Source organism: Kushneria avicenniae (assembly GCF_900112585.1).
Lineage (GTDB): Bacteria > Pseudomonadota > Gammaproteobacteria > Pseudomonadales > Halomonadaceae > Kushneria > Kushneria avicenniae.
Map to the genome: position 1 here is coordinate 343167 of NZ_FOLY01000005.1, position 57337 is coordinate 400503.

The following is a 57337-nucleotide window of genomic DNA, read 5'->3' on the forward strand; positions in this document are numbered from 1 at the left end:
TGGGCGATCGATATCCTGCGTGCAGTGAATGGGGGTTACCGACAGCGTAGCCAGAAATCGATATCGATAAAATTCCGGTCATGTGGCAACCGCGTTGCGTTAACACTGGTCATGATAATACTGGCACGTTAAAGCGCATGGAATGTTGCTACCGGGTATGGGGTGCTGTGACCACGACAGGGGGGCTGGAATGCCGTGGGCCTTCGAGTCAGGGGCAGGGGAATGCGCTTTCAACGTCAATGTCGCGCCGGCGGCTTCCGGAAGAAGCACGTGGCGGCAGCGTTACGCTTGCTCGCTGGGTAATGAATGGGGAGACAGTACGTGAACGTTGTGCTGTCGGAAGGCGGCCAGCATCCGTTCGTCGCGGGCATCGGTGATCAGCGTCCATTCGGCCGGGAGCGGCGTCCAGTGCTGCTGGCTGGTGCGGCCCAGCTTGGTGTGATCGGCCATGACATAGCACCTGGCGCTGCGACTGATCATCAGTTCCTTGAGCCATGCCTGCTCAGGACTCGCCTCACAGAGCCCCAGATCGGCGGTGACGCCATCGGCGCTCATGAAAACACGGTCAACCGACAGCCGTGTCAGCATGGCCTGGGCGGCAGGCCCCATGGTGGTCATGCTGGACATGCGCATTTCGCCGCCCAGTAGTGTGACCCGGCCCTCGGGCAGCCGCTCCAGCGCCGAGAGCGCGGCCAGATTGTTGGTGATGACGTGCAGCCCCTGCCGGCGATGCAGCACCTCGGCCAGTGCGGCCGTGGTCGTGCCCCCATCCAGCAGCAGCGTATCGTGATCCCTGATCTGTTCGAGCGCCATTGCGGCCAGCTGCGCCTTGATCCCTTCATGGCACGACTGGCGCTGGGCCAGGGTGAGTTCCGGTTCGCGGATGCCGATGTGGGCGGCACCACCATAAGTACGCACGATCAGGCCCTGTTCGGCCAGCGCCCCCAGATCACGTCTGACAGTGGCTTCCGAGACGGCAAAGTGAGCACAAAGGGTTTCTACATCGGTCAGACCGGACAACACAGCATCCAGCATGGCCTGACGGCGTCGGGCAACTTTCATTATCGATCTCTTGTGGTCGATCTCTCGTCAGTATGGGCATCGCTTGTCGTCATTGTCACATATCCGCAGGGTCCCGGCTGATGTCATGATCAGTGAGAGAAGCGATGCGCGCGCCAGACGTCTGGAGCGATAGAGAAAGCCTGAGTGCCGACCGATAGTCTGGTCGGCACCTCATGTGTCAGGAATGGATCGGTTCGAAATGCGCAGGCAGTCGTGTGTACTGAATGCACTGCCGGAATCGTGTGAAGGCAATGTGCAATGCGCCATCTGCCCCCTGCACGATAGTGGGATAGGAGTATTCGCGGTTTGCCCGGCTGGCGGAGTCATTGGTCATGCAGTAGCCATCGCCGGTCTCCAGATCCAGTCTCAAGGGCCAGTGTTCGCCGCCATCCCGGGAGATGGCCAGTGTCATCGGCGCCCGCGGCACGCCCCAGAAGGCTGATCTGCCGTGTCGGGCGGGCTGATCGATCAGTTCACCGTGGTCCTCGCTGTCCTCGATATCGTCATAGAGCGAGGTGCGTCGTTCGGTGACGCCTTCGGCATTGATGTGGTTGTACACCAGGGCCAGATCACCATTGGCCAGCGCGACACACTGAATGGAAGAGTTGTTGTTGGGCAGTTCGGTAGGCTCCGGCACGCTCCAGTGTCGCCCATCGTCCGAATGGCTTCGGTAGATGTAATCCGCCCAGCGGCTGCGATAGAGGGCCAGCAGTCCGCCCTGTTTAAGGGGCACGATGTTCATGTGAACGCAGCCGGCACTGTCCGGCACTTCGTGTTCCTGCCAGCTTTTGCCTCGATCCGAGGAGACCAGCACGGCGCTGATATCGTCATTGCCGACCCAGCGCTCGCCCGGCTGTTTGCGGCAGTAGAAGACCGGAACGATCCAGTCGCCATTTTCCAGAATGACCGGTGGCTGACGAACAAAGGTACCGCTGCGTTCGAACAGCGACTCGATGGCGCCCCAGCTTCTGCCACCATCATGGGAAATGCGCCGACGCACGATGGCGGTATCCTGATGTCCGGACTGCTGCGCGGTATAAATCAGCCAGAGTTCCTGGTGGCCGGCATCGAACAGGATGGGGTTCTGCTCCGAGCGGGTCGGATCGTCCGAGACCTTTTCGGGCTCGCTCCAGTGCTCGCCGCCCGGTGCGAGCCGCGACAGGTAAATGGAAATGTCGGGGATGCCTTCCTGAGTGCCGCCAAACCAGACGCACAGCAGTTCACCGTCCGGCATGACATGCAGATTGGCGGCGTGATTCTGGACGCAGGGAGAGGGCAGCAGGGCATTGACGCGATCGGGCATGTCGCTGGCCGGACGCAGTTGCCCGTCAAACACGATATCGGTGACGGTACTCATGACGGACTCCAGCAGTCAGTGGTCATTGGTGGCGAAGGATATTTGATGACGGGCGGCCACGATATCGGAAAGCTCCGGCACGAATTTTTCACCGTTTCCCTGTGCCAGCGCGCTGGCGTAAAGATCGCTGACGGCGTGCGCCACCTTGGCATCCACCTCCAGGGCATCGGCCAGAGACGCCACGTAGCGAATGTCCTTGCCGGCGTTGTTGAGCGTGAACCGATGCGCGTCGCGGTCGCGTTCAAGCACATACTGGAAGAAGGTCTGATAGAAACCGCTGTCCATGCGTGAGCCGCGAATCACGCTATCGAAGGTTTCCGGGCTGATGCCGGCTTTGGCGCCGATGGTCAGGGCTTCAGAGAAAATGGCGCCGTAGCTCATGGCCAGAAACTGGTTGAGTAGTTTCATGGTATGGCCTGCACCGGTGGGACCGACATGCAGAATCCTGCCCGACCAGCTTTCGAGTACCGGACGCACGCGTTCAAGCGTTGCGTCGTCTGCCCCGACGATGGCCTGCAGTTCACCCGACTCGGCCTGGGTCGGCGTGCCACCAAGGGCTGCATCGATCAGGGTAATGCCATCCTGCTCGAGGGAGTGCGCCAGACGACGCGTGACGGTGGGCTCGGAGGTCGAGCAGTCGATGATGACCAGCCGCTGTCCCTTTTCCCGAGCACCGGCGCGCAGACCCTCGGGGCCATCAATGACGCTCTCGACGTGCTCTGAAGTGGGCACGCAGATGAACACGATGTCGCACGCTGCTCCCAGTTGTGCGGCGCTGTTGCCGATACTGGCCCCCTTGTCGGCCAGTTTTTCGGCCGATGCCGGGTTGGGATCAAACACCTGCAGGGGAAAGCCTGCCTTCATGATGTTGGTCGCCATGTAGGCGCCCATCAGTCCCAGGCCAACAAATCCGATGCGTTCCATGACGTGACTCCTCTCATTATCCGATGGAAAAACGGTTCAGGCCGTTTCTCTCTGGCGACTGGCCAGTTCGACGGCCTGACGCAGTGCTTCAAGCATGCTGCGCTCATCAGCCATCCCCTGGCCTGCGATATCAAAGGCCGTACCATGATCGACCGAGGTGCGAATGACCGGCAGACCCACCGTGACATTGACGCCGGCCTCGAGCCCCATGACCTTGACCGGCCCGTGCCCCTGGTCGTGATACATGGCCACCACGCAGTCAAAATCGCCACGCCCGGCACGGAAAAAGAGGGTGTCCGCCGGCAGTGGGCCTTCGACGTCCCAGCCTCGGGCCTTCAGGACGTCGATGGCAGGCACGATCTTCTCTTCTTCTTCACCGTGACCGAACAGACCATTCTCCCCGGCGTGGGGATTAATGCCGCAGACCGCGATACGCGGCTGGTCGATGCCAGCACGGATCAGGGTTTCGTGGGCCCGTTCGATGGTGCGCTGGACCAGCCCGGGTTCGATGCGGGCGATGGCGTCGATCAGTCCCATGTGGGTGGTGACGTGAATCACCCGCATCTTCGGGGTGACCAGCATCATCGAGACTTCATCAATGCCGGTCAGGTGCGCCAGCAACTCGGTATGCCCCGGGAAAATATGCCCGCCGGCATGCAGCGCCGCCTTGTTGAGCGGGGCGGTGCAGATGGCATCGAGTTCCCCGGCCCGGGTCAGTTCGACGGTGCGGGCGATGTACTGATACGCGGCATCACCGGCGATCGGTGATATTTGACCGTAGGGTAGATCGAGTGGAATCAGCCCCAGATCGATACAGTCGATGGTCCCGGGGGTGAAGCTGGCCTGGTCCGGGCGCTCGATGGCACGGATAATGATCGAACTGCCCAGACGTGAGGCGGCATCACGCAGGCGCGTGGCATCCCCGATGACCAGTGGCCGGCACTGATCATGGAGCCCTGCCCGGGCCAGGCTCTTGATGATGACTTCGGGGCCGACACCGGCGGCGTCGCCCATGGTAATGCCGATAACCGGATGATCGGTCATGTGCGTGTTCCCTGTCGGTGTGCAAAAGGAGCGTGAGTGACGAGTGGTCTGCCAGAGGCGCAGCAGGGCATCCTGTTCCCCGAAGGCTCCGGCCTTGGTAATGACTTCAAGTACTGGCGAGCCGGCGGTCACCATGCGCGCCATGCCGATGTCGGGCGCATCCAGCAGGGTCAACCGTGTCATGTCGCCTGCCGTGAGAAGGGCACGTGCCGTGGCACCGCCGGTCGCGATCAGACGACCGACATGGCGCAGTTGTGGCGCCAGCATCTCTCCCAGTCGCTGACTGATCCGCGAGGCATCGGCAATCTGGCGCTGCTGGCTCTGTGCCAGCCTTATCAACACGTCACGACCCTGTTTCAGAGTCTGCTCGATGGGCAGGCAGAGGGCCTGAAGCGCTGACATGGAAGCGCTTTCCAGCAGTTGTGTTACCTCGATATCGATGGCCACCAGTGCGTGACCGGCTGCTGCCTGCAGGGTATCGGCCTGCGCATGCGAGAGGGTGCTCATGCTGCCGATCACGAACAGTGTCGGGCGCTCGGTGTCTCGCGCCGGTTCTGAAGTGTCGGCATGCTGATCGATCTGCAGCGCCGGCAGAGCTGCGGACAGGGTCTGACCAAGGCCGCCCGAGCCGGCCCAGAAGATCTGGTCGAGCGTCGCGGTGGCCCGGGCAAGGTGATCAAGGTCTTCTTCAGTCAACGCATCACAGACAACGGCCTTGATGCCCTGTTGCTGCCACTGCTGAATGCGAGCCGCAACGCTGGTGGCTGGCTGGTGGAGGATGTCGAGTGTCAGCAGGGCTGTCTCGACCCCCTCTGCCTTCAGCATCGCTACCATGTCGGCGCAACCCGTCAGTCCTTCGTTACGCCAGACATCGCATGCTTCGACGGGGTGATCGTGCAGATATTGTCGCCCCTGTCGTGTCGTGCGCCCGGTGGCAGGGAAAGCGGGTGCCACGATGGCCATGCCCGCCAGCGGTATCAGCGCTGCAATCTCGGCGGCGGCATTACCCCGCAGCGTGGAATCCATTTTCTTGAAAAGATGGGTATAACAGCCCTGCCACTGCGTCAGGCAGTCGACATGTCGCTGGGCGGCTTCACCCGGCGTCATGCTGCGGGAGTCAAGATCGACGGCCACGACATCCTCGTCGGCGGCTTCCGGTGTGAGCAGCACCTGTGCGGACAAACCGCCTGCCACGCAGCTGACCGCCGAGTCGGCGGTCCCCGTCAGGTCGTCGGCCAGCAGCAGCAGCCGAGCGCGACGCAATGGGGACTCGATGCGATGAGAAGTTTCAGCGCTCGACACGGTCATAACCCTTGAGTGCTTCACGAAGGGTGGCCAGCTTTTCCGGCGGCAGTGGCTGAACCGGTGAGCGAGCCGGGCCTGCCGGCATGCCCAGAAGGCCGGCGGCGGTTTTTAGAACGCTGGGCATGGTACCCAGTGAAAAGGCATTGCGAAGGGGGCGAAGCCGTTCCTGAGCGTCACGTGCTGTCTCGAAGTCCCCCTTCTGGAAAGCGTGCCAGATGGCCATGACGACATCGGGAACCGCGTTGGTCGTGGCCGCAACAGCCCCATCCCCGCCGGCCATCAGCGTCCACAGGATCATCGAGTCGGTGCCGGTAAAGACGGCAAAATCCTCGCGTCGCAACCGGATCAGCTGCACCAGCCGATCAAAATCACCGCCGCTGTCCTTGATCGCCCGAATATTCGAAATTTTGGACAGGTGCGCCACGCTGGCAACATCCAGCGTCACACCGGCCTTGGCTGGAATGGTATAGAGCAGAATGGGCAGCTCGGTCGCAGCACTGATGCGCTCGTAGTGCGTGATCAGCTCCGCCTGGGTGGCGCCATTGAAATAGGGCGTAATGATCGATACACCATCAACGCCGATGTCCGCCATTTTACGGTTGAGTTCGATGACGCTGCGTGTCGTGTAGCCACCGGTACCGGCAAAGACCGGCACACGTCCCGCCGCCTGATCGATCACGATCCGCGTGACTTCAACCTTCTCTTCATCCGTCAGCGAAAAGAATTCGCCATTGGTGCCCAGAGTGAAGAGACCATGGACGCCCTTGCTGATCAGGGTTTCGGCAAGATCGCGAATGCCCTGCTCATCGATCTCCTCCTGCTCGGTCATGGGAGTCATCATGGCAGGTACGATGCCGGCAAATGAGGTGGTCATGAACATCTCCTTTCAGTGCCTCAGGCAAGACGGCTAATGGCGTTGATCAGGTTGTCGACGATGGCGTAGAGCGACCACAGGCCGATCAATGACAGAACAATCAGGATCAGGGTCTGCCACCATCGGTTGACATGCTCATCAAGCATGAATTTTCTTGAGCTGGTCATGCGCAGTACGCCAAACAGGATGGGGGGCAGCAAAATGGCGGTGATGACGCTGGTACCGAACACGCTGAGATAGACCAGATTCGGCGCCTGGGGCATGCAGATGAACAGTGGGACGACAATGAAGGCGGCAATCAGCACGCGGTTGAACCAGGGGTCCTCGGCCGGTCTGGTGAACGCCTTGCCGCGGCGCGTTGCCAGGTGCAGGCCGTTGAACATCAGATTGGCGAAACCGCGAGCATTGGCCGGGAAACTGGAAAATGCCGCCAGAAACAGGCTGGTCCAGAGCAGCGCCGGACCCCAGGGGCCGACCGCCATCTCCATCATGGTGGCCAGATCGCTTTCATTGGACACGGTCATGCCGGTACCGCGGATGGTTTCGGCAGCGACCACCCAGAACAGGACATTGATGATCAGCAGGGGCAGCATGCCGGCCATCAGGTCGAACTGCTGCAGACGGCGATATTTCGGGCCATTCCAGCCGCGCTCGTCCATGAAGTAGGGGTAGAGCAGATTGAGCGCCGAGCCGCCGATCGTGCCAATGGTCGCGATGGCAATGAAGATGGCGTCGAAAGGACCGTTGTCTTTCGGAATGGAGAAGGTCAGCCCCTTGGCCATCTCGACCAGATCGATGTGGCCGGTCGCGACGATGGCGCCGACGAAGGTGACAATAATCACGACGGACGCAATGCGTGCTGTCCACTCAAGCCACTGATAGGCATTGCGACGTGCCAGCATGATGATGGTCAACACCACCACGGCTGCGCCGCCGACAAAATAGCCCCAGGTCGCGCCGCCGATCTCACCGGAAAGCTGGTAAAGCGCGACGGCGCAGGCGCGCAGAAAGCTCATCTGAATGATGATGCCGTAGAAGAAGATGGCAATGCCGAAAAACATCGGAAAGCCGCGCCAGACGCGCTGGAATCCCTGTAGTACCGAGGTGTCACCGAAACGGTTTTCCAGCTTGTATTTGGCAATGGCGGAGATCATGCAGTAGCGCGCGAACAGTGCCACGATCAGCGTCCACATGAGGGCGTAGCCGTAATTGGCCCCGGACACCGTGGAGCTGACGAGATCACCGGTACCCAGAAACGCCATGGCCAGTACCAGTCCCGGCCCGATACAGCGGATGTATTCACCGAACGTGGACGGTAGCAGCGCCGAGGGCGCAGTGTTCGCCGTATTATCCGGCGATGATTCATCGGAACGTGCGGATGTTGCCGTCCTGGTCGCCATGACGACTTCCTCGTTGATTTTGATTGTTTCGGTCTTTGTTCGGTGAAAAATGATCGAAACGATCTTTAATGGCAATAGTTTTGAAGCTTGAACGAAAGTTTAATTTTTAATAAGTTCATGTTTTTATGAATAAAAAATGTCGTTATTCTTTGGTCTTACAGAGAGGGTGAATAAATTCCTTAAAATGATTGAAATAGTCATTATGGGGTAGGTCAGCATGCGTGTACTGGTGTCAGGATGCAGCTCCGGGATTGGTCAGGCGATCGTCAGGGAAATGTTGGGTGGCGGGCATCAGGTTGTCGGGCTCAGCCGACGTCAGCCCGAAGAGGAGGCGGGCGTGGAGTGGATCGAAACGGATCTGACCTGCCCGGAGGATATCGATCGTGCCGCGGCAGGAATTGGTCCCGTCGACGCGCTGGTGCATGCGGCAGGGGTCATGTATACCGCTCGACTCGGAGATCTCGACCATGAGCTTGATCGCCGGATGTGGCAACTCCATGTCGAAGCCCCGACAAGATTGCTGAATGCCCTGACGGCGCAACAGCAGGCCCTGTCGCGCGTCGTTTTGATTGGCAGTCGCACGATGACGGGGGCGGCTGGCAAGAGTACCTATTCAGCTTCCAAAGCGGCCATGCAGGGATTGGTCCGGTCGTGGGCGATGGAGTTGATGGCGCAGCAGACCACGGTCAATCTCGTCGCGCCGGCCGCAACAAATACCCCGATGCTGCACGATCCGGCTCGCGTTGGGGTCGCCCCGGTATGCCCGCCCATCGGCCATTTCATCGATCCTGAGGATATCGCAGCGCTGGTAGCCTTCCTGCTGGGGCCGTATGCCAGTGCCATGACCGGTCAGACCCTGACGGTCTGTGGTGGGGCTTCGCTTTAGATGTGACGCCTTGAGGCAGGTGTCAGGCCAGCCGCATCTCATGTGTCGCCAGCTGTACCCGGCCACGTCCGGCATGCTTGGCGCCATAGAGGGCCTGGTCGGCCAGTTCGATCAGAGCGCTCATGTCATGGCCCTGAGACGGCGAATTGACCAGTCCGGCCGAGAACGTGAGGTGAGCAATGCGCTCATCGCCGACCTGCATCGACCACTGGCCGAACTGCTCGAGTACCTCATTGAGGCGCATCATGGCGATGCTGGCGGAGGCACCCGGCAGGACCACGATGAACTCCTCGCCGCCGTAGCGACAGGAAATGTCCGTGGCGCGCAGCCGCTGGGTCAGAATCTCGCCCAGCGCGATCAGCACCTGATCACCGGCATCGTGACCCCAGGTATCGTTGAGACGCTTGAAATGGTCCAGATCCAGCAGGGCGAGCGAGACCGGTGACTCTTCGCTGGCATTTTCAAGCAGATCGGGCAGCGTTTCATTGAGGTAGCGCCGGTTGTAAAGCCCTGTCAGCGCGTCACGGTAGGCATGATTGGTCAACTGATTACGCAGGCGCAGATTGATCAGGGTCAGGGTCAGGATACGAGCGGTCTCATCGACCATGCGCTCCAGGCGATGACGGTCTTCATCATCCAGAGGCTCTGCCTGCAGCGTCATACGTCCCAGTGCGCCGGTCGTTGTGGTCAGGCGCTGTCGATATTCGAAGGCCGGTTGTGTCGACAGTTTCTCACCCCAGCGGATGCAGTGCGCCTGATCCAGCTCTTCAATCCGAAGGGCCAGCTCACCGCTGGTATCGGGGAAGCACTGTGCCAGATGCTGATCCAGCAGGGGAACAACGTCGGCGATGGCAGAAAGCTCGAAAAGCTGAGTGCTCAGTCTGTTCAGGCGCTCGCGGTGCAGGCCATCGCGGGAGAGGCGCTGGTTCAGCGTTACCATCCCCTGCTCGGCCTCCTTGCGGATCGTGGTGTCATGGACCATCTCATAGATCAGGGTCCTGCCACCGATCACCACGGAGGCCGTGAAGATTTCCACGTCGCGGATCGTGCCGTTCGCCAGGCGGTGGCGGGTTTCGAAATACCCCTCCCGTTGCTCCAGTGTCTGATGAATGCGCTGTTGGCGCGTGGCCTGAGCCGTCAACGATATGGCTGCCATGGTCATTGTCTTGAGCGTTTCAAGAGGGTAGCCATAGTAGTCACAGGCGGCCGTATTGGCATCGACAATCATGCTGTTGTCCGGGTCCAAAAGCAGTTTGATGGCATTGCCGCTTTCGAATGTACTGCGATAAAGGCCGGCGTTTTCGATCAGCAGTTCGGTGGCGCGCTTGCGGGCGCTGATGTCCTCGATCAGCAGAAGATAAAGGCCCTCCTCCGGCAGCGGCGCGATGACCCATTCGGCCCAGAGCGGCTGTCCGGCCCGGCCATGGCCGTGAAGGCTCATGCGCAGCTCGCGATGCCAGGTCGGCTCACGGCGCTGGGTGGCGTCCTGTTGCTGCCATTGATCCCAGTGCTGCCGGGCGTCCGGGCCGTCCTCATCGCTGGCCCACTGCCAGATGAAGTCCTGACCGATGGCAATCTCGTGGGGGGTCAGCAGCTGCGACAGCATGGGGTTGTGCTGATGGATCACGCCCCGGGAGTCGATGACCAGCATGCCCGTGGGCGTGGTATCAAACAGGGTCTGCAGACGTCGACGGGTGTCTGCCAGATGCTGCTCCTGTTCGCGCTGCGCCTGAATATCGATAACTGTCCCCACGATTCGGGTGGGACACTGATCTTCATCAAAGTCCATGATCTGGCCGTTGGCCAGCAGCCATCGCCACCGGTTCTGCGCGTCCAGGAAACGGTATTCGCAGCGCCAGTGATTGCTATGACCGGCGACGTGATCATCAAAGCTTCCGACCACGCGATCGATGTCTTCGGGATGAAGCAGGCGATCACGCCAGGCCTGTGCATCGCGCGGCAGGGCGCCATTGCGATAGCCCAGTATCTGATGGAACTGCGCCGAGGCAAAGATTTCATCGGCGACCAGATTCATGTCCCATACGCCCGTGTCGGAACCGGTCAGGGCAAGGTTCCAGCGCTGCTCCTGCTCGGCCAGTCGGGTCCGGGTGTCGTTCAGGGCCTTCCAGGGGTAGCGCAGGTGACTCAGGAAGAGCGCACGAAAGATCAGAATGTACGAGACGGCCTTGTAAAGATGCCCCAGTACGTTGAATTCGTCGTTCGCCGTACCGTAGAGCGTAAAACAGATTTCGGCCAGCGCCGTGACCCAGGCGGCCACCGTGAGCATTTCCCTGTCGCGTCGTCTTTGAAGATGCGAAGAGCGCAGCAGTATGAGGCCAGCGAGGACACTCATGCCGGCCAGTCCCCATTCCAGCGAAATCTTGAGTGGTGTCAGACCCTGGCCTGGAATGTAGAGATCCGGTGCTCTGTCCAGATAGCCAAAGCCACCAATCAGCGCCAGTACACCGGCGCAAAGAAATGCCACCAGTATGAGTCGCGGGAATCGCGCAGGCTGATCGGGAAGGTGCGACAGGGATAACAGCAGCAGGGCACTGATGGCGCACAGCCGTGCCAGCAGCCAGAAATAGATTGCCTTGTTCAGCGTATTGGGCGTAAAGAGATCCGGCATGCCGGGCATGGAGAGCAGATGAAGACTATCCAGCATTGCTGACAGGGCCAGCAGGGCGCCGACACACAGATACTGGGTCGACAGTGTCCGGTAGCTGTTGAAGATGGAAAGCGTGGCCAGAATGGCCACGATCACACAGGTCAACTCGATGAGGGAGTGGAACCCCAGATAGCTGTGTAACTGGCTGAATACCTGCTGTTTGGGCAGCAGGGTCAGCAGTAGCATGAATGCCAGCAATGCCCAGAAAAGACGGCCTGATGGGCCGATCAGCAAATGTCTGAGGGCGAGCTTTAGGGTGGCCATTCCACTGTCCAGCGTTGAAAGGATCGAGTCTGAATATTAGATCAGTGGCGGCAGGGCGCTAATCCAGGAAAATCGTGCTTTCCTGAAGGCTATTCATTGAAATGCCATGGACTTTTCTATCCTGACCACTGTCGTTTGCGTCGGGCAAGATAGGTCAGACCCAATCCCAATGAGCGCACCAGCGTGAAAATGGTGAAGGCCAGCCACAGGCCGTGATTGCCCAGTGGTTGCGTCAGCCACCAGACCGGCAGATACACCATCAGGGCCACAATGATCGTATCGCGCATGGCCCGTGTATCCGTGGTGCCGATGAACACGCCATCCAGCAGATAGCTCCATACGGCAATCAGCGGCATGACGACCAGCCATGGCAGATAGTGCCCGGCCAGCGCCCGGATGGCCTCGATATCGGTCAGGCGCGCGATCAGCCACGGCCCGCCCAGTGCAAAGGCCAGCGCGGCCAGCAGCGCCGTCAGCAGTGAAAATACCGCGCAGGCGCGCACCGACTGGCCGAACTCGTGCCAGTCCTCTCTGCCGGCGGCCTTGCCGGTCAGGGCCTCGGCGGCGTTGGCAAAGCCATCGAGCCCGTAGGAGACCATCATCACCAGCTGCATCAGGATGGCATTGGCGGCCAGCGTCTGATCGCCCAGCTGCGCCCCCTGAGAGGTGAAAAAGGCCATGGCAAACAAAAGGCACAGGGTGCGGACGAACAGGTGTCGGTTGACGCGAAAGAGCTCGCCGTAGGCCTTGAGACGCTTGAGCGGGGTGGTGTCGAACCGGCCACCCAGTGTCTTGAGGGCCCGCCATGCCAGCCACAGGCCGACACCCAGCGCGGTGTAGTCCCCGATCAGCGAGGCGGTCGCCACGCCCCGGACGTTCATGTCGAGCCCGACCACCAGCACAATATCCAGCACGATGTTGACGCTGTTGGTAATCAGCATCAAAAGCAGAGTGACGCGCGCGTTCTGACGTCCCAGAAACCAGCCGATGATGGCATAGTTCATCAGCACTGCCGGTGCAGAAAGGATGCGTACATGGGCGTAATCGGCGGCCAGCTGCGCGGTCGCCTCGCTGCCGGGCTGTAACAGCCATAGACCAAAATCGATCAGCGGCGCCGATAGTGCAATCAGGGCAAGCCCGATGACTACGGCGATGAGCAGCGACTGGCCGAGCAGGTTGCGTATGCCTTGATCTTCTTCGCGACCGGCCGCCTGAGACGTCAGACCGGTAGTCCCCATGCGTAGAAAACCAAATCCCCAGAACAAAAAGCTGAAGAGCGTACTGCCCAGGGTGACGGCGGCCAGATAGCGTGCGTGAGGCAGATGGCCAATGACGGCGGTATCTACCAGACCCAGCAGCGGCACGCTGGCATTGGAGATGATGATGGGCCAAGAGAGTCGCCAGACGTCGTGAAGACGCCGGGAAAAGGCTGGAGATGCGGACATGGAGCTACCGACCGGGGAGTTGTGCCTGTGAGGCCTGTGCCGGCAAGGGCGTTCAGAACCTTCATGGCGTTTGGGGTGACGGCCCTGCAATCAAAAGGGCGACCCGCAGGCCGCCCTCCTGTTGCTCCTCCTCACGGGAGGGCTCTGCTATCGGATATCAGCTTTCAACGGCCGTGATGCGCTCGTATTTTTCCATGAGCTGCTCGCGGGTTTCTTCACGTTCGGGGTCGAGCGGAATGCAGTCGACCGGACAGACCTGCTGACACTGTGGCTCGTCAAAATGACCGACACATTCGGTACAAAGCTTCGGGTCGATCACATAGATCTCTTCACCCGGTGAAATGGCATTGTTGGGGCATTCCGGCTCGCAGACGTCGCAGTTGATGCACTCGTCGGTGATCATCAGGGACATGGTAACCTCCTGGTTCGCGCACGCCGTATCCGGGCGCTGCGCGGCTGTCATCCGCCGGCCAAGGAGCCGTTCGCCGTATCAGGCGTCCTGAAAGTGTTCTTCCAGTGCCCGGGCGATGCGGGGATGCACCATCGTTGAAACGTCACCGCCAAGGCGGGCGATTTCACGCACGATGGTAGATGAAATATAGGAATTCTCGACTTCGGGCGTCAAAAAGAGACTTTCCACATGAGGCGCCAGCGCCCGGTTCATGTTAGCCAGCTGCAGCTCGTACTCGAAGTCGGAGACGGCGCGCAGTCCGCGCAGAATAATACGAGCGCCGACGCGGTCCACCAGCTGGGTCAGAAGGCAGCTGAACCCCACGACCTCGACGTTATCGAGATGGCCCAGAATCTCTCTGGCCAGCGATACCCGCTCATCCAGCGCCAGAGTCGGCTGCTTGCGCGGGCTCTGGGCCACGGCCACGATCACCCGATCAAACATCGAGGCGGCGCGCTCGATCAGGTCGGTATGGCCGTTGGTAATCGGATCAAAGGTTCCGGGATATACCACAATGTTCATGAACGGACTCCATTTGTCCCCGATGCTCCGGCAGGCGCATGCCGGTACTGCTGCCTGATCACGGACGCCCGCAACTGCCGGGGCACCCGACATGCCCGGCGAGCGGGAGGTTACTTCAAAGCATCATGGCAGACAAATGTGGCTGCCGGACCGGCACAACATCAATGACTGATCTATTGATCCAGCGAGCCGAACGGGTTGTCGACCTCAAGCGATACCGGCTGGTGATAGCCGGGAATGCGGATGTCCCGAGCGCTGACCTCGAGTTCGGGGCCTTCCAGTACGCCTTCGCCAAAGCGGTAGATCGGTGAAAATTCCCCCCGCTGTGACTGCGCCTCGAACTGCGCCTGACGTGCTTTGACTGCTTCACGACGACGACGCCACTGTGTCATGGCGGCCTCACCGTGGCGCTGGGTCAGCAACCTTTCGGTGGCCTGCGGAGAGAGCAGGGGGGCCGTGGCGTTGTTGCCGCCAAAGCCCTTGGCGTTGATGAAGCTGACGTCGGCGCGAAACTCGCGGTGCTCGCGGAAGATGTCCAGACGCTCTCCGTAAACATCATCTGCCACGGCATCCAGCGTGAAAATGCCGGGCAGCAGGCCGGTCTGGAAGCTGCCCAGTGCGCTTGTCAACTGATCGCCGGCAGCGCTGCCCTGGGAGTGCCCCAGGTAGGCCTTTACCGCGGCGACCGGCCAGTGCTCGATGCCGTTGGCGCGCGCCACGCTGTCGAGCACATGAGATTCGGTAATGCGATTTTTCGGGGTGCTGGTGCCGTGGGAGTGAATGTAACTGCGCTCGCGCACGGCCTTTTCGCCCAGAATGCTGCTGGCCAGCGACACGCTCTTGCCCAGCGTAATGTAGTTGCCGATACCGGGGGCGGAAATGGAGCGCTTGTAGCCATCGGCGTTGATGAAGACCTCCGGCACCGCGCCCAGGATGTCGGCTCCGAGTTCAAGCGCCAGCTCATCGTCCATGAGCATGACAAACTGGGCAGACTCGGCAATGGTAAAGCCGCAGTTGCGCGCAAACGGTCGGCAGACGCGCTGGTAGTCCTCGTCGGTCAGAAGCTCGAGTGCGTCGAGTGCCTTGACGCTGGCATCATCGGCCAGCGCACTCATGACGCGAAAGCCTTCGACGATTTCCGGCGTAATGGGCGCATCCGCTGTACCGACCATGACCATGCGACGCCGGCCCATTCGGATGTCGTCCACGCCCAGGCGCAGGTTGTATAAAAAGGTCGCGCAGGCACCCTGCATGGCGCCGGTGGCCCCAACGCTGCCCAGCACGTAGGCGTTGAGGAAGTCGGCCGGCATCTGGCCGTAGCCCAGCGGCATCTGTTTGGAGGTGGTGCGCTGGCCGGTGACGAAGCTGGTCAGCAGACCGCCCCAGCCCTGGGCATCCAGCTGACCGATCGAGTTACCGGCATAGACGGCAATCTGATCCGGGTCGAGACGCTGACTCAGATCGTCCCACTCGTAGCCGCTCTGCCCCAGACAGTCGGAGGCTGCAAAAATGGTCATCGACAGGGCGCGTGGATGGTGCACGCTGCGATAGAAACTCGCCGGATCGAATCCGGTGGGTAGCTGACCGGCGCTCTTGACCAGCGCGTCGCGACGCTCCGGCAGCAGGACCTCGAACTCGCCGGCGGGGACGGTCACACTGACATGGCGCTCATCGATGGCCTCGATCTGCCAGTGAGCCGGCGGGTTTTCGGGCAGTTGACGGCGACCGAGATTGACCGTCAACGGGGCATCAAGGGTCAGGCTGGCCTGACGATTGGCCGGGATGCCGGCGTCGGCAAAGCGCTCGTCCTCGATGCGACGGATCAGGGTGTGGCGACGAACATGTACGTCGTGGCGTGCCGCCAGGGTAGCATCATCAAGGGGAGCGCCGTGATCATCCGAAGCAGGCTGCCCCATCAGACGGGCGATCCCGGAGAGGGTATACTGTCGGGTCTTTTCGGGCAGTGCATCGATCACGGTCCGGTAAAAGGACTGATGACCGGACGTTCTGCCAGCGGGATTGATACCGCCCATGCCGACGATCACCGGTAACTGTGACAAGCCGAAACCCTCGTGTTGATGCCTATAAGGAAGCGATAAAGCCATGGCGACCGTGTCGCTGAAAGGATGGCGATATGGCCGCGTCATGTGCCATGACGGGTCCGCCAAAACAGGGCAGCCATGATAGCATCGCCCCGGGCTGGACGTCATGTCGACCGGTCAACGACTTGTCATCTCGAGAGCGGAAAATGTTGAACCTGCTGGCTGAAAAAAGCCACGCAGGACTGGCTGTCATGAGCCGCCGGTGCGGTGGTGAAAACGCCAGAGCCGCAGGACATACAGCAGTGCCATGGCCGGCAGAGGAGATGATGGGCACCCGCATGGTGCAGGGGCGATTCGCCCGGCAGGGACGGCAAGGCATTGATGAGGTTCGTCAGCAGCGTAATGGCTGTATAGCCATGCGTCTCCGGAAACCGCTGAAGCCATGCCTGCATGTCATGCGATATTCAGAAGTCAGGGGCTGGCATCAGACGGTGCCAGCAAAGTCCCCCCAGTATTATTTTAAACACTGCCATGTTCTCCAATTCCACGCCGGTATATTCGACCCAGCAGGGGCTTCATCCTGATCTTTCCCATTACGTTCAACGCGCCCTCGACAACCAGTGGCAGCGTCCGATTGCCGATCACACCCGAGCGGCCTTCGAGCACGCGCAGCGGTTCTATCAGGCGCACGGCGGGCCGCTGATTCTGGACGCCGGCTGCGGCACGGGACGTTCGACCCGGCAGCTGGCACATCATCATTCGCAGGCCTGCGTACTGGGCATCGATCGCAGCGCCGATCGCCTGTCGCGGGATTACTCCCGTGAGCTGGGCGCCTTCCCCGACAACGCCCTGCTGGTGCGAGCCGATCTGGTCGATTTCTGGCGTCTGGCACACCTGGCCGGCTGGCAGCCGATGCGCCACTGTCTGTTCTATCCCAATCCCTACCCCAAGGCGTCCCAGCTCAAAAGGCGCTGGCATGCTCATCCGGTATTTCCCGTTTTATTGGCACTGGGCGGGGCACTGGAGCTTCGCAGCAACTGGCGGATCTATGTCGAGGAGTTCGCTCAGGCCATCCGGCAGGCTATCGGGCAGTCGCCACATGTCGGCACGCTGTCATTGACGCCGGAAAGCGATTTCATCAGTGCCTTTGAACACAAGTATTTCGACAGCGCTCATACGCTGTGGCAGCTCGAATGCCAATTAAAGCCATCAACTCAAGCGACGCTGGAAGCCCTTCGCGCGACACCATGATGTGCAACGCATCATGGCCTGCGAAACACCCTGAAAGGAAATATCCATGACCTGGCTGCCCTATCTCTATCTGATTCTGGCCATCTGCGCCGAAGTCATTGCCACCAACGCGCTCAAGGCCTCCAACACCTTTACCCGGCTGGGGCCCGGTCTGATTACGGTCCTGGGCTACGCGCTCGCCTTTTACCTTCTGTCGGTGGTGCTCAAGAGCATGCCGGTGGGCGTGGCCTACGCCATCTGGGCGGGGCTTGGCATGGTATTGACGTTGCTGGTGGCCATGGTGATCTTTGGAGAACGCCCCGACGCACCGGCCATGCTGGGGATCACCCTGATTGTGGCAGGTGTGATCGTGCTGCAGTGCTTTTCAAAAATGAACGCGCAGTAGGGTCGCGAAAATGCGCAAATCCTAGATGAGCGCATTGCCACGGTACAGGCATGCCCATTACTCTGAGGCTTAATCAAGCTGCCCATGGAACAGGGAAACCCTTCATGCCTGCAAGGATTGATGTCGTAGGCGAGAATCGCCCGGCTGTCGTACGTCTTTTGTCCTGCCTGCTGCTCTCCTCACTGATGTTGCTGGCGTTGACCGCCAGCGCTCTTGCCGACGGCTTTCCCGCCACCAGCGCGCTGGCGGAAAAGGGATTTGTCGTCGGTGCTCAGGCCCGCCTTCTGGACAGCGGTGAGTCCCTGGGCAGTATCGCGCCCGATCAGCAGATGACACCGGCCTCGGTATCGAAACTGTATACGGCTGCAGCAGCGCTCTCGCAGTGGGGGCCGCAGAAGCGCTTCACGACCGAGCTTCGCAGCGACGGCGACATCGTGGATGGGGTGCTCAAGGGCGATCTGATTCTTGATGGCGGCGGCGACCCGGGCATGACCAGCGAGGACTACTGGCTGCTGGTGCAGGGACTGGCCAGCCGCGGTATTCGCCGCATTGATGGTCGGGTACTGGCCAGCCAGTGGCGCTTTGGACCGGTGACCTGTGTGACCACGGATCGATGCGATGCGCGCACCCGCACCCGACACGCCTTCGATGCCCAGCTCACCTCTACGGCGGTGGACTTCGCGACCTGGTGCACGCGCGTGATGCCGGGGGAGGCAGAAGGGGTCCCGGCGCGCCTTGCCAGCTGTGCCGGGACGACGCCGCTGACGCAGGTCGATAATCGCGTCACGACCGTGGCGCAGGGCAACACCGCCATCAGCGCCGAGCGTACCACTCTCAACGGCCAGGACACACTGGTGGTTTCAGGGCAGATACCCTTGGGCAGCGGCCCCAGCAGTGTCTATCGCTCCAGCGCCAACCCGACCGATCAGACGCTCAAAACGCTTGAATCACTCATGCAAAACGCCGGCATTGCCGTGACCGGTGGCTTTGCGTCCACATCAACGCGCCCGTCGGACTCGACGCAGGTACTGTCGGCAGTCGATGGCAAGCCGCTGCAGGAGCAGATCCTGCGCATGCTCAACTACTCCAACAATTTCATGGCCGACGTGCTGGCGCTGGATCTGGTGAGCGGTAATCCCACCATGGCCAGCGCCGGGGCGACACTGAATGCATTCGCCAATGGCATTCCCGGACACGGTCCGGTCAACCTGCGTTCCGGCAGCGGCCTGACGCCGGAAAGCCAGACCAGCGCCCGTGGGGTCACCGCATTGCTGGATTACATGTACCACCAGCCGGCGCTCTTTCCGGTCTTCGTGGCAGGCATGCAAACGCCGGTCAACGGCCCGATGAATTTCATCCGCCGCGGCAGTCAGCGCTTTCAGCAAAGCGTCATGATCAAGACCGGCACCCTCAACGAGCCGGTGCCGGTACGCGCCGTGGCAGGCTATTTCCGGACGCAGTCCGGACGCTGGGGCGCCTTCACGGTCATGGTCAACGGCCGGGCTCCCACGCCTTACATCAACTGGACGACCACCCTTGAGGCAGTTTCCAGCGATATCGATACCATGATTGCCAGCAACTGAGATCTGTCCGATCGGCCGTCGAGGCTGGTCAAATGCCGTGCCTTCTGATGGAGGCGGACAGCATCTTTTGATGCCCGGGCAGGCGCGGGCCGTGGCCCCCCGGTCCACTGCTTTGGTAGGATGCCGACTCCCCTTAAAGATGGCAGGTGGTCTGCAATACCTGTGATCCATGGACAGGAATCCTCTGCATGAAGCCCGCGCATACCGGTATCAAGCGGCTATTTCATTCCACCCGCTACTCATGGAAAGGGCTGACGGCCGCCTGGCACAATGAGGCGGCCTTTCGCCAGGAGTTGATCGTGACCGTGTTGCTGCTGCCGGCCACCTTCTGGCTGGGGCAGTCCCTGATGCAGTGGCTCCTGCTGATGGGCAGTGCGGTGCTGGTCATGGCCGTGGAGCTGCTCAATTCCGCAGTGGAAACCGTGGTGGATCGCATCGGCGTCGAGCACCACGAGCTCTCCGGACGTGCCAAGGATCTGGGCTCGGCCGCCGTCTTTCTCTGCGTGCTGTTTGCCTTTCTGGTGTGGGGCAGCCTGCTGGTCGCCCGTCTGGTCTGATCCGTTCCCCATTTGTTCCTGAAATAACGGCCCGAGGCGACCCGCCTCGGGCCGTTTTTCGTGGTCGGTCACCAGGCAATCGGCTCAATGCATGCACACAGATCATGCCTTCATGCCCATTTATCGATTGCAGATGCGGCATTAAAAGCCTTGTATAGAAAGGGTATTCCGGTGCGACATGGACGCCGTATCGCTCTGGCGCCGGTGCGACCATTTCCCCGGTATACCCGAAATACGCAGGGCACATAACGATAAATGACGGGTAAATCACCATGACGCATTCCATTCGACCATGGGTCTTCTGGCCCGTGTTTCTGGTGCTGACCGAGGTGTGCGAACGCTACCAGCTCTTGTAGGGTAAAAACTTGCCGTTCATGGTGATCTTGACGCGATCTCCCTTCGGGTCTTGTTCGCGCTCGACGTCCATCGAGAAGTCGATGGCGCTCATGATGCCATCACCGAATTTTTCCTGAATGACATCCTTGAGTGTCGGCCCGTAGACGCCGACCACCTCATAAAGGCGATAGATCAGCGGGTCCTGCGGGATGGCGCCATCCCAGGTTTTGGTCGGATAAGCCTTTATGGCGTCGACAAGCGCGTCATCCTCAAGGCCCAGCGCCTGCACGAGTTTCTGGGCAATGTCGGGCGGGGCACTGTTCATGCCGTAGCACACGGAGGCGACCCAGACCGGAGAGCGGTCCACGGCCTGCCCCAGATCATCCCAGCTCATCTTCTGACGAGCCCGGGCGGCCATCAGAGTGTGATGCATTTCAAGCTTATCCATGACATGACCCTTTTGCAGGTGGTTGGAAGTCACACGCCAGCTATAACATCGTGTGAGTGCCCGAGCCAGTGTCGATCACTGCGGGGAGGGTGCCTGAGGATCAATCAGCGATGCCAGCGCCGGCATGATCTGCAGCTCGATGGCCGGGTCGATCATGTCTTCGGGCGGCGGCGACGCGAGCGGCGCCCAGACGCGCTCGAAGGCCACGTCAGACTGCAGTTTCGCATCATTCAGACGGGCCACGTAAACCTCCAGCATGTCGAGCCGACCGCTGTCGTCCGGGGCGGCAAAGCGCCCCAGCCAGGCACAGTTCAGGACAGCCGTATCCTCGGCAAGCATTGTGGCCTGAAGCGTCGTGACGGCGTGTATCAGCGCGTCGTCGTCGGCCACCCGATCAACGCCGGTATCGGGCAGGCCGTAGCGTGTCTGGTGTTCACGGCGTATCAGCAGTACCTCGTTGCGGGTACTGAGCAGCGCCAGCGCTACATATCGGCGCGGCAAGCGTCGTTCAAGGGGCAGGGATGAATCGCTGTCGGTCATGTCAGTCGAATCTCTGGCGCAGTGCCGGCAGAACCTCATCGGCGAGCAGCGGCGCCAGCGACAGCGTATCGTCATCGAGTGCTATCCAGCGTACCTCCTCGATCTCACCGCAGGCCCGTGGCGTGTCTGCCAGCGCCTCAATGATGAAAACGTCGGCATCGATATGGGTGTCCGCCTCGTTGGCTGCCCGGGCTCGAAAGCGGCCCAGCATGGCCAGCTCATCTTCCTCCAGCGAGGCGCCCAGCTCTTCCCGGCATTCCCGCGCCAGGGTGGCCAGAGGCGTCTCGCCGTGCTCGGGCTTGCCACCGGGCAGCATGAAGTACTGGGTGTCGCGCTTTCTGACCACCAGCAGGCGGCGATCCTGATCGAGCAGACAGCCGGCAACAACGTGAATGATGGGCATCGCGGGGAACTCCGGTTGAGGTCTGGGTGGACAGGACTGCGCCCTGACAGGGCGATCAGGCCTGATTGGATGGTGTTCGAGCAAAGCGGGCAATAAAGCGCGCCATGGCCGGGCCGATGAGGACCACGGTGAAAAGGCGCAGCGCCTGCAGGGCGGCAACGATCGCGACATCGGCATGCGTATCGAGGGCGATGATGGTCATCGAGTCCAGCCCGCCCGGGCTGGTTGCCAGATACAGCGTCAGAAAATCGCTGTGCATCAGTGGCACCAGCATCAGCGCCGACAGCGCGCAGAAGGCGATCAGCATGATGGACGCCAGAAACATCCACTTGAAGGCATGGGTAACGTTGCGCACGGTCTGGCGATCAAAGCGTAGCCCCACATAGATGCCGATGCAGGCGTAGGCGGCTTCCAGCAACGGCAGCGGCAGTTGAATGTCGATCACACCGGAGACCTGTGCCACGGTGCCCAGAAGCATCGGCCCCAGCAGGGCACCGGCCGGCAGCAGACGGTCACAGATGAAAATACCCACAACGATCAGCGCGATCGAGACGGCAAAGGACAAAAGGCCATGAAGATTCCACGTCATGGCATGAGAGGGCGCATGGCTTTCGCCCGACACCCCCAGAAAATGGCTGACGAGGGCGCCGGCCATGATCACGCAGATCACGCGCACGTACTGCATGGTGGCCACAATTCGCGGATCAGCATTGGCCTGCTCCGACATGGCGACCATGGCGGCCGCCGCGCCCGGGGTGGTGCCCCAGGCCGCGGTCGTGCCGGGCAGTCCGCCGTAGCGCACCAGCAAAATGCCGACCACAGTGCTCAGCACCAGCGTGACCACGGTGGCCAGCACCATGGCCGGCCAGCTGTCGGCAATGGTGGAGAGCACCGTCAGGGTCATGGCCTGGGCAATCAACAATCCGATCACCCCTTGTCCGCCCTTGAACAGCACCCGTGGCAGCTTCAGACCGCCGATCGTGACGCCAAAGACTACTGAAACCGCCATCGGACCGATCAGGGCACCGGCCGGCATGTGCACCAGCTGCAGTACAAGACTGGCCAGTGCGCAGGCACTCAACAGCAGCAGCCAGCGCAGGGCGGGAGAAGCAGGGATTTGATCAGCAAGCAAAAGTGTCAGGCTCCGGCAGCAGATAAAAAGCGTTGATGAGGGTTAAAAGGCGGGTTCAGGCCACGCTATCGCTGCCGCGCGGCCGATACAGGGCGACGGCATTGTCATGCAGGGCCAGCATGGCATGGGCATCGCCCAGGGTATTATGCAAAAGCTCGATATCGCTGTCCCGGAAAGGGCGGGGCGCACGCGTGCCCGGCAGGTCCGTTCCAAAAAGCAGGGCATGGGGATTGATGTCGGCAATGGCGGCAAGCGTGGCCGGCACGTTCATCGATACGCGTCCGAAGCCTGTTGCCTTGACGTGAGCACCGGCCTCGACCAGCGCCAGCAGAGTGGGCAGCCCTTCCTGCGACAGCCCCAGATGATCAATGACCATTGATGGCAATGCGCGCAGCAGCGTCAGGTGCGGGGCGAGCTCCCGGGCATCGGCGTAGATCTCGCAGTGCCAGCCGACCTCATCGAAAACGCGTCGGGCCTGGCGAATCATGGCGCCGATATCCTGATGGCCACCGCGGCGTAGATTGAACCGGATGGCTCTCACGCCGGCCTCGTCGAGTTCGAGCAGTCGCTTGTTGCTGACCTCGTCGGGCAGCTGGGTCACGCCCACGAAATCACCGCCCAGTGCCTCGAGCGCCGCCAGCAGCCAGGTCTGGTCCGTACCCTGAAAGGAACCCGAGACGACGGCACCGCCGCGAACGTCGAGTCCGCGGACAGCCTTTTGATAATCCTCGATGGTGAAAAAGGCGGGGCGATAGCCCTGATTGGCGATCAAGGGAAAATCCGGGTCGATGATATGCAGATGGGCATCGAAGCAGCCATGCGGTTCCCGATGATCGTGTCGATAGTGCCCGTTGAAGGGAATAACCTCGGCCATGGCAACTCCTTGATCGTCCTGTCATCGCGAAACAGCGCCTTTCGTGCCCGACAAGCATGCGGGGTGATGGCTCGGACTGCAATCTTCGTTATGCTGACAGGCAAAGGATCAAAGAGAGGCTCTTCCATGTCACTGCAAGCCGTCCTGACAGGTCTGCCTGAAGCCCTGCAGTCCCAGGCACGTCGTACCCTCGAGACGTTTGATGACGCCTTGCTGGCCCGTCTGGGCGAAGAGCGCACGCGGGAGCTGGTCACTACCATCACCGCGAGCGATTTTGTGGCCCGTGCCCTCTCCCACGATGGCGTGATGCTGGACCGCCTGCTCGCCCGGGAAGAGCTGGTGGCGGCCCCGAGCCGCGAGACGCTCGAGGGCTGGCTTGACAGCGCGCTTGAAGACGCCGCGACCGAGGCGGATCTGCAGCGAATACTGCGCCGGTTTCGTCGAGAGCGCATGGTGGCGATCATCTGGCGCGATCGAAACGACTACGCCGATGCCTGGAGCATTGCGGCGGCGGTCTCGCGACTGGCCGAGGTCTGCATGGAGGCGGCGCTGCGCTGGCACGAGAAGGCGCTGGCCGAGCGCTACGGCGAGCCGTCACCGGACAGCGACGGGCGCCCCCAGCGCATGGTGATTTTCGGAATGGGCAAGCTGGGCGCCGGCGAGCTCAATCTTTCCTCCGATATCGATCTGATCTTTGCCTATCCCGAAAAGGGCCAGACCCACGGTGGCGAACGCTCTCTGGAGCATCAGGCGTACTTCACCCGGCTGGGGCAGAAGGTCATTGCCTCGCTTGATGCCATCACGGCCGACGGCTTTGTCTTTCGCGTCGACATGCGGCTTCGCCCGCTGGGCGATGGCGGGCCGCTGACCGGCAGCTTCGCAAGCCTTCTGTCCTATTACCAGAGTCAGGGCCGCGAGTGGGAACGCTACGCCATGCTCAAGGCGCGTCCGGTGGCCGGCGATCTTGAGGCGGGACAGCGTCTTCTGGGCGAGCTCAGACCTTTCGTCTATCGCAAATATATCGATTTCGGCGCGATCGAGTCGCTGCGCGAGATGAAGGCGTTGATCAATCGCGAGGTCAGACGTCGCGGGCGTGAAGATGATATCAAGCTGGGTGCCGGCGGGATTCGCGAGGTGGAGTTCGTGGTTCAGGCCTTCCAGCTGATCCGTGGTGGGCGGGTGACCGAGCTGCAGACGCCGTCGCTGAAGCGGGCGCTGGTCGAGCTGGAACGTCTCGAGATCATGTCGCGCCACGACGTGCGTGCCCTGCAGGCCGACTATGTCTTTCTGCGTGATCTCGAGCATGCCCTGCAGGGGCTGGAGGATCGCCAGACCCAGTCGCTGCCCGAGGAGGCATTGCCGCGGGCAAGAATTGCCTTTGCCATGGGGCATGAGCAGTGGGAGGACCTGGTCGCGCATCTCGATGAGGTGCGTCGCCGGGTACGCGAGCGCTTCGATGAGGTGATCGCGCCACCGGAAGAGGAAGACCACGAGCTGATCGAAGCCGGGGCGCTGGAAGAGTGGCGGGCGCTCTGGCAGGAGGCCTTTGACGATGAGGCCGCGATTGCGCTGTTGTCCGAATCCGGCTTTCGCGACCCGCCCCGAGCGCGCGAGCGTCTGCTCAGGCTGCGCCACGGGCGCGCCGTGACCGGCATGCAGCGTATCGGATTCGAGCGTCTCGAAGCGCTGATGCCACTGCTTTTATCCAGCGTGGCCACCACCGAGATGCCGGACATTACGCTTGAGCGCGTACTGGCACTGGTAGAGGCGGTGCTGCGCCGGACGGCCTATCTGTCGCTTTTGAAGGAAAACCCCGATGCGCTGACGCAGTTCGTGCGCCTGTGCAGCGCCAGTGCCTGGATCAGCGAACAGTTGGCGCGCTATCCGGTGCTGCTTGATGAGCTGCTGGACCCGCGCAACCTCTACATGCCTCCCGAGCGCAGCGAGCTCGAGGACGAGCTGCGCCAGACCCTGTCGCGATTGCCGCCCGGGGATGAAGAGAGCCAGCTCGAGGCGCTGCGGTTGTTTCGTCACGCCCGGGTGCTCAATGTGGCGGCGGCCGATGTGGCCGGCGCCCGCCCGTTAATGGTGGTCAGCGATCATCTGACCATGATTGCCGAGGTGGTGCTCGAAGCTGTCGTGAACCTGGCCTGGCAGGGGCTGACGGCGCGTCATGGCTATCCTCGCCGGCGTGACGGCAGCTACGCCGGTGCCGAGGACGTCGATTTTCTGGTCGTGGGCTATGGCAAGCTCGGCGGCATCGAGCTGGGTTACGGCTCCGATCTGGACCTGGTCTTTTTGCATGACGCTGACCCGCGCGGCAGCACCAATGGCGCGCGCAGTCTGGACAATCCGGTTTTCTATGCCCGCATGGGCCAGCGCATCATTCACATGCTGACCACCACCACGCCGGCCGGCGTGCTTTATGAGGTGGACATGCGCCTTCGCCCGTCGGGCAATTCGGGACTTCTGGTGTCTTCGCTGGAGGCCTTTGCCGACTATCAGCGCCGCGAGGCCTGGGTCTGGGAGCATCAGGCGCTGGTTCGCGCCCGTGCCGTGGCCGGCAGTCAGGCGCTGGCAGGTCGCTTTGACGAGATTCGCCGCGAGACGCTCTCCAGGGAGACGGATGTGGACATGCTCAAGCGCGAGGTGGTCGCCATGCGCGAGAAGATGCGCCAGCATCTGGGCAGTAGCGCGCAGTCGCGCAGTGCCGGGTGGTTTCATCTCAAGCAGGACCCGGGCGGCATGGTCGATATCGAGTTCATGAACCAGTTCGCGGTGCTGGCGATGGCGCACAGGGAGAGGGCGCTTTTGACCTATACCGACAACATTCGCATTCTGGAAACGCTGGAATCATCCGGCCATCTGCCGTTTGAAGGCGCTGAGCAACTCAGAAAAGCCTGGCTTGCCTATCGCGATGCCAGCCATCGCGCCGCGCTCACGAATTCCGGCTCACTGGTGCTGGAGGCCGGTTTCGCTGAGCATCGTGAAGCTGTTCAGGCGCTCTGGCAGCGCTATCTTGAACCTGATGTCAGTGTGTCCAGCAAGGCGGAGGCCCCTGAGGGTCGCTGAAGCCCGACTGCAGTCAACCCTTTTTGAGCCGTGGTAGCAGGTAATGCTTCCACCCTTTTCGCATCAGCAGCAGCCAGCGCGGGGCGGCTTTCAGGCGCTGCTCGGTGGGCGTTAACGCTCGGCCGGTCAGCTTGCGTTTGAACTTGAAGGTGCCTGCTATATCGGTACGGCGCAGCCGATTCATGATGGGATGCAGGAGGCTGCCGGGGGCGGCATGGAAGGCCGAGGCAAAATCAATCAGCACCATGTGACCGTCGGGCCTGACCAGAATATTGGTCCAGCGAAGATCGTTGTGGGTAATGTGAAAACGATGCAGCTCGGCGACCATACGCTGAATGTCACCATAGCGCACGGGCATGTTGTGTCGCCGGGCTTCGCCCAGATCAACACCCTCGATATGTGACATGTAAAAGGCGTAGCGCCCATCAAATCCCTTGAAATCCGGGGTATGTGACCAGCCGCCGAGGCGCTCGAGCATGCGCGCTTCACGATTCACCAGATAGCGTGCCAGCGGCGCCAGCGCCGTACCCTGCCAGAGACGGTAATCCTTGCGCACAACAATTTCCCCTGCATGGCTGGTGATGGTGACGTCGGCTTTCAGGAGTCCGCCGGCGCTTTGCAGTATCACGTCCTGATGTGGCGCATGGGGCTGCGATATTGGAATCGCGGTGGCCCAGGGCTCGTTGGCGGCCGCGTCCGTTGTGGTAATTGTCGGCTGGCTGACAGAGCGAGGAGCGCCGTTCCCCTGGTCTGACACCGACTTGTCAGACAGGGGCGCTCGAGGCGAAAGAGAACAATGAAATGTCATGATGTACCTGATACCGGGGCTGCATTCAGCGATGCCGTGTCGACAAGAAGGTAAGCCGGGGACACGGATAAAAGTTAACCTGCTAACTTTTATTTTAATATTAATTTAATGTCAGGTCGAATTCGGCTACCGGGATCAGGTCAGATCAGGTCAATGGCAAAAGGGCAGGTAGAGACCGCTCCGAACGAGCGGTCCAAAAGGTCGTTTGGGCGGGGTTATTGGTTCTGGCCGGTGCGCGGATTGCGGCCAATGGGATGGGCTTCGCCGCGAGCCTTTGCCAGCTCGATCTGGCGCTGGCGCTCGCGTGCGCCGGCACGAGTCTTCTCGGGCAGGCTGTCCCAGCAGTGCGGGCAGCTGATGCCCGGCTCGTAGCAGGGGGAGCGCTGGTCTTCCGCGGAAATAGGCCGTCGGCAGGCGTGACACTGATCAAAGTCGCCTTCGCTCAGGTCGTGACGCACGGTAACCCGGTTGTCGAAGACAAAGCAGTCGCCGCGCCAGCGGGAATCCTGCTCGGGTACGCTTTCCAGATATTTCAGGATGCCGCCCTTGAGGTGATACACCTCTTCAAACCCCTGCTCCAGCATGTAGCTGGAGGCCTTTTCACAGCGAATGCCGCCAGTGCAGAACATGGCGACCTTCTTGTGCCTTGTCGGATCGTAATGGGCCTTGATGTAGTCGGGGAACTCGCGAAAGGAGCGGGTTTTCGGGTCCACGGCGCCCTCGAAGGTGCCGATCTCGACCTCATAGTCGTTGCGTGTATCGATCAGGAGCACTTCAGGGTCGCTGATCAGTTCGTTCCACTGCTCGGGCTCGACGTAGGTGCCGACACGGCGGTTGGGATCAACACCTTCCACGCCCAGGGTGACGATCTCACGCTTCAGCTTGACCTTGGTGCGGTAGAACGGCTGCTCCTGCGCCCGGGACTCCTTGTGTTCGAGATCCAGCAGTCGCGTGTCGCTTTTGAGCCAGACCAGCAGCGCGTCGATACTCTCTCGTGTGCCGGAGACAGTGCCGTTGATGCCTTCCTCGGCCAGCAGCAGCGTGCCCTTGACGTCATTGGACCGCATGGTCTCGAGCAGCGGCTCGCGCAGCGCCTCAAAATCGGGCAGGGAGACGAACTTGTAGAGGGCGGCCACTACAATGGGGCCCTCGTGGGGTATTTCAGGGGATGTCATGTGCTTCTCCAGGCAGTCGCCCTCGCAAGGGGCGGACCAAGGGGGTCAGGAACCCGGTCGGGTTCGCGGCGCGCATTTTACGCCTCCCTTGCCCGGCTTGCATCTGCCTGTCCTCATGCCCGGGAATGACCGTCAGGTGGGCGGCGGTGTGTTCCACCGCGCAGTGCCCCGGCAGCGCTGATATGATCAGGGTAATGGGCCGTGATGACGGCCTGACAATAACGTAGTACCTGCGCGCTCATGGCGCAGGACAACGCACAGTGGAAGGGCTCATGTCTCGAACAGTCTACGTCAACGGCCGATACGTACCGGAAAGCGAGGCCAGTGTCTCGGTCTTTGATCGCGGCTTTCTGTTTGCCGATGGCCTCTATGAGGTCACCGCCGTGCTCAATGGCCGACTGGTGGATTTTGAAGGGCACGTCGCGCGTCTGCATCGCTCGCTCAACGAGCTGAACATGTCGCTGTCGCTCAACGATAACGCCCTGCGCGATATCCACCGCCAGCTCATCGAAAAAAACGAGCTGCAGGAGGGGCTGGTCTATCTACAGGTGACCCGCGGGGTTGCCGATCGGGATTTTGTCTATCCCGAGGCGCACACGCCTGTCACGGTGGTGGCGTTCACCCAGCAGAAGGCGATCATCGACAGCCCGCTGGCAGAGCAGGGGCTCAGAGTGATCTCCCTGCCTGACATGCGCTGGGGGCGGCGTGATATCAAGACCGTGCAGCTGCTGTACCCCTCGATGGCCAAGATGGAGGCCAAAAAGCGCGGCGCCGATGATGCCTGGCTTGTGGAGTCAGGACTGGTGACCGAAGGCTCTTCCAGCAACGCCTGGATTGTCGATCACGACAACACGCTGATCACACGCGAACTGTCCCGCTCGCTTTTGCACGGCATCACGCGGCGTACCCTCATGGCGCTTGCCAGAGAGCACGACATGAAGGTTGAAGAGCGCGGCTTTACCGTCAAGGAGGCGCAAAACGCCCGGGAGGCCTTCGTGACCTCGGCCACGTCGCTGGTGTATCCGGTGATCTCGATTGACCAGCGCCCCGTCGGCAACGGACAGCCGGGAGAGATTGCCCGAAGCCTGCGAAGGCTCTACATCGAGGCAAGCCTTGCGTTACTGGAAGCCCGGCAGGGACAGGGCTGAATCGTATCCTGATTGAGGCGTCTCCTGATATTGTCCTGTCGCCATCAAGCGGCGTGCTTTTCGGTCGATAGACAATCCCACAGCAGTTTGATCATGTGATGGATGCGCCAGAGGCTGGAACGGTCGGGGCGCTGTCTGATGAGAGAGGCCTGGAAATGGTGGACGACAATGGACGTTGGTCAGAAGAACAGGAAAGGGAGCGGCTGGCGGCGCTGAAGGATCTCGGGATACTGAACTCCCCGCGCGAGGAACGCTTTGATGCCATCACGCGTTTGATGGCGCGCGACTTTCACGTGCCGATCGCGATGATTTCGCTGGTGGATGATAAAAACGTCTGGCTCAAGTCCGAAGTCGGGCTGGAAGGGATCGAGCAGGTGCCGCGAGAGATTACTTTTTGCAATCATGCCATCAGGGCATCGCGCATCATGGTGGTCGAGGACGCCACGCTGGATGAGCGCTTCAGCGACAGTCCGCTGGTGACCGGAGAAGCTGCCATGCGGTTTTACGCCGGCGCGGTGATCTATTCGTCGCAGCAGCAGCCGATAGGCGCGGTCTGCATCATCGATCATCTACCGCGCAGCATGAGCTATCAGGATCAGCGTCAGCTGATCGATTTTGCAGGCCATGTCGGGCAGGAAATGGCCAGAGCCGGCACCCGGGGTCGGGGCGAATAGCCGGCAAGTTCCGAATGGAAGCACGAGGGCCCCGACAATGGTCGGGGCCCTGCTCGTTTTACACGATGGGGGACCAGACGTGGGGCAGGAAGCGATAGCCCCGGGTGTCTTCCACGATATGGCCGATGCCGGGGAAGTCCAGATGGTGGCCGGCCACCATGAGCTTTTCGCGGGTGACGCGTTCAAGAATCCTTTTACGTGTGGCCATAGCCTGCTCGCCGTCCACATCAAAAAGAACGCCGGCATCCGGCTCGGGCAGCTGAATCTGCGGCAGATGCACGATATCGCCCCACAGCAGCAGTCGCTCATCGCCGGATTCGATCAGGTAGCCGCTGTGCCCCGGCGTATGTCCCGACAGGGCCACACGGGTGACCCCCTCCATGACCTGATCACCCTCGAGACGCTCGATGCGGTCGCGATTGATCTTGAGCACGCGGTGAGCCACATCAAACTGCTGGGCAAACATGTCGGAGGCATCCTCGGGCGCTGGCTGCTGCCAGAAATCCAGCTCCTTGCCCGGCACCAGAATACGGGCATTGGCAAACGCCGGTTGATCGTTCGAGGCGATCAGACCGCCGATGTGATCCGGATGCAGATGCGTGATCAATACAGCATCGATGGCCTCTGGCAGTACGCCGATGTCGGCAAGCCCCTGTGACAGACGACCGCCCTCGCCATCGGCCAGCGCGCCGTAGCCGCTATCCACCAGCACGCGCTGATCGCCGATGTGCAGCAGATAGGCGTTGAGCGTGATACGCGGCGGGTTGGGACGCAGGCTCTGCGTCTGAAGGGTATCGGCACGTGAGGCATCGATATGCTGGATCAGTTCCAGTGACCCCTGCATCCAGGCATCCATCAGTGTGGTGACAACGATCTCGCCAACGCGCAGATGATGGACATTGGCAGGCTGCTGATCGGGAAACAGGCTATCGTTCACGGGAGCTCCGGTCTTGAGTATCGATGGAGCCAGCATAGCGTGTCGCATGCAGATCGCCAGCCTGATCACCTATCAGCAAACGCCTGGGAAGAGGGGTGTAGAGATCTGAAGAGCGGGCATGAAAAAAGCGCCTGTCGGTGAGGACAGGCGCTTTTATCGTGTTGGTCGGAATAGCAGGATTCGAACCTACGACCTCTGCCTCCCGAAGGCAGCGCTCTACCAAGCTGAGCTATATTCCGAAAGTCATGTGCGTCATGACGGTGCGCATTATACGTCGTGTTTCAATTAATGCAAGCCTCTTCAGGCATGGCGATCCACCGCTTGGCGTACCAGCAGCTCAAGACTCTCGCGATAGGGCGATGGCGGCAGCAGTGCGAGCTGCTCGAGCGCGCGATCCACCATTTCGTGAGCGCGGTCTCGCGTGTACTCCAGCGCGCCGGTATCGCGCACGATGGCCAGCACTTCATCCAGATAGGAGAGGCCGCCTTCGTTGATGGCGCGGCGGACCACGTTGGCCTGTGCCGGGCTGCCCACCGCCATGGCGCGAATCAGGGGCAGGGTCGGTTTGCCCTCGGCCAGATCATCACCCACGTTCTTGCCCATCTCGCTGGCATCGCCCTGATAGTCCAGCAGGTCATCGACGAGCTGAAAGGCCAGTCCCAGGTAGCGACCATAGAGCTTGAGCGCCTCGATCTGCGCGTCACTGCCGCCGGCCACCATGGCGCCGGTATGGGAGGCCGCCTCGAACAGCATGGCGGTCTTGCCCTGGATGGTGTCGAAGTAGGCGGCTTCATCGATATCGGCATTGCCGATATTGGTCAGCTGCAGTACTTCGCCTTCGGCAATGATGGAGGTCGCGTTGGAGAGTACGGCCATGATCGGCATGGAGCCGACCTCGACCATCATCTCGAACGAGCGGGAATAGAGAAAGTCGCCGACCAGTACCGAGGGGGCGTTGCCCCAGGTGTCGTTGGCCGTGGCGCGCCCGCGACGCAGATGGGATTCGTCCACCACATCATCGTGCAAGAGTGTCGAGGTGTGCATGAACTCGATCAGGGCGGCCAGCGTAATGTGCTGCTGGCCTTCGTAGCCCAGCGCCCTGGCCGACAGGAGCGACAGCAGCGGGCGGACGCGCTTGCCGCCGCTTTCAATGATGTAGTTGCCGATCGTCTCGATCAGGGGAACATGTGAGGCGAGCTGCGCGCGAATGGTGCGGTCAACAGCTGCAAAGTCTTCCATGACGGGTTCATGGGTCCTGGAGACGCTGGGTGAAACGACTTGGCTGTTCACAGTGAACCTCGGGCTTCTATTCCCTGCAGGCATGGGCCCGGGCCGGCAGGACAACAGGGGGCTTGGGTTTGCCGGGCAGTCTTCTCGAAGGCCCTTCGGGCGTCGAAGCGACATGGATGCCGGGTATGCTAGGTAACCCCTTCATGGGCGTCAAGATGCATCATGCCGGGCCTTGAGTTGGTCCGCGCGGGCGGTTATAATTCGCGCCCTTAACTCATCGTGCTCCCTGTAAGATGGCTCATGCTCCGTTATCCGGAGTGAGGTCGGGCCACTTGCCACAGGTCGATGAAGCAGCCAACCGGATGAGTCAATTGGAGAATTCCATGTACGCAGTAATCAAGAGCGGCGGCAAGCAGTATCGCGTCCAGGAAGGTCAGCGTCTCAAGCTTGAAAAGCTGGACGTGGCCACGGGCGACAGCATCGATTTCGATCAGGTACTGCTGGTCGGCGGTGACGACGTCAAGATCGGTGCACCGCTGGTGTCGGGCGCTGTTGTCAAGGCAGAGGTCGTCTCTCACGGCCGCGGCGAGAAGGTCAATATTCTCAAGTTCCGTCGCCGCAAGCACAGCATGAAGCGTCAGGGCCACCGTCAGTGGTACACTGAAGTCAAAATCACCGGGATTACTGCGTAAGCGTTTTTCCGCATTTCAGGAGGTCATACTCATGGCTCACAAGAAGGCCGCAGGTAGTACGCGCAACGGTCGCGATTCCGAGTCAAAACGCCTTGGTGTCAAGCTCTTCGGTGGTCAGGAAGCCTCTGCCGGCAGCATCATTGTTCGCCAGCGTGGCACTCGCTTCCACGCCGGTGAAGGCGTCGGCGTCGGTCGCGACTTCACCCTGTTTGCCCTGCGCGATGGTCAGGTGAAGTTCGAGACCAAGGGTCCGAAAAAGCGCAAGCACGTCAGCATCGTCTCTGCCTGAGACCGCTGATCTGCTTAAAAGCCCCGCTCAGGCGGGGCTTTTTTTTATCATGTGGGTCCCCATGCACTGGACTCACGGGCGCTGATGCCATGCCGGGCCTGATATGCTGATGGTCGGACAGGCTTGAGCAGCAGCCCTTTGTTTTTCGATAACCGGTTTTGTATACAGGGCGATTCGTCGCCGGGAGTAGTGACATGCAGTTCGTCGATGAAGCCTCGATCACGGTGGAAGCCGGTAACGGTGGCAGTGGCTGCGTCAGCTTCCGCCGTGAAAAGTATGTGCCGCGCGGTGGCCCGGACGGTGGCGACGGCGGGCATGGCGGCAGCGTCATTCTGGTCGGTGATGAATCGCTCAACACCCTGATCGACTTCAAGTTTCAGCGTTTTCACAAGGCGCCCAACGGTCAGCCCGGACGCGGCAGTCAGATGAACGGTCGCAAGGGCGAGGATCTGGTGGTGCAGGTGCCGGTCGGCACGACCGTCATTGATGTTGAAACCCTTGAGGTCATCGGTGATATCACTGCCGTGGGTCAGGAGCTCAAGGTGGCACAGGGCGGTCGCAAGGGGCTGGGCAACGTGCACTTCAAGTCCTCGACCAACCGGACCCCGCGCCAGAGTGTGCCGGCCGGCGAGGGCGAACGTCGCGAGCTGCGCCTTGAGCTCAAGCTGATGGCCGATGTTGGCCTGCTGGGCATGCCCAATGCCGGCAAGTCAACGCTGATCCGTTCCGTGTCGGCGGCGCGCCCCAAGGTGGCTGACTATCCCTTCACGACGCTGGTGCCCAATCTGGGTGTGGTCAAGCTGGGCATGCATGAACATTTCGTCATGGCCGATGTGCCGGGGCTGATCGAGGGCGCCTCGGATGGCGCGGGGCTTGGCCTTCGGTTTCTCAAGCATCTGACCCGCACGCGTCTTTTGCTGCACGTGATCGATGTGGCGCCCTTTGACGAGAGTGATCCGGTCGAGTCGGCGGACATGATCATTCGCGAGCTCGAGCAGTACTCCCCGACGCTGGCCGAAAGCCCGCGTTGGCTGGTGCTCAACAAGTGTGATCTTGTTGATGAGGAGACCCGTGAGGCTCTGCTTGAGCGTATTATCGAGCGGCTGAACTGGGAGGGTCCGATCTTTCGCATTTCTGCCATTGCCGGGCAGGGCACGAACGAGCTGGTGCAGTCCGTGCATCGCTGGCTCGTCGAGCAGCGCCAGCTCGAGCAGGAAGATGAAGACGCCGCCGCCCGCACGCGCGCCGTTCGCGAGCGCATGGAGGCCGAGGCCGTGGCGCGTACCGAAGCGCGGCTGGCCTTCATGGCCGGGCGCAAGCGCCGTGATGAAGTCGATGATGACGATGACTTCGACGACGATGATTTCGATGTCGAAGTGGAATACAAGCCCTGAGTCCTGCCGGGCACGAGACCGGAGCTGGAGAGCGTGATGATGGAGCAGGCGGTAGCAGAAGGTCGCCACCGGATGAATCAGGTGCGGCGTGTGGTGGTCAAGATCGGCAGTGCGCTGCTGACCAACGACGGGCGTGGCCTTGATGAGTCCGCCATTGGCGGCTGGGTGGATCAGCTGGCCGAGCTGCATCGGCGCGGCGTCGAGGTGGTGCTGGTCTCTTCGGGGGCCGTGGCCGAAGGCATGGTCAGGCTGGGCTGGCAGGTGCGTCCGAGCGCACTGCATGATCTGCAGGCGGCGGCCGCCGTCGGGCAGACCGGGCTGGTGCGCAGCTACGAGGATCATTTCGCGCGGTTTGAGATCCGCACCGCGCAGATCCTGCTGACCCACGACGATCTTTCCAACCGCAAACGCTATCTCAACGCGCGCTCGGCGCTGCGTACCCTGATCGATCTGGGCGTGGTGCCCATCGTCAACGAAAACGACACCGTCGTGACCGATGAGATCCGCTTTGGTGACAATGACACTCTCGGCGCGCTGGTGGTCAATCTACTGGAAGCTGATGCCCTGATCATCCTGACCGATCAGGAAGGGCTCTATAACGCTGATCCTCGCAAGGATGCCGATGCGCAGCTGATCAGCGAGGGCAAGGCCGATGATCCGCGCTGGGTGGCCGTGGCCGGTGATGGCGGCAAGCTGGGACGGGGTGGCATGGCCACCAAGATTCGCGCTGCCAGACTGGCGGCGCGCTCCGGGGCGCTGACGCTGATCGCCAGTGGTCGCCAGCCGCGCGTGCTGTCCCGCCTGCTCGATAGCGAGAACATCGGCACGCTGCTGGTGCCCGAACACGCGCCGATGACCGCGCGCAAGCGCTGGCTGGCCGGGCAACTGCAGGTGCGTGGCAAGCTGACGCTGGATCAGGGCGCCGTAACGCGCGTCTGTCAGCGCGGCTCGAGTCTTTTGCCGGTGGGGGTGACCGCTGTAGAAGGCGGCTTCCGTCGCGGTGACATGGTGCTGTGCGTGGACGGTGACGGTGAGCCGGTCGCCAAGGGGCTGGCGAACTATGACGCCCAGGACACTGCGCGGATTCTGGGGGTGCCGACCCATGATATCGTGGCGCACCTGGGGTATATCGAGGCGCCGGAGCTCATTCATCGCGACAATATGGTGATCCTGCACGGCCCCTGAGCCGGGGCTGGTATTGCTGGAGGGTCGCTGCTAGAATGCCGCCTCTCTTGTGAAGGTGCCCACCCAAGAGGCGCTTTTATCAAAATTCATCAACGTCACCACTCCAGGGAGTAGACGATGGCCAATACCCGTCAGGCTCGCAAGCGCGCCGTCCAGGCCGAGCGCCGCCGCCAGAAAAATGCCAGCCAGCGTTCCATGGTGCGCACGCACATCAAGCGTGTCATCAAGGCAATCAGCGCCGGCGATCACAGCGCCGCCATGGCCGAGTTCCGCGTGGCTCAGCGTGTGATCGATCGCATCGCCGACAAGAGCGCCTACGACAAGAATCGCGCTGCTCGCGTCAAGAGCCGTCTGAACGCGCGTATCAAGGCGCTGGCTGCCTGATAACAGGCGAAACGCCCTGTTATAGACAGCAGCATCTGCAGAAAACCGGCTTCGGCCGGTTTTTTGCGTATTCAGACTATGCAGCGATGCCTGATGCGGCGCATCAAGGGGCGCTTTGGGAGTGGGAGACAGAGTATCGTGAGTGCTGAAGCAAGCAGTGGAAAGGGCGCCGGACTGCTGCGCTCGGGCATGGTAGTGGGTGTCATGACGATGCTGTCACGGGTGCTGGGGCTGGCGCGTGATGTGGTTGTGGCCACGTTTTTCGGGGCCGGCAGCGGTGCCGATGCCTTCTTCATTGCCTTCAGGATTCCCAACTTTTTGCGCCGTCTTTTTGCAGAGGGTGCCTTCAACCAGGCTTTCGTGCCGGTGCTGTCGGAATATGCCTCTCAGCGTGAGCGCAAGGAGGTGCGAGAGCTTCTGGATGCCACCGCCGGCACGCTGGCCGTGGTGCTGCTGGGCATTACGGTATTGGCCGTGCTCTGTTCGCCCTGGCTTGTCTGGGTCTTTGCGCCCGGCTTTCATGATGACGGCCACGGCAAGCTGGCGCTGACTGCGGAGATGCTGCGCCTGACCTTTCCCTATCTGCTGCTGATTTCACTGACGGCCTTTTCCGGCAGCGTACTCAACAGCTATGGCCGCTTTGCGGTGCCGGCCTTCACGCCGGTACTTTTGAACCTGTCGATGATCGGGGCGGCGCTGTGGCTGGCACCGCTGCTGGATGTGCCGGTCATGGCGCTGGCATGGGGCGTACTGATTGCCGGCATCGCCCAGCTTCTGTTCCAGATTCCGTTTCTGATGCGACTGGGGCTGTTGCCCCGCTTGAAACCCAACTTCCGCCATACCGGCGTGCGCCGCATCCTGCGGCTGATGGGGCCTGCGATGTTCGGGGTGTCGGTATCGCAGATCAATCTGCTGCTCGATACCGTGCTGGCTTCCGTGCTGGTCGGCGGTAGTGTCTCCTGGCTTTATTACTCCGACCGTCTGGTCGAACTGCCGCTTGGCGTGTTTGGTATCGCGATCGGTACCGTGATTCTGCCGGCCCTGTCGCGTCAGCACGCCAGCGACGATCCCGGGCACTTTGCCCGCATGATCGACTGGGGCCTTCGCGCCGTATTGCTGATCGGGCTACCGGCGGCGCTGGCGCTGATCGTGCTGGCCGAGCCGCTGCTGATCACGCTCTTTCACTATGGCGCGATGACCGATCACGACATTGCAATGTCTGCGCGCAGCCTGCGCGCCTATGCGGTGGGGCTGGTGGCCTTCATGCTGATCAAGGTGCTGGCGCCCGGTTACTATGCCCGTCAGGACACGAAAACGCCGGTGAAGATCGGCATCATTGCGATGGTGGCCAACATGGCCTTCAACCTGATTCTGATGTGGCCGCTGGCCCATGCCGGACTGGCCTTGGCGACCGCCATGTCGGCCTGGCTCAACGCACTGCTTCTGGGGCGTGGTCTGCTCCATCGTCAGGTGCTGCAGTTCCAGCCCGGCTGGGGGCGTTTTGCCCTGCAGCTTCTGGTGGGCTGCGCGCTGCTGGCCGGCGGGCTGTGGTGGCTCACGCCCGGCTGGCAGCAGTGGCTGTCCTGGGGGATCGAGCAGCGCCTTGCGGTGCTGATGGGACTGATCGTGGCGGCTCTGGCGGTCTATTTTGCCTGGTTGGGGGTGGCGGGCGTGCGCGTTCGTCATTTCAAACTGCGCGGCTGATGCCTGTCCGTCCGGCGCGTACAGCGCTATAATCGCAGGTTTATTGCGGCGGGCAGCAGTCGGCATGGAACTGATCAGAGGGTTACATAATCTACGCCCCCGGCATCGGGGCAGTGTTGTCACCATCGGCAATTTCGATGGGGTCCACCGTGGTCATCAGGCCATTCTGGATCAGCTGAAGACCCATGCCCGGGCGCATGACCTGCCGGCGGTCGTGGTGGTGTTCGAGCCGCAGCCGCGTGAATACTTCGCCTGTGATCAGGCGCCACCCCGGCTGACCCGATTGAGCGACAAGGTTCGCCTGCTGGGCCAGCACGGCGCTGATCGGGTGCTTTGCCTGCCGTTCAATCGCCGCCTGCGTGAGCTTTCGGCGCGTGAGTTCGTTGATCGCGTTCTGATTCAGGGGCTGGGTGTTCGCCATCTGGTTGTGGGCGACGACTTTCGTTTCGGCTGCGACCGCGCCGGTGATTTTGATCTGCTCAGAGCGATGGGTGAGACGAACGGTTTTTCGGTCGAACATACCCGTACCTTTCAGATCGGCGGTGAGCGCGTATCCAGCAGTCGGGTGCGTACCCTGCTGGCATCGGGCAACTTCGCGCAGGCCGACGTTTTGCTGGGGCGCCCCTTCAGTCTGGAAGGGCGCGTGGTCAAGGACCGCCAGCTGGGCCGAACCATCGGCGTGCCCACGGCCAACCTGCCGCTGGTGCCCGGTCCGCTGGTGCTGCGCGGTGTGCTGGCCGCCATCACCCGGCTCGAGGATGGTCGCGAGGTGCCCGGCGTGCTCAATATCGGCTGGCGACCCACGGTCGGGGCAGATCGCCCGGTTCTGGAAGTCCATCTTTTCGATATCGATGAATCGCTTTACGGGCAGCGTCTGGTCGTCATGCCCTGCGCCAGACTGCGGGGCGAAGAGACCTTTGCGTCCATCGATGAACTCAAGCGGCGCATCCATCTGGATATTGACCAGGCGCGCAGCTATTTCCAGCAGCACGCTTCTGACGCTTCGGGCGATTCGTCCGGCGCAGAAGGGGTGGATGCATCCTTGCCTTCCTGCCGCTATCCCATGGCCTCGGCGCCACTGGCGGAGGAGCGCAGCAAACATGAACAGTGACGGCTGACCATCAGGTTATGAGCGACTACAAGCACACGTTGAATCTGCCCCATACCGACTTTCCCATGCGCGGCATGCTGCCCAGACAGGAGCCGGGTCGGGTCTCGCAGTGGCAGGACATGAATCTGTACCAGCGCCTGCGTGAGGCGCGAGCCGGTGCTCCTCTGTTCGTGCTGCACGATGGCCCTCCCTATGCCAACGGCAGCATTCACATCGGTCATGCGCTCAACAAGATTCTCAAGGACATCATCGTCAAGTCGAAGAATCTGGCCGGTTTCGATGCGCCCTATGTGCCGGGCTGGGACTGTCACGGGCTGCCCATCGAGCACCGGGTGGAAACCACTCATGGCAAGCATCTCGAGCCTGAAAGGGCGCGAGCCCTGTGTCGTGAATATGCCGGCGCACAGATCGAGACGCAGCTGGCTGATTTCGTGCGGCTCGGCGTGATCGGTGACTGGGACCATCCCTATCGCACCATGGACTACGTCAATGAAGCCGGCGAGATTCGTGCGCTGGCCGAGATGGTCGAAGCCGGGTTCGTCTTCAAGGGGCTCAAGCCGGTCAACTGGTGCTTCGACTGCGGCTCGGCGCTGGCCGAAGCCGAGGTGGAGTATCAGGACAAGCAGTCCGATGCCATCGATGTGGCTTTTCCGGTGGAAGACGCTGACAGGCTGGCAGAAGCCTTTGGGCTGGAGACGCTGCCAAAACCTGCAGCGGCGGTGATCTGGACCACGACGCCCTGGACCATTCCTGCCAACCAGGCGCTCAACGTGCACCCGGATTTCACCTATGCGCTGGTCGATACCGGTGAGCGTCTGCTGGTACTGGCCGAAGAGCTGGTCGAAAGCTCTCTGGAGCGCTTTGGCCTGAGCGGTGAGGTCATCGCCACCACGACCGGCAGTGCGCTGGATCTGATCAACTTCCGCCATCCCTTTTATGACCGTCTGTCGCCGGTCTATCTGGCCGACTACGTCGAGTCCGAAGTGGGCAGCACTGGTATCGTGCATTCGGCCCCGTCCTACGGGGTGGACGACTTCAACACCTGCCGCGCCCATGGCATGAGCTTTGACGAGATGCTCAATCCGGTTCAGGGCAACGGGGTCTATGTCGACGACCTGCCGTACTTTGGCGGTCAAATGATCTGGAAGGCCAACCCGAATATCATCGAAAAGCTCGGGGAAGTGGGTGCGCTGATGGCGCACAAGCCCATCACCCACAGCTACATGCACTGCTGGCGCCACAAGTCTCCCGTCATCTATCGCGCCACCGCGCAGTGGTTTGTGGGCATGGACATTCAGGGCAAGGATGGCAGGACGCTTCGCGAGCGGGCGCTTGAAGGCATCGAGGCTACGCAGTTCACGCCGTCGTGGGGGCGCGCGCGCCTTCACAGCATGATCGCCAATCGCCCTGACTGGTGCATTTCACGCCAGCGTAACTGGGGCGTGCCGATTCCGTTTTTCCTGCACAGGCAGACCGGTGAGCTGCATCCGCGCACCGTTGAGCTCATGGAAGACGTGGCTGGACTGGTAGAGCAAAAGGGCATCGATGCCTGGTTTGGCCTCGATCCGGAGACGCTGCTGGGGGCGGAAGCCGGCGATTATGACAAGGTGATGGATACGCTGGACGTCTGGTTCGATTCCGGTACCACCCATCGTCACGTGCTCAGGGGCTCACATCCTCAGGGTCATGAGAGCGGCCCGCTGGCCGATCTCTATCTGGAAGGCTCGGATCAGCATCGCGGCTGGTTCCATTCATCGCTTCTGACCGGCTCGGCCATCGACGGACACGCGCCGTATCGTCAGCTTCTGACCCACGGCTTCACGGTCGACGCTCAGGGGCGCAAGCAGTCGAAGTCGCTGGGTAACGTGGTCGCTCCGCAGGAAGTGATGGACAAGCTGGGGGCCGATATTCTGCGCCTGTGGGTCGCCTCGACCGACTACTCCGGCGAAATGGCCGTTTCCGACGAGATTCTCAAGCGTACAGCCGATGTGTATCGCCGCATTCGCAATACCTCGCGCTTTCTGCTGGGCAATCTGAACGGCTTTGATCCGAAGCGCGACATGGTAGCTTTTGATGACATGATCGCGCTGGATCGCTGGGTCGTCGATCGGGCCCTGCTGCTGCAGGCGCGCATCGACAAGGCCTATGAGGAGTATCGCTTCCGCGACGTCTATCAGCAGGTGCATGATTTCTGTGCCCGCGATCTGGGCGGCTTCTATCTGGACATCATCAAGGATCGTCAGTACACCACCCAGCCCGACTCGCTGGCGCGTCGCAGCTGTCAGAGCGCGCTTTATCACGTGATCGAGGCGCTGTCGCGCTGGGTTGCACCGATTCTCTCCTTCACAGCCGAAGAGATTTACGAGCACATCCCGGGCAGCCGCGGCGACAGCGTCCTGCTGGAAACCTGGTATGAAGGGCTCGCACCGCTGCCGGAAGATGCCGACATGGGTCGAGCGTTCTGGGAGCGGGTCATCGAGGTCAAGCAGGCGGTCAACAAGCAGCTTGAGGATGCCCGTAACGAGGGTGTGATCAAGGGCGCGCTGGACAGCGAAGTGACCCTTTATGTGAACGATGAGCTTCACGATCTGCTGTCACGCTTCGAAGAGGAACTGCGTTTTGTGCTGATCACCTCCGAGGCCACGCTGGCACCGCTGAGTGAAGGTAATGATGCTCGAACGACCGAGCTTGACGGTCTGAAGGTGGCCATTCACCTGAGCGAGTTCGAAAAGGACGAGCGTAGCTGGGAGCGCCGCGCCGACGTGGGCACCCATCCGGAACACCCGACGCTGTCGGCACGCTCCATCGCCAACCTGCCGGGTGGCCCCGGTGAGGTGCGCCGCCATGCCTAAGGCGCAATATGCGCACGCGCGCTATACGCTGCGCTGGTGGTGGCTATCGCTGGCGGTCATCGTGCTGGATCTGGGCGCCAAGGCGTGGGCCAGCATGGCGCTGGCCTATGCCCGGCCGGTTGAAGTGCTGCCGTTTTTCAATCTGACGCTTTTGCATAATACCGGGGCTGCCTTCAGTTTCCTGTCCGAGCACGCGGGCTGGCAGCGCTGGCTGTTTGCCCTGATTGCCGTAGGGGCTGTTGTCGCACTCAGTATCTGGCTGGCCCGTCTTGATCGTCATGACCGGCTCAATCAGGTGTCGATCTCGCTGATCATCGGTGGTGCCATCGGCAATCTGTTTGATCGTCTGGTGCACGGCTATGTGGTGGATTTTCTATCCTTCCACTGGCAGGGCTGGTATTACCCGGCCTTCAATCTGGCCGATACGGCCATCACGCTGGGCGCTGTGGGCATCATCATTGCCTCGTTCAGGCGTGATAAAAGCGACACAGCACAGCCGGAGCGCCATCATGAAGGATAAGTCTGTCGAATCCGGCGGCAATGCGGGAATGCCCGCTGCCGACGACAACATGACGATGACCATCCATTTCACCCTGCGGCTTGAAGATGGCACCGAGGTGGACACCACCCGTGGCAAGCGCCCGGCCGAGTTTGTCTTCGGTGACGGCAACCTGCCGCCGGGGTTTGAAAAACCGATCCGGGGCATGCATCCGGGAGAGACGCGCGTCAGCGAGGTCACGCCCGAGCATGCCTTTGGCCCCTGGAATCCGCAGAACGTCCAGAAGCTCAAGCGGTCGGACTTTGAGGACCAGGAGGCGCTTGAAGAGGGTGTGGTCATGTCCTTTGCCGACCCGACCGGTGGCGGTGAGCTGCCCGGCGTCATCAGGTCGGTGGATGAGCAGCAGGTCGAGGTCGACTTCAATCATCCTCTGGCCGGTCGGACGCTGACCTTCGAGGTTGAAGTGCTTGAGGTGACCCCCACCACCACGCACTGAGCGTATTTCATGATGGGGTTGGCCGGCCCCGTCGCCGTTCGCCCATACGACAGTGATGTGCGACACTGACACCATTATTCAACAGCGAGGTGGCCCATGCAGATCAGGCTGGCCAATCCACGTGGTTTCTGTGCAGGCGTTGACCGCGCCATTGATATCGTCAACCGGGCACTCGATGTGTTCGGCGCACCGATTTACGTTCGCCATGAAGTGGTCCACAACCGTTACGTGGTGGAGACGCTGCGCGAGCGCGGGGCCATTTTTGTCGAAGAACTTGACGACATTCCCGATGACAATATCGTCATCTTCTCGGCGCATGGTGTCTCACGCGCCGTGCAGCAGGAAGCCGAGCGTCGTGGCCTGCGCATCTTCGATGCGACCTGTCCGCTGGTGACCAAGGTGCATATGGAAGTACTGCGCTACGCCAAACGCGGGCGTGAGTGTATCCTGATCGGCCATGCCGGGCATCCGGAAGTCGAGGGCACCATGGGCCGCTATGACGGGAGCTTCGGCGGTGCCATCTATCTCGTGGAGGACGAGGCAGATGCCCGTGCCCTGAAGGTCAACGACCCCGAAAACCTCTCCTTTGTGACTCAGACCACGCTGTCGATGGACGACACGTCGAAGGTCATCGACGCCCTGCGCGAGACCTTTCCGGCCATTCAGGGGCCGCGCAAGGACGACATCTGCTACGCCACGCAAAATCGTCAGGACGCCGTGCGCGAGCTGGCCGAGCAGTGCGATGTCCTGCTGGTGGTGGGCAGTGCCAACAGTTCCAATTCCAACCGCCTTGCCGAGCTGGCCGAGCGGATGGGTACGCCGGCCTGGCTGATTGATGACGCACAGGCGATGCAGGGCGAGTGGTTTGAAAACTGCCGGGTTGTCGGTGTGACCGCCGGTGCCAGCGCTCCGGAAGTGCTGGTCAGAGGGGTGATCGATCGCCTCAAGGAACTTGGCGGTCAGGAGCCGGAAGAGCTTTCAGGGCGTGAGGAGACCATTACCTTCTCCATGCCGAAAGAGCTGCGCGAGAAGGTCATCGCGAGCGTCTAGATCGTTCAAAAGTCTCGGGAGGCCTGTATGGGAGACGTGCTGATCTGGGGGATGCTGTTTCTGCTGGCGTTTGCCGGCATGGAATTCGTGGCCTGGTTTACGCATCGCTATATCATGCACGGCTTCCTGTGGTGCTGGCATCGATCACATCACAGTGAGCGTCATGGGCTTTTTGAGCTCAACGATCTGTTTGCGGTCGTTTTCGCGCTGCCTTCGGTGGTGCTGATTTATAACGGGCTCAACGGCCATGCCTTTCAGCTGGCGCTGGGTCTGGGCATCGCGGCCTATGGGCTGGTCTATTTCATGTTTCATGACGGGCTGGTCCATCGGCGTTTTCCGGTGCCGTTTGACCGTCAGCAGCGCTTCTGGAAAAAGCGTATTCAGGCCCACCGTATGCATCACGCCGTGGAGACAAAGGAGGGGGCTGTCTCCTTTGGCTTTCTGGTCATCAAGCCCATCAGCCGTTTAAAGCGTGAGCTGACCACCCGCCGTCGCCCCTGACGCTTTTGCCTGACTCATCTCCTGTGCGGTGAGTCAGGCGCCCACCCTCTCAAGTCACGTTCCTGTCATGCCGATAAAGGCGCTGTTCAGCGCTCGGATTCGACATGATGCCTTACACGCCTGTTTTCACTCAGCGCGGCTTTACCCTGCTGGAAGTGCTGGTCGCCATGGTGGTGCTGAGTCTCGGCGCCATGGGCGTCATGAGTCTGGTGCTCCATGCTCAGCAGGCCAATGAACAGGCCCTGCAGCGCGGTCGCGCCACGCTTCTGGTCAACGACATGCTGGAGCGACTGCGCGCCAATGCCACCCGTGAGGCGATGGCGATCTACAACGTGGGGGAAGGCGCCCATGCCCCCATCGGTGATCAGCAGCAACAGGGGGGCAGCGACTGCCGCCAGTCAGACTGCGACAGTCAGGCACTGGCCCGCTTTGATCTTGCCGATTGGGAACATCAGATCATGCAGGCGCAGGGGGAACACCATCACCTTGATGGCCTGATGCAGGCGCATGCCTGCATTGCGGTCACACCTCAGGCGCAGCGATTCGATGTGACCGTGACGCTGGCCTGGCGGGGGACCGGATCAGGGGGCAGCGTAGACGAGACACCCTGTGCCAGCGCCGATATTACCAGCGCTCGCCAGAGCGTCAGTGCCAGCAGCCGCTATCACTCGGTGCGCGGTTGATGTTGAATGCTGCCAATTCCGGCCACGATCAGCGCGGTGCCACCCTGCTGGAGATGATGATTGCCATGGCGCTGGGCCTGATGGTGCTCTCCGCCGTGATCGCGCTCTATATGCAGACCGCGCGCAGTTTTCACCAGCAGCATGCCATGGCCGACCTTCAGGTCAGGGGGCGCATGGCCACGCAGCTGTTGAGCGAGGAGCTGCGTCGTACCGGCTTCTGGGGCGAGATCATGACCCCGTCGCGCAGCGCTGAGTGCAGCAATATGACCAAAGCCGTGGATATTGCCTGCGCGCTGCCTGTCTGGGGCGGCACGGCCGAACAGGCCAGGGCGCTTGGACTGGTGCCCAAAAGCGCCACCACTCTTGATGACGGTACTGCGCGGCCCTCCGCCGTCGTGGCAGTCCGCTACGCCGATCACGGTAACGGCACCTGCCTGACGCTGGATGCAGGCGCCAGCCCCCCGCGGCAACTCACTCTCGAACCGCCCTGTCAGGGTGACTGGCACTATCGGGCCGGAATCTATTACCTGCGCATGGTCGATGACGTTTATAGCGGCGAGCGCGTACCAGCACTCTACGTCAATCAGCGCAGCGCTTCGGGCAACTACTCCAGTACCGAAATCGTGCGCCATGTCGAGGCATTCGAGGTGGAATGGGGGCGCGATGAGACCGGCGATGGCAGCGTCAATCGCTTTTATGCCAGCGACGCTGTGGCCGGTTGGAAGCCGGCAGACTGGGACCAGGTCGTGGCGGCACGGATCTACATTGTGATGCGCAGCGAAAAAATGGCGCAGCCGATGCCGGCCCGCGAGTTTCTGGTGGCCGGTCGCTCGATTGCCTTTGAAGCCGACCACTATCAGCGCCGTCTGTTTGTGACCACGGCGACGCTTCGCAACACTCGTCTCAGGAGCGCCCATGAGTTCTGATCATCGCCAGGGCGGATTCACGCTGGTCATCGGATTGATACTGCTGTCGGCCATGACGCTGCTGGCGGTGTCGCTGGTCCAGCGCGGCCTGCTGGATACCCGATTGGCCCACTACGCCGAGACCAGTGTTCAGCGCTTTCAACAGCAGGACGGCCAGATCGAAACGCAGCTGTCCCGGCTCGAGCCGCTCATGGCCGGTTATCTGATGCAGCCCTGCAGTGAAAGCGTGGCCGCGCCTGAATCCGGTACGCAGCTGAGCGTGCAGCGGCTGTGCCTGGATGACGTACAGGCAGGACTTTCAAGCGAGGTGCGCGAGCAGCTCGAGCGGCGCTACGCCACCAGCATTGCTGCCTCCGGACATCAGTCGCTACGACACTATCACTACTTCAATCTGCGCGCCGTACCCAAGGATTTCGATCCCGCCCGGGATCAAGGGCAGGGCATCTACCAGGGCGTGGTCACACTGAGCTCGGGAGGCGCACCGTAATGCGGGCTGATCCGTACCGATACTGGCACCGGTGGCTGCTGATAATGATTTTCCTGATGGCTCTGACAGCGTCAGGTGCCGGTCGTGCCGACGACGTGGATATCTATCTGCCGGCCTATCAGGCCCGCGGAGGAGGTGGTCAGCCGCAGGTCATGCTGATCATCGATACCTCGGCCAGCATGAACACCGATTTGCCCGGGTCCAGAAAGACTCGCATTGGCGTGACGCGTGACGTGTTGAGCAATCTTGTGCGTCAGCATCCTGGTATCAATTTTTCGCTTGCGGTGTTCAATGACAACAACTGGGTCGGCCGCAAGGATGCTTATTCTGATCTCGGTCAGAACGGTGGGCGAGTACTTCAGGGATTTTCCCCTGAGCCCCGACAGAGCGGCGAGTCCCGAAACACTCTATTGACGACCATCAATAACAAGGTTGTCGCCAATACAACGACACCGCTTTGTGAAACCATGAGCGAAGTCTATCGATACTTTACCGGGGCCGAAGTGCTGTATGGCAGGCAAAACACCAAAGCCTCGCCACCTCGTGATACCAGCATCGAGCATCATGGTGCCTACGGTTCGCCGATGCGCCCCTGCGAACATGTCTACGTCATCTATATGACGGATGGGGTGCCACTCATGGATACCCAGGCCAATCAATTCATTAAAAAACTGACCGGCAGGCCCTGCCGGTATTATGACGCAGCGGTACCCAATACTGACGATTTGGAATCGGTCGAAAACTGTCTGCCGCAGCTGACACGGTTCATGGCAGAACACGATCTGGGGGATGGCCAGAATGGACGACCTGCCCTGACCGGGATCCAGCATGCCTATACCTTTACCATTGGCTTCAATACTCGCCAGCGCCTTCTCGAAGATGCCGCACAGCCGCCGCCGGGCATTGCGCAGGGATACTACGAAGCCAACGACCGCGACGGGCTGGATCTGGCCTTCAGCCGAATTCTGGGCAGCATCATCGAAAACGAGATTCAGACCCAGCGCTTCAGTACGGCCACCAATATCGAGGGCACCGAGAATCTGGGACAGGTCTACTCGCCCGGATTTCTGCCCCGTGGCTATGTGCCCTGGACCGGCAACCTGAAAAAGTTTGCCGTCGACAGCACTCAGCCCAGCAACCCCATCAAGCGTGATCTCTGGAGTCAGGGCATCACTGAAACCAGCGCGCCGGATGCCGTGGAGCAGGGCGGTGCGGGTGCACGCATGAAAGAGCAGGTACGTACCGGCAGAACCCTTTATACCGACGTGGGCAGAAACGCCGCTTTTAAAAGACTTCCTGCGCCCGGTACCCGATCGACGCTGGATACCGACGGCATCGACGGGCGCGCGCTGGGCGTACTGGAGCAGAGCCGTTATACGCCGCGCCAGCTGGCGGACTGGATTTACGGGCTTGATGTCACCAATGACAGCGAGACCGATGTCCGGCCCTGGGTCATGGGCGATATCGTGCACTCCCAGCCGCTGGCCATTAATTATGGCTGCGCCGAGACACGCGCTGACTGCTCGATAGAGCGTCAGCGCATTCGCCTTTTCGTGGGGACTAATGAAGGCTTGCTACACGCCATCGATGACAGTAACGGTGCCGAGCGCTGGGCCTTCTGGCCGCGCGAGACGGCAGGCATGGCCGTTTATCGCATGCTCAACACCCGGCCCGAATATGGCTGGCCACAGTCGGAAGGCGGTCTGTCGTATCGTTCACAGTCCACGCACTATGGCGTGGATGGCTCTCCGGGGGCCTGGCTTGATTACAGGGCGATACGGGACGCTGCCGGTCAGCGCCGGGTGAGCCTTGAAAAGGCCGTGCTGGCCTTCGGTTTTGGTCGTGGCGGACGAGGGTATTACGGGCTGAATGTCATTGAACCTGATGCGCCGCAGCTGGCCTGGTATGCGCTCGATCCCGACTGGGGACAGAGCTGGTCCACGCCGGTGGCGACAACGCTTGGTGACGGACGCGCCGTTTTTCTGGTCGGCATGGGGTATGATCTCACGGCCGGGCAGCGGCCTGATCGTGGACCGTCACGATTTGGCGCGGGCATGGCGGTCATTGATGCCCGAAGCGGTACGATTATTGCCTCGCTCAAGGGACCGAGTGACAGCGTGCCGGCGACCATCACGCCAGTGGATCGTGATTTTGACGGGGTGGTGGATAGTGCCTTTTTTGGTGATACCGGTGGCAATATCTGGTTCGCCGATCTGCGACTGGGCGATGACGGCCGAGGCTCCAAAAGAACGCCCGCCGACTGGCAGCTGCACCAGGTGGCATCTCTGGGACGCCATGATCATGACGGCGTTGATCGCGCCTTTTTCAATCGGGCCAATCTGGTGCGTACCTATCTGGATCAAACGCCCGTGGATCTTTTGATGCTGGGCAGCGGCGATCGTGCCGACCCGCTTGATGGCAACAGTCATGATGGCTTTTACATTCTTGAGGTCAGCCGATGGTTGAACGACTCCCCCGGTGATAGAACACCGCGCATGCTGAATAATGAAGATCTGATCAATGCGCCGTTACAGGGGATGACCTATACCCTTGGTGCACCCATGGATCGACAGGGCTTTCTCGACAGGCAGGCCTTTCACGGCTGGCGCCTGATGTTGTCGGCAGGAGAAAAGATATTGTCAGATGCTTCCACGATCGCCGGTAATACGCTTTTTACGAGCTATCACCCGGAGGTGCCTGATGACATGTGCATGGCGGTGCGCGGCAATTCAAGGCTCTACGGTTTTTCGCTGCCGGTCTGGCGCGACAATGGCCATCGTCACGAACAGCGCACGGGCACGGTCAAGAGTGCCGATATGGGAAGCTATCTACAGGAAACGCCCGCTTTTTTAATCGAAGGGCTACGCACTCGCGTGCTGGATACCGAAAGAGCGGGTCAGGTCGCCGCCGTGCTTGAGGGGGGGCATGGTGATTCAAAAAAGAGTGAAGACGATCGCTGTGGTCAGTACGATGCCGTCGATGGCGCCTTTCGCGAATGCATGGTGACGGCGCCGCTATGGTGGTATCAGCAGTAACGGTCAGAAAATGATCGATGCGTCGGGGAATCGTCATAAAACAATATAACAATGCCTCAATGGGCTGAGTGCAGGGAACGGATGTCGGGAATCTACGAACAGCTCTTTGAAAACAGCGACAGACCGCGCACTGCCCGCTGGCTGCGACTGCTGCTTTTCATGCTGGCCTACCTGCTGCTGGCGACGGGGGCGATGATACTCTCACACGATAATGTCGCAGTCGTGCCGCCATGGCTTGCCGGGCCCATGGCCATCGGTGCATTGATACGTCTGCACCCACGCGACTGGATCATGCCGCTTGTGGGTATTGCGCTGGCTGACATGCTGGCCCATTACATCGTTCATACCTCAATCGCTTATACCTCGATCGGCCATGCCTCTCATGGGGTTATTCAATATACCGTTATCAGCATGGCCGAGATCGTGATCGGCGCTCTATGGTTACGCTGGCGCCATGCAGATACTCTGATCATGGCGCCGGTCTCGTCATTCATGAGCATACTTGTTATCAGTGTTTTCGTGATTCCTCTGATCGGTTCGCTGGCACTGGTGCTGACGTCGCCTTGGTATGGGTCGGAAACCCTTCATCTATGGTGGGGGCGCTATATTTCCGGAGCGCTGGGCATGCTGGTCATGTTGCCCGTGACGCTTAAAAGCTCCATTCAGCGCTGGCGCATGCTGCTGTCTCACAACGTTCTCACGGCGTTCAACGCCATGCTGGCGCTGACCATCATGGTTGATGCTTTCATTGTGCTGTTTTTTCCCGATGAAATTGTCCTGAGTATCATACCGTTGCTGCTTGGGGCGCTGCTGCTCGATTTTTTTCGAAGCACTCTGCTGAATGCGGTCAGCGTGGTCTCGCTGGTGGTGCTGGTATCCATTTACCAGCAAAACGAGATATCTCGTTTCGGCATGTTCCACTACATTTCCATTGCATTGACGGTGCTGCCGGCCCTGCTGCTTGGCATTGCGCTGCAGGGATTTCGCCGCGAGCGCTCGCAGCTGTTACAAAGTGAACAGCGCTGGAAAGCGGCGCTGGAAGGTAGCGGCCAGGGTGTCTGGGAGATGGATCTGGCACGAGGTCAGATCAGGGCGTCGCTTGAGGCGCATTGCCTGCAGGGAGAGGGTGGCAGCATGACCTGCTCCATAGCCCATTGGCGCGAGAAAACCCATCCCGATGATGTGGCGCACGTAGAGCAGGCTCTTGAAGCGCACATCACGGGGAAGAGCCCGCGTTACGTGGCGGAATACCGTGTGCGTCAGAAGGATGGCAGCTATCGCTGGTATCAATCGCGTGGCAGGATCATGCGCCTTGATGAGCAGGGGAAGGCGCTGCAGATAATGGGCACGCTGATCGATATTCACGCTGCGCGTCAGGCCGAAATCGAGCGTGAACGGCTGGCCGGGGATCTGCAGGAGGAAAAGGAGCGGCTTCAGGTCACGCTGAATTCGATCGGTGACGGGGTCATCGCCACTGATATGAGCGGCACTGTGGTGTTCATGAACCCCGTGGCGGAAGAGATTACCGGCTGGCCTTTTTCCGAAGCCAGACATCGCGCGCTTCAGGATGTCTTTCATCTACACGGCCCGGATATGACGCCACGCTCGCTCGAGCTGATCGAAACCTGTCTGACACGTAACGAAGTCTGCATGACCGGCGATGATTCGATCCTGATCAACAAGGATCAGCGGCCGCTTGAGGTCAAGGCCACGGCGGCGCCGGTGCGAGCCGCCGCCGGCAGGGCTATGGGCGCCATCCTGGTGTTTCAGGACATGTCCCGGGCGCGTGAGCTTCAGCGTCGCCTTACCTTTACGGCCAGTCATGATGCGCTGACCGGGCTGTATAATCGTCGCTATTTCGAGCAGGAAGTCGAAAATATCATCAGCCAGGGGGGTGGGTCGGCGGCCGTGCTGGTAGTGCTGAATCTGGATCATTTCAAGATCATCAACGATTCGGCCGGTCAGCTGGCGGGGGACGCCCTGCTGATCGAGATTGCCCGACTGATCGAGCAGCATCTCGGTGTCCATGATGTGCTGGCGCGTCTGGGCAGTGATGAGTTTGCCGTGTTGCTCCATGAACGCGACATCGAAGCGTCAGCGGTATGGGTTGATGATGTGATCAGCACCATCAGCGCTCTGCGATTTTCATGGAACGGCCAGATTTATGAGGTGAGCGTCAGCGCCGGCCTGATCGTGGTCGATGGTGACGCCGAAGGCTTCGGTGCCCTGATCAGTCACGTCAATGTGGCCTGCTACACTTCCAAACGCGGCGGACGCAATCGGGCCACGATCTATCATTCCGGGCAGGAGGATATCGAGCAGTATCATCGTGATATCTTCATGGCGGGTGGTTTGCGTGAGGCCATCGACAATGACCGTTTTACCCTGTTTTTCCAGCGCATTGCGCCCCTGCAGGATGAAGGCAGCGACTATCTGGAAATACTGGTCAGGATGCTGGGGCGTGAAGGCGAGATTATCGCCCCGGGAGCCTTCATCCCGGTGGCGGAGCGTTACGGCATCATGGCCGCCGTGGACCGCTGGGTGATCAAGCGCGCGCTTGTCCGCGATGGCGAACAATTGGCGCAGGTGCTCAATGGTCGCTCGCTGAGCATCAACCTCTCTGCCAACTCGCTCAATGAGACGGACTTTCTGCCCTGGCTGCTGGACACCATGGCTGCCTCGCCACTTTCACCACAGGCGCTGATCTTTGAAATCACGGAAACGGCGCTCATGAACCATCTCGATATGGCGCGCGAGGTGATCGATACGCTGCGCAGGGCAGGTTGTCGTGTAGCGCTGGACGATTTCGGCAGCGGACTGAGTTCTTTCAGCTATCTGCGCAATTTTGAGGTCGACATCATCAAGATCGACGGCGGCTTCATTCGCCACGTCAACGACAACGCGCTCGATCAGGTGATTGTGGATGCCATCAACCAGATTGCCCATCGATTGGGAGCGCTGACCGTGGCCGAATTCATCGAGGATGCTGCCAGTCAGGACAGGCTGACCGGGATGGGGGTGGATTACGCTCAGGGCTATTACATCCATCGGCCGATGCCGCTTGAAGACCTCTGGCTTGACTAGCCCTGCCGCTCAGCATTCTCCTTTTGTCTCCACGGTTTCGACACGGGTGCGCCCCAGACGATTGACTATCAACTTCCGCGTTTCCCGGGTATGGCAGAGATAAAAGGTGCCATTGAGCATGCTGCCTGACAGGCGAGGCTGAAAGACAAGGGCCTTTGAAAGCCCCTTCCATCGCAGGGTAATGGCTTCATGGCTTTCAAGGTGATAGCGAACATGTCTTTCGGCGTCCATCACCAGGAGATGTTGCCACTGCCCGTCACAGCGCTGACCATCGCGACTGCCGCACAGTGTCCATGGCCTGCCATGGTCCATGCTGGCCAGCTGCGCCTGCTGCATCAACCCTTTGACATCACGCACCTGGGCATCCAGCTGTCGGTCGGCATACCACTGCTGAGTGAATGACATTCCAAAAACCATCGTCGACATCATGATCATTATTACCACCATGGCTTCCAGCAGAGTGAGACCCTGTTGAGCACGCAAGATACTATCCTTTCTCCATGGGCCAGCAGGTTGTAACGGCGGGTCAGGATAATAATTTAGATAATTTTAATATTTTGGCGGGCAGGGTAATCAGCTCGTCGCGTTTCCGGAAACGAGGGCTTCTTGAACTCAAGCGATGTCATTGTGGTAGGCGGCGGCATCAACGGCATGATGAGCGCCCTCAAGCTGATACAGCAGGGTTTTCGGGTCACCCTCGTGGAGCGCGGCCGGTGCGCCCGAGAGGCGTCGTGGGCCGGCGGAGGAATATTGATACCGCTGTATCCCTGGCGCTACAGCGAGCCCATCGCCCATCTTGATGCGCTGGCAGCACCTCAGTGGTGTGAGCTTGCCGACAGGCTGGCAGAAACCACGGGTATCGACCCACAGTATACGGCCCATGGCATCATGCATGTCCGGGTCGAGGATGCCGAAAGGGCGCGAGCATGGTCGGTGTACCACCAGAACATGCTGGTGCCTCTATCCTCGCCACAGGCGCATCAAAAGCTGGGCGCAGAGGTGACACCCTCGCTCGACCCTGCCTTCTGGCTGCCCGGTCGCGGCAGTATCAGAACGCCGCGTCTGGGGAAGGCGCTGCGCCAATGGCTGCTGAATCATCCGCATGCCACCCTGCTCGAGCACTTTGAAGTCACCTCTCTGCTGACCACGAAAGGGCGGGTTGAAGGTGTAACAGGCCCTCAGGGTCGACAGTTGGCACCGCGTGTGGTGGTGGCAGGAGGTCCCTGGACGGGTCAGCTCATGGCGCGTCATGTCACGCTGCCCATTAAACCGGTTCGAGGGCAGATGCTGCTGTTTCGGCCCGGGCGTGCGCTGCTGAAATTGGTGGTGCTGATGAAGGGTTTTTATCTGATTCCACGACGCGACCATCACATACTGGCCGGCAGCACCTTCGAGGATGTGGGCTTTGACCGGACGACCACCCGGGAGGGGCATGCGCGGATTCACGCACAGGCGCTGGCCATGCTGCCGGCGCTTGGAGAGGCTGACATCACCCATCACTGGGCAGGGCTGCGGCCGAGCTCACCCGACAGTGTTCCCCTTGTGGGTGCGGTGGATGATATCGAAGGGCTTTACGTCAATGCCGGCCATGGCGGCAATGGTGTGGTGCTTTCACCTGCGACGGCAGATCTCTTGTGTGCACACATTACGGGGACGCCGCCGCCGATCGCATCTGCACCCTACGAGATACCGCGCTCAGGATGAGCGTCGACGCGGCCCGGGTCCGTTGCTGATATAGCGCTCCCGGTGATCGCTGCAGCAGAACCAGTGCTTTTCGCCCGGCAGATGGCGCGAAACGTCGTTCACATGGGGGTCTTCCAGCGCCTCCTGACGTGACAGGTGGACATGACACCAAGCGCAGCGAACCATCGCCTCTCCGGACGCTGGAGTGGGCGGATTCGGCCTGCGCTGGCGTTTCAGGCGTCGGTAAAAAAGCCACCCCAGCCAGAGCAGGGCAGCCACGATAATCAGTCGTGCCATGGGCAGATTCGGGCTCCTGATATCCCGCAGGTCGGGACAGGCATCTGATCAAACCGGGCTCAAAAGCCCCTCGGGAGAGGGCGCCCTTGAGCCCGGAACATGACCTCAGTTGTCTTCAAGGCGAAGCGAGCCGTGCAGATAGCGCGGATTGAAGGTCCTGCCGTTCAGGCGCGCGTTATCCGGGTCGTTGTGAATCAGCTCGGCCAGCGCCTGACGGGCTTCGTCCTTCATGTCCAGACCCATGTAGCCTTCCACCATGACGGCAAGGGCATCGCGTGTAGCCGGGGTCTGCGGATAGTGCTCCAGTACCCAGCGGCCGCGATTGACGGCGGCCAGGTAGGCCTGCTTGCGCAGATAGAAGTCACCGATCTGCAGTTCATGACGCGCCAGCACGTTGCGCAAAAAGATGATGCGCTGACGGGCATCGGGCGCATAGGCGCTGTCGGGGAAGCGGCGCACGACCTCACCGAAGTCGACGTAGGCGTCGCGGGTAGCGCCCAGATCACGCTTGGAGATATCGATCAGGTCAAGGCTCTCAAGGCTGAAACGCCCCGATTCCCAGGCGGCCATGCCACGCATGTAGTAGGCGTAGTCCACCTGAGGATGGTCCGGATGGAGGCGTATGAAACGGCTGGCCGCTGCGCGGGAGGCTTCCCAGTTGCCGACCTGGTAGTAGCCATAGATCAGCTCGAGCTGTGCCTGCTGGGCGTATTCACCGAACGGGAAGCGATTGTCGAGCGTTTCAAGCTGAGTGACGGCAGCGGAGTAGCGGCCATTGTCGAGCGCCTGTTGAATGTTTTGATAGAGCTGCTGCTCGGTAAGCTCTTTATCCTGCTCCTGGCTCTGGCTGCTGGCGCAACCGGCCAGCATGATAACCGCCAGCGCCAGGGCGCTCAGGGAAATGGCGCGCATTGTCGTCCTCGTCTCAAACAAACCGTGGCGGCGTGATAGAATCCGCCCAACAGCTACTGAATGAAGTGTGTGGGGCCTACTATACGGACCGGCCGCGCATTACGCGAATAACGCGCTGCCTGTTGCCGGCTTTGAAGCCCCCGCACTATAAAGCATTGTAAAGCCGTGGCGAAATGCTCGGCCCATGCTCCTGCAGAGAATTGCATGTCACAGACCATCGAACAAACACGCACTGTCCCCGACGCCATGACCGGTCTGCGGCTGGACCAGGCCGCCGCGGAGCTTTTCGACGAGTTTTCCCGCGAGCGCCTCAAGAGCTGGATCAAGGAGGGCGCCCTGACCATGGATGGTCAGAAGCAGCGACCACGGGCGCCCGTCATGTCCGGGGCAACGCTTGCGCTCAGCGCCGTGCTCGTGGAAAACCGGATCTGGGAGGCCGAGCCGATCACGCTGGATATCGTGCACGAGGATGACGACGTGCTGGTGATCAACAAGCCCGTGGGGCTGGTGGTGCATCCGGCGGCGGGCAATCAGAGTGGCACGCTGCTCAATGCGCTGTTGCATCATGCGCCAGAGCTTTCCTCGCTGCCGCGTGCCGGTATCGTGCATCGTCTGGACAAGGACACCAGCGGATTGATGGTGGTCGCCAAAACACTGGCGGCACAGACCTCGCTGGTCGAGCAGTTGCAGGCACGTCGGGTCAAGCGCGAATACGACGCCATTGTCACCGGGGCCATGATCGCCGGCGGAAAGGTCGATGCGCCCATCGGGCGGCATCCGGTGGATCGCAAGCGCCAGGCGGTCGTGGCCAATGGCGGCAAGCCGGCCGTAACGCACTATCGGGTGGTCGAGCGTTTTCGCGGGCATACTCACATTCGCTGCCGGCTGGAGACCGGACGTACCCACCAGATTCGCGTGCACATGGCCCATCAGCGCTTTCCGCTGGTGGGCGACCCGGTCTATGGCGGACGGCTCAAGCTACCGGCCGGCGCCGGTGAGGCACTCAAGGAGACGCTGCGTCACTTTTCCCGTCAGGCGCTGCACGCGCGGCGGCTGGCCTTTGTTCATCCGACCAGCCATGAGACCGTCGAATTCGGCATGGAATTGCCCGATGACATGTTCATGCTGCTCGACATCCTGCGCGACGATCAGGCGGAAACATGACCCGGGAAAGCAGCGACCAGCCCACGCTTATCGTGCCGGACTGGGTAGCGCCGGGATCGGTGGGCGCCTTTATCACCACGCGTGAAACCGGTCCCAGCCAGGGGCCGTATGC

The 57337-nt window shown here is 61.0% G+C and carries 52 protein-coding genes and 1 tRNA gene (2 of these 53 only partly in view); 28 read left to right on the top strand and 25 right to left on the bottom strand.

The window, feature by feature from the left end; genetic code table 11:
• From nadE to BM079_RS13230, 7 genes are all read right to left on the bottom strand, one after another.
• Window position 1: a 1-nt sliver of an ammonia-dependent NAD(+) synthetase gene (gene nadE / locus BM079_RS13200; protein ID WP_090134864.1), read on the bottom strand. Its footprint begins 812 nt before the window's first position; only 1 of the gene's 813 nt is visible here; the start codon is cut by the window's left edge — 1 of its three bases falls inside, at window position 1; its stop codon lies beyond the left edge, outside the window.
• Between the two features lie 281 nt (window positions 2–282).
• Entirely contained in the window at window positions 283–1062 is a 780-nt protein-coding gene (locus BM079_RS13205) for a DeoR/GlpR family DNA-binding transcription regulator (RefSeq protein ID WP_090134866.1), read from the bottom strand.
• Window positions 1063–1240: 178 nt separating this feature from the next.
• Entirely contained in the window at window positions 1241–2419 is a 1179-nt protein-coding gene (locus tag BM079_RS13210; protein ID WP_090134868.1) for a sialidase family protein, read from the bottom strand.
• 15 nt (window positions 2420–2434) lie between these two features.
• The gene (locus tag BM079_RS13215) at window positions 2435–3343 is read right to left on the bottom strand and encodes an NAD(P)-dependent oxidoreductase (protein WP_090134870.1); all 909 of its coding nucleotides are present in this window, start codon (window positions 3341–3343) and stop codon (window positions 2435–2437) included.
• A gap of 36 nt (window positions 3344–3379) precedes the next feature.
• Window positions 3380–5689, bottom strand: coding sequence for a 4-hydroxythreonine-4-phosphate dehydrogenase PdxA (gene pdxA, locus BM079_RS13220; RefSeq protein WP_217639701.1), 2310 nt, complete (start codon window positions 5687–5689; stop codon window positions 3380–3382).
• The gene (dapA, locus tag BM079_RS13225) at window positions 5676–6566 is read right to left on the bottom strand and encodes a 4-hydroxy-tetrahydrodipicolinate synthase (RefSeq protein WP_090134874.1); all 891 of its coding nucleotides are present in this window, start codon (window positions 6564–6566) and stop codon (window positions 5676–5678) included. Before dapA ends, pdxA begins: the two co-directional genes overlap by 14 nt.
• A gap of 20 nt (window positions 6567–6586) precedes the next feature.
• Window positions 6587–7966: an Nramp family divalent metal transporter gene (locus BM079_RS13230; protein ID WP_090134876.1), complete on the bottom strand. Its 1380-nt coding sequence runs from the start codon at window positions 7964–7966 to the stop codon at window positions 6587–6589.
• Window positions 7967–8183: 217 nt separating this feature from the next.
• Between BM079_RS13230 and BM079_RS13235 the strand changes: the two genes are divergently transcribed.
• A complete protein-coding gene (locus tag BM079_RS13235) occupies window positions 8184–8852 on the top strand; it encodes an SDR family NAD(P)-dependent oxidoreductase (RefSeq protein ID WP_090134878.1) in 669 nt (222 codons plus the stop codon).
• Window positions 8853–8874: 22 nt separating this feature from the next.
• Here BM079_RS13235 and BM079_RS13240 read toward each other — a convergent pair whose 3' ends face one another.
• From BM079_RS13240 to BM079_RS13260, 5 genes are all read right to left on the bottom strand, one after another.
• Window positions 8875–11784, bottom strand: coding sequence for an MASE3 domain-containing protein (locus BM079_RS13240; RefSeq protein WP_090134880.1), 2910 nt, complete (start codon window positions 11782–11784; stop codon window positions 8875–8877).
• A 116-nt stretch (window positions 11785–11900) separates the two neighbouring features.
• The gene (locus BM079_RS13245; RefSeq protein WP_090134882.1) at window positions 11901–13229 is read right to left on the bottom strand and encodes an MATE family efflux transporter; all 1329 of its coding nucleotides are present in this window, start codon (window positions 13227–13229) and stop codon (window positions 11901–11903) included.
• A gap of 157 nt (window positions 13230–13386) precedes the next feature.
• Window positions 13387–13641 (bottom strand): YfhL family 4Fe-4S dicluster ferredoxin, encoded by a 255-nt coding sequence (locus BM079_RS13250; RefSeq protein ID WP_090134884.1) that lies wholly within the window; start codon window positions 13639–13641, stop codon window positions 13387–13389.
• Window positions 13642–13719: 78 nt separating this feature from the next.
• On the bottom strand, window positions 13720–14202 hold the full coding sequence (gene coaD, locus BM079_RS13255) for a pantetheine-phosphate adenylyltransferase (RefSeq protein ID WP_090134886.1): 483 nt from the start codon (window positions 14200–14202) through the stop codon (window positions 13720–13722).
• A 173-nt stretch (window positions 14203–14375) separates the two neighbouring features.
• Complete coding sequence (locus tag BM079_RS13260; protein ID WP_090135049.1) at window positions 14376–16235, bottom strand: beta-ketoacyl synthase; 1860 nt, start codon at window positions 16233–16235, stop codon at window positions 14376–14378.
• A 540-nt stretch (window positions 16236–16775) separates the two neighbouring features.
• On the opposite strand from BM079_RS13260, the gene BM079_RS13270 reads away from it, so the two are divergent.
• The 4 genes from BM079_RS13270 to BM079_RS13285 all read left to right on the top strand — a co-directional run bounded on the left by BM079_RS13270 (window position 16776) and on the right by BM079_RS13285 (window position 20020).
• Window positions 16776–17495, top strand: coding sequence for a methyltransferase domain-containing protein (locus tag BM079_RS13270; RefSeq protein ID WP_090134890.1), 720 nt, complete (start codon window positions 16776–16778; stop codon window positions 17493–17495).
• 46 nt (window positions 17496–17541) lie between these two features.
• On the top strand, window positions 17542–17880 hold the full coding sequence (locus BM079_RS13275; protein ID WP_175489700.1) for a DMT family transporter: 339 nt from the start codon (window positions 17542–17544) through the stop codon (window positions 17878–17880).
• Between the two features lie 104 nt (window positions 17881–17984).
• Window positions 17985–19463 (top strand): D-alanyl-D-alanine carboxypeptidase/D-alanyl-D-alanine endopeptidase, encoded by a 1479-nt coding sequence (gene dacB / locus BM079_RS13280; RefSeq protein WP_175489701.1) that lies wholly within the window; start codon window positions 17985–17987, stop codon window positions 19461–19463.
• Between the two features lie 188 nt (window positions 19464–19651).
• A complete protein-coding gene (locus BM079_RS13285) occupies window positions 19652–20020 on the top strand; it encodes a diacylglycerol kinase (RefSeq protein WP_090134892.1) in 369 nt (122 codons plus the stop codon).
• Between the two features lie 340 nt (window positions 20021–20360).
• Here BM079_RS13285 and cynS read toward each other — a convergent pair whose 3' ends face one another.
• The 5 genes from cynS to BM079_RS13310 form a co-directional block, all read right to left on the bottom strand.
• Window positions 20361–20804 carry a cyanase gene (gene cynS, locus BM079_RS13290; protein WP_090134895.1) on the bottom strand — a complete coding sequence of 148 codons (444 nt, stop codon included), beginning with the start codon at window positions 20802–20804 and terminating at the stop codon, window positions 20361–20363.
• Between the two features lie 75 nt (window positions 20805–20879).
• Window positions 20880–21344, bottom strand: a complete 465-nt coding sequence (locus tag BM079_RS13295) for a hypothetical protein (RefSeq protein WP_090134898.1) — start codon at window positions 21342–21344, stop codon at window positions 20880–20882.
• A 1-nt stretch (window position 21345) separates the two neighbouring features.
• The gene (locus BM079_RS13300; RefSeq protein WP_090134900.1) at window positions 21346–21747 is read right to left on the bottom strand and encodes an NUDIX hydrolase; all 402 of its coding nucleotides are present in this window, start codon (window positions 21745–21747) and stop codon (window positions 21346–21348) included.
• A 55-nt stretch (window positions 21748–21802) separates the two neighbouring features.
• Window positions 21803–22879, bottom strand: coding sequence for an AbrB family transcriptional regulator (locus BM079_RS13305; RefSeq protein WP_175489702.1), 1077 nt, complete (start codon window positions 22877–22879; stop codon window positions 21803–21805).
• A 55-nt stretch (window positions 22880–22934) separates the two neighbouring features.
• Window positions 22935–23753 (bottom strand): amidohydrolase family protein, encoded by an 819-nt coding sequence (locus tag BM079_RS13310; protein WP_090134903.1) that lies wholly within the window; start codon window positions 23751–23753, stop codon window positions 22935–22937.
• A gap of 126 nt (window positions 23754–23879) precedes the next feature.
• Here BM079_RS13310 and glnE point away from each other — a divergent pair, with 126 nt between their 5' ends.
• The gene (gene glnE / locus BM079_RS13315) at window positions 23880–26825 is read left to right on the top strand and encodes a bifunctional [glutamate--ammonia ligase]-adenylyl-L-tyrosine phosphorylase/[glutamate--ammonia-ligase] adenylyltransferase (protein ID WP_090134906.1); all 2946 of its coding nucleotides are present in this window, start codon (window positions 23880–23882) and stop codon (window positions 26823–26825) included.
• 13 nt (window positions 26826–26838) lie between these two features.
• On the opposite strand, the gene BM079_RS13320 is transcribed toward glnE, so the two are convergent.
• A complete protein-coding gene (locus tag BM079_RS13320; RefSeq protein WP_090134908.1) occupies window positions 26839–27453 on the bottom strand; it encodes a lipopolysaccharide kinase InaA family protein in 615 nt (204 codons plus the stop codon).
• A 395-nt stretch (window positions 27454–27848) separates the two neighbouring features.
• The gene (gene trhO, locus BM079_RS13325; RefSeq protein WP_090134911.1) at window positions 27849–28808 is read right to left on the bottom strand and encodes an oxygen-dependent tRNA uridine(34) hydroxylase TrhO; all 960 of its coding nucleotides are present in this window, start codon (window positions 28806–28808) and stop codon (window positions 27849–27851) included.
• A gap of 272 nt (window positions 28809–29080) precedes the next feature.
• Here trhO and BM079_RS13330 point away from each other — a divergent pair, with 272 nt between their 5' ends.
• Both BM079_RS13330 and BM079_RS13335 read left to right on the top strand, forming a co-directional pair.
• Window positions 29081–29956: a D-amino-acid transaminase gene (locus BM079_RS13330; protein ID WP_090134913.1), complete on the top strand. Its 876-nt coding sequence runs from the start codon at window positions 29081–29083 to the stop codon at window positions 29954–29956.
• Between the two features lie 155 nt (window positions 29957–30111).
• Window positions 30112–30630, top strand: coding sequence for a GAF domain-containing protein (locus BM079_RS13335; RefSeq protein ID WP_175489703.1), 519 nt, complete (start codon window positions 30112–30114; stop codon window positions 30628–30630).
• Window positions 30631–30688: 58 nt separating this feature from the next.
• Here BM079_RS13335 and BM079_RS13340 read toward each other — a convergent pair whose 3' ends face one another.
• The 3 genes from BM079_RS13340 to BM079_RS13350 form a co-directional block, all read right to left on the bottom strand.
• Window positions 30689–31567, bottom strand: a complete 879-nt coding sequence (locus BM079_RS13340) for an MBL fold metallo-hydrolase (RefSeq protein WP_175489704.1) — start codon at window positions 31565–31567, stop codon at window positions 30689–30691.
• Window positions 31568–31729: 162 nt separating this feature from the next.
• A tRNA-Pro gene (locus BM079_RS13345) sits at window positions 31730–31806 on the bottom strand.
• 61 nt (window positions 31807–31867) lie between these two features.
• Window positions 31868–32806, bottom strand: coding sequence for a polyprenyl synthetase family protein (locus BM079_RS13350; protein WP_245743044.1), 939 nt, complete (start codon window positions 32804–32806; stop codon window positions 31868–31870).
• 374 nt (window positions 32807–33180) lie between these two features.
• On the opposite strand from BM079_RS13350, the gene rplU reads away from it, so the two are divergent.
• From rplU to BM079_RS13435, 17 genes are all read left to right on the top strand, one after another.
• Window positions 33181–33489 carry a 50S ribosomal protein L21 gene (gene rplU, locus BM079_RS13355; RefSeq protein WP_090134923.1) on the top strand — a complete coding sequence of 103 codons (309 nt, stop codon included), beginning with the start codon at window positions 33181–33183 and terminating at the stop codon, window positions 33487–33489.
• 31 nt (window positions 33490–33520) lie between these two features.
• A complete protein-coding gene (rpmA, locus tag BM079_RS13360; protein ID WP_086621944.1) occupies window positions 33521–33778 on the top strand; it encodes a 50S ribosomal protein L27 in 258 nt (85 codons plus the stop codon).
• A 194-nt stretch (window positions 33779–33972) separates the two neighbouring features.
• Window positions 33973–35172, top strand: coding sequence for an Obg family GTPase CgtA (gene cgtA / locus BM079_RS13365; RefSeq protein WP_090134925.1), 1200 nt, complete (start codon window positions 33973–33975; stop codon window positions 35170–35172).
• Window positions 35173–35211: 39 nt separating this feature from the next.
• The gene (proB, locus tag BM079_RS13370) at window positions 35212–36357 is read left to right on the top strand and encodes a glutamate 5-kinase (RefSeq protein WP_175489709.1); all 1146 of its coding nucleotides are present in this window, start codon (window positions 35212–35214) and stop codon (window positions 36355–36357) included.
• 117 nt (window positions 36358–36474) lie between these two features.
• Complete coding sequence (rpsT, locus tag BM079_RS13375; protein ID WP_090134932.1) at window positions 36475–36741, top strand: 30S ribosomal protein S20; 267 nt, start codon at window positions 36475–36477, stop codon at window positions 36739–36741.
• 93 nt (window positions 36742–36834) lie between these two features.
• Complete coding sequence (gene murJ / locus BM079_RS13380) at window positions 36835–38445, top strand: murein biosynthesis integral membrane protein MurJ (RefSeq protein ID WP_090135057.1); 1611 nt, start codon at window positions 36835–36837, stop codon at window positions 38443–38445.
• Between the two features lie 64 nt (window positions 38446–38509).
• Window positions 38510–39556, top strand: a complete 1047-nt coding sequence (gene ribF / locus BM079_RS13385; RefSeq protein WP_090134934.1) for a bifunctional riboflavin kinase/FAD synthetase — start codon at window positions 38510–38512, stop codon at window positions 39554–39556.
• 17 nt (window positions 39557–39573) lie between these two features.
• Complete coding sequence (gene ileS, locus BM079_RS13390) at window positions 39574–42408, top strand: isoleucine--tRNA ligase (RefSeq protein ID WP_090134936.1); 2835 nt, start codon at window positions 39574–39576, stop codon at window positions 42406–42408.
• The gene (lspA, locus tag BM079_RS13395; RefSeq protein ID WP_090134938.1) at window positions 42401–42928 is read left to right on the top strand and encodes a signal peptidase II; all 528 of its coding nucleotides are present in this window, start codon (window positions 42401–42403) and stop codon (window positions 42926–42928) included. The genes ileS and lspA overlap by 8 nt, the downstream gene beginning before the upstream one ends.
• Window positions 42918–43403, top strand: a complete 486-nt coding sequence (locus BM079_RS13400; protein ID WP_245743046.1) for an FKBP-type peptidyl-prolyl cis-trans isomerase — start codon at window positions 42918–42920, stop codon at window positions 43401–43403. The genes lspA and BM079_RS13400 overlap by 11 nt, the downstream gene beginning before the upstream one ends.
• A gap of 96 nt (window positions 43404–43499) precedes the next feature.
• Complete coding sequence (gene ispH, locus BM079_RS13405) at window positions 43500–44453, top strand: 4-hydroxy-3-methylbut-2-enyl diphosphate reductase (RefSeq protein ID WP_090134941.1); 954 nt, start codon at window positions 43500–43502, stop codon at window positions 44451–44453.
• 27 nt (window positions 44454–44480) lie between these two features.
• The gene (locus BM079_RS13410; RefSeq protein WP_090134943.1) at window positions 44481–44954 is read left to right on the top strand and encodes a sterol desaturase family protein; all 474 of its coding nucleotides are present in this window, start codon (window positions 44481–44483) and stop codon (window positions 44952–44954) included.
• 104 nt (window positions 44955–45058) lie between these two features.
• Entirely contained in the window at window positions 45059–45637 is a 579-nt protein-coding gene (gene pilV / locus BM079_RS13415) for a type IV pilus modification protein PilV (protein ID WP_090134946.1), read from the top strand.
• The gene (locus BM079_RS13420) at window positions 45637–46563 is read left to right on the top strand and encodes a PilW family protein (RefSeq protein WP_090135062.1); all 927 of its coding nucleotides are present in this window, start codon (window positions 45637–45639) and stop codon (window positions 46561–46563) included. Before pilV ends, BM079_RS13420 begins: the two co-directional genes overlap by 1 nt.
• Window positions 46553–47050 carry a pilus assembly PilX family protein gene (locus tag BM079_RS13425; protein ID WP_090134948.1) on the top strand — a complete coding sequence of 166 codons (498 nt, stop codon included), beginning with the start codon at window positions 46553–46555 and terminating at the stop codon, window positions 47048–47050. Before BM079_RS13420 ends, BM079_RS13425 begins: the two co-directional genes overlap by 11 nt.
• A gap of 56 nt (window positions 47051–47106) precedes the next feature.
• The gene (locus BM079_RS13430; protein WP_175489705.1) at window positions 47107–50085 is read left to right on the top strand and encodes a PilC/PilY family type IV pilus protein; all 2979 of its coding nucleotides are present in this window, start codon (window positions 47107–47109) and stop codon (window positions 50083–50085) included.
• Between the two features lie 81 nt (window positions 50086–50166).
• Complete coding sequence (locus BM079_RS13435; RefSeq protein ID WP_175489706.1) at window positions 50167–53169, top strand: EAL domain-containing protein; 3003 nt, start codon at window positions 50167–50169, stop codon at window positions 53167–53169.
• Between the two features lie 9 nt (window positions 53170–53178).
• Here BM079_RS13435 and BM079_RS13440 read toward each other — a convergent pair whose 3' ends face one another.
• On the bottom strand, window positions 53179–53652 hold the full coding sequence (locus BM079_RS13440; RefSeq protein ID WP_090134954.1) for a GspH/FimT family pseudopilin: 474 nt from the start codon (window positions 53650–53652) through the stop codon (window positions 53179–53181).
• Window positions 53653–53775: 123 nt separating this feature from the next.
• Between BM079_RS13440 and BM079_RS13445 the strand changes: the two genes are divergently transcribed.
• The gene (locus tag BM079_RS13445; RefSeq protein ID WP_090134957.1) at window positions 53776–54873 is read left to right on the top strand and encodes an NAD(P)/FAD-dependent oxidoreductase; all 1098 of its coding nucleotides are present in this window, start codon (window positions 53776–53778) and stop codon (window positions 54871–54873) included.
• Here the strand turns inward: BM079_RS13445 and BM079_RS13450 are convergent.
• Both BM079_RS13450 and BM079_RS13455 read right to left on the bottom strand, forming a co-directional pair.
• The gene (locus tag BM079_RS13450) at window positions 54865–55149 is read right to left on the bottom strand and encodes a PP0621 family protein (RefSeq protein WP_090134959.1); all 285 of its coding nucleotides are present in this window, start codon (window positions 55147–55149) and stop codon (window positions 54865–54867) included. The genes BM079_RS13445 and BM079_RS13450 overlap by 9 nt on opposite strands.
• 105 nt (window positions 55150–55254) lie before the next feature.
• Complete coding sequence (locus tag BM079_RS13455) at window positions 55255–56061, bottom strand: outer membrane protein assembly factor BamD (protein ID WP_090134961.1); 807 nt, start codon at window positions 56059–56061, stop codon at window positions 55255–55257.
• A 204-nt stretch (window positions 56062–56265) separates the two neighbouring features.
• On the opposite strand from BM079_RS13455, the gene rluD reads away from it, so the two are divergent.
• Both rluD and pgeF read left to right on the top strand, forming a co-directional pair.
• Window positions 56266–57225, top strand: coding sequence for a 23S rRNA pseudouridine(1911/1915/1917) synthase RluD (gene rluD / locus BM079_RS13460; protein ID WP_090134963.1), 960 nt, complete (start codon window positions 56266–56268; stop codon window positions 57223–57225).
• A protein-coding gene (pgeF, locus tag BM079_RS13465) for a peptidoglycan editing factor PgeF (RefSeq protein ID WP_090134965.1) crosses the window boundary here: on the top strand, window positions 57222–57337 show its 5' end (the start). 640 nt of this gene lie beyond the right edge of the window; only the first 116 of its 756 coding nucleotides appear in the window; the start codon lies at window positions 57222–57224; its stop codon lies off the right edge, out of view. The genes rluD and pgeF overlap by 4 nt, the downstream gene beginning before the upstream one ends.

What these genes read in the sequence shown, in the direction of transcription:
- BM079_RS13235 (WP_090134878.1), top strand. Translation starts at nt 8,184, where the DNA reads ATGCGTGTACTGGTGTCAGGATGCAGCTCCGGGATTGGTCAGGCGATC.
- BM079_RS13430 (WP_175489705.1), top strand. Translation starts at nt 47,107, where the DNA reads ATGGCTCTGACAGCGTCAGGTGCCGGTCGTGCCGACGACGTGGATATC.
- BM079_RS13215 (WP_090134870.1), bottom strand. Translation starts at nt 3,343, where the DNA reads ATGGAACGCATCGGATTTGTTGGCCTGGGACTGATGGGCGCCTACATG.
- ileS (WP_090134936.1), top strand. Translation starts at nt 39,574, where the DNA reads ATGAGCGACTACAAGCACACGTTGAATCTGCCCCATACCGACTTTCCC.
- BM079_RS13260 (WP_090135049.1), bottom strand. Translation starts at nt 16,235, where the DNA reads ATGGGCGGTATCAATCCCGCTGGCAGAACGTCCGGTCATCAGTCCTTT.
- BM079_RS13210 (WP_090134868.1), bottom strand. Translation starts at nt 2,419, where the DNA reads ATGAGTACCGTCACCGATATCGTGTTTGACGGGCAACTGCGTCCGGCC.
- BM079_RS13275 (WP_175489700.1), top strand. Translation starts at nt 17,542, where the DNA reads ATGACCTGGCTGCCCTATCTCTATCTGATTCTGGCCATCTGCGCCGAA.
- proB (WP_175489709.1), top strand. Translation starts at nt 35,212, where the DNA reads ATGGAGCAGGCGGTAGCAGAAGGTCGCCACCGGATGAATCAGGTGCGG.
- BM079_RS13335 (WP_175489703.1), top strand. Translation starts at nt 30,112, where the DNA reads ATGGTGGACGACAATGGACGTTGGTCAGAAGAACAGGAAAGGGAGCGG.
- pilV (WP_090134946.1), top strand. Translation starts at nt 45,059, where the DNA reads ATGATGCCTTACACGCCTGTTTTCACTCAGCGCGGCTTTACCCTGCTG.
- rpmA (WP_086621944.1), top strand. Translation starts at nt 33,521, where the DNA reads ATGGCTCACAAGAAGGCCGCAGGTAGTACGCGCAACGGTCGCGATTCC.
- BM079_RS13230 (WP_090134876.1), bottom strand. Translation starts at nt 7,966, where the DNA reads ATGGCGACCAGGACGGCAACATCCGCACGTTCCGATGAATCATCGCCG.
- BM079_RS13425 (WP_090134948.1), top strand. Translation starts at nt 46,553, where the DNA reads ATGAGTTCTGATCATCGCCAGGGCGGATTCACGCTGGTCATCGGATTG.
- rplU (WP_090134923.1), top strand. Translation starts at nt 33,181, where the DNA reads ATGTACGCAGTAATCAAGAGCGGCGGCAAGCAGTATCGCGTCCAGGAA.
- BM079_RS13410 (WP_090134943.1), top strand. Translation starts at nt 44,481, where the DNA reads ATGGGAGACGTGCTGATCTGGGGGATGCTGTTTCTGCTGGCGTTTGCC.
- trhO (WP_090134911.1), bottom strand. Translation starts at nt 28,808, where the DNA reads ATGACATCCCCTGAAATACCCCACGAGGGCCCCATTGTAGTGGCCGCC.
- coaD (WP_090134886.1), bottom strand. Translation starts at nt 14,202, where the DNA reads ATGAACATTGTGGTATATCCCGGAACCTTTGATCCGATTACCAACGGC.
- glnE (WP_090134906.1), top strand. Translation starts at nt 23,880, where the DNA reads ATGTCACTGCAAGCCGTCCTGACAGGTCTGCCTGAAGCCCTGCAGTCC.
- murJ (WP_090135057.1), top strand. Translation starts at nt 36,835, where the DNA reads ATGCGGCGCATCAAGGGGCGCTTTGGGAGTGGGAGACAGAGTATCGTG.
- BM079_RS13310 (WP_090134903.1), bottom strand. Translation starts at nt 23,753, where the DNA reads ATGGCCGAGGTTATTCCCTTCAACGGGCACTATCGACACGATCATCGG.
- BM079_RS13240 (WP_090134880.1), bottom strand. Translation starts at nt 11,784, where the DNA reads ATGGCCACCCTAAAGCTCGCCCTCAGACATTTGCTGATCGGCCCATCA.
- BM079_RS13350 (WP_245743044.1), bottom strand. Translation starts at nt 32,806, where the DNA reads ATGGAAGACTTTGCAGCTGTTGACCGCACCATTCGCGCGCAGCTCGCC.
- BM079_RS13205 (WP_090134866.1), bottom strand. Translation starts at nt 1,062, where the DNA reads ATGAAAGTTGCCCGACGCCGTCAGGCCATGCTGGATGCTGTGTTGTCC.
- BM079_RS13435 (WP_175489706.1), top strand. Translation starts at nt 50,167, where the DNA reads ATGTCGGGAATCTACGAACAGCTCTTTGAAAACAGCGACAGACCGCGC.
- lspA (WP_090134938.1), top strand. Translation starts at nt 42,401, where the DNA reads ATGCCTAAGGCGCAATATGCGCACGCGCGCTATACGCTGCGCTGGTGG.
- BM079_RS13420 (WP_090135062.1), top strand. Translation starts at nt 45,637, where the DNA reads ATGTTGAATGCTGCCAATTCCGGCCACGATCAGCGCGGTGCCACCCTG.
- ispH (WP_090134941.1), top strand. Translation starts at nt 43,500, where the DNA reads ATGCAGATCAGGCTGGCCAATCCACGTGGTTTCTGTGCAGGCGTTGAC.
- cynS (WP_090134895.1), bottom strand. Translation starts at nt 20,804, where the DNA reads ATGGATAAGCTTGAAATGCATCACACTCTGATGGCCGCCCGGGCTCGT.
- dapA (WP_090134874.1), bottom strand. Translation starts at nt 6,566, where the DNA reads ATGACCACCTCATTTGCCGGCATCGTACCTGCCATGATGACTCCCATG.
- dacB (WP_175489701.1), top strand. Translation starts at nt 17,985, where the DNA reads ATGCCTGCAAGGATTGATGTCGTAGGCGAGAATCGCCCGGCTGTCGTA.
- ribF (WP_090134934.1), top strand. Translation starts at nt 38,510, where the DNA reads ATGGAACTGATCAGAGGGTTACATAATCTACGCCCCCGGCATCGGGGC.
- BM079_RS13295 (WP_090134898.1), bottom strand. Translation starts at nt 21,344, where the DNA reads ATGACCGACAGCGATTCATCCCTGCCCCTTGAACGACGCTTGCCGCGC.
- BM079_RS13400 (WP_245743046.1), top strand. Translation starts at nt 42,918, where the DNA reads ATGAAGGATAAGTCTGTCGAATCCGGCGGCAATGCGGGAATGCCCGCT.
- BM079_RS13270 (WP_090134890.1), top strand. Translation starts at nt 16,776, where the DNA reads ATGTTCTCCAATTCCACGCCGGTATATTCGACCCAGCAGGGGCTTCAT.
- rpsT (WP_090134932.1), top strand. Translation starts at nt 36,475, where the DNA reads ATGGCCAATACCCGTCAGGCTCGCAAGCGCGCCGTCCAGGCCGAGCGC.
- BM079_RS13285 (WP_090134892.1), top strand. Translation starts at nt 19,652, where the DNA reads ATGAAGCCCGCGCATACCGGTATCAAGCGGCTATTTCATTCCACCCGC.
- rluD (WP_090134963.1), top strand. Translation starts at nt 56,266, where the DNA reads ATGTCACAGACCATCGAACAAACACGCACTGTCCCCGACGCCATGACC.
- BM079_RS13300 (WP_090134900.1), bottom strand. Translation starts at nt 21,747, where the DNA reads ATGCCCATCATTCACGTTGTTGCCGGCTGTCTGCTCGATCAGGATCGC.
- BM079_RS13450 (WP_090134959.1), bottom strand. Translation starts at nt 55,149, where the DNA reads ATGGCACGACTGATTATCGTGGCTGCCCTGCTCTGGCTGGGGTGGCTT.
- cgtA (WP_090134925.1), top strand. Translation starts at nt 33,973, where the DNA reads ATGCAGTTCGTCGATGAAGCCTCGATCACGGTGGAAGCCGGTAACGGT.
- BM079_RS13455 (WP_090134961.1), bottom strand. Translation starts at nt 56,061, where the DNA reads ATGCGCGCCATTTCCCTGAGCGCCCTGGCGCTGGCGGTTATCATGCTG.
- BM079_RS13245 (WP_090134882.1), bottom strand. Translation starts at nt 13,229, where the DNA reads ATGTCCGCATCTCCAGCCTTTTCCCGGCGTCTTCACGACGTCTGGCGA.
- BM079_RS13250 (WP_090134884.1), bottom strand. Translation starts at nt 13,641, where the DNA reads ATGTCCCTGATGATCACCGACGAGTGCATCAACTGCGACGTCTGCGAG.
- BM079_RS13330 (WP_090134913.1), top strand. Translation starts at nt 29,081, where the DNA reads ATGTCTCGAACAGTCTACGTCAACGGCCGATACGTACCGGAAAGCGAG.